Genomic DNA, 56471 nt, shown 5'->3' with positions numbered 1-56471 from the left:
CAAAGCCCAGGCAGGCGGTGAAGTCTTCTTCGTTGCCGATCATCACGTCGACGTACTGGGCGATGTGGCGATTGACCTTCTGGGCCCCTTCCTTGCCGCCCTGCGACTTCCACAGGCTGGCGCGGTAGTTCAGGTCGTAGGAGATCACGGTGCCGTACTTGCGGGCCACCTCGACCGCTTCGATCACGGCTTCGGCGGTGTTGCTGGCCAGGGCCGCGAAGATGCCGCCAGTGTGGAACCAGCGCACGCCTTCCTCGCCGAACAGCTTTTCCCAGTTCACTTCGCCGGGACGGATCTGCGAGGCGGCCGAGTGACCCCGGTCGCTGCAGCCCAGGGCCGGGCGAACGCCGAAGCCCTTCTCGGTGAAGTTCAGACCCACGCGGGTGTTGCGGCCCAGGCCGTCAAAGTCGCGCCAGATGATGTGGGAGGTGTCGACACCGCCCTGCATCATCAGGTCCTCAACCAGCCAGCCCAGATCGTTCACCGGCAGGGCGGTGACAGCGGTCGAGCGCTTGCCCCAGCACTTCTTGAAAGCGCGGGCGACGTTGTATTCGCCGCCGCCTTCCCAGACGTTGAACTGGCGGGCGTTGCGAACCCGGCCGAAACCGGGGTCGAAGCGCAGCATCACTTCACCGAAGGACGCACAATCCCACTTCGTTTCCGAAGCCGGGCGGATGTTGAGGATGTTGTCAGTCATTTAGGCCTTCCCACGAACCTTCTTGATCAGATCCACCGTCTCGCGGACCTTCTTGGTGATGCCGGCGTAATCGCCCGCGTCGAGCATTTCCTGGGTGATCAGCTTGGAGCCCATGCCTGCGGCGACGATGCCCGCGCCGAACCACTTCTTGACCGAGGCTTCGTCGGGATCGACGCCGCCCGTCGGCATGATGCGGGTCCAGGGCATCGGGCCCAGCACCGCCTTGACGAAGTCCGGGCCGCCGACCGACGAGCCGGGGAACACCTTGACGATCTCGCAGCCCAGTTCCTCGGCATACGAGATTTCCGAGGCCGAACCGCAGCCCGGCGAATACGGGATCTTGCGGCGGTTGCAGACCTTGGCGACGTCGGCGTTCAGGATCGGGCCGACCACGAACTTGGCGCCGTTGGCGATGTAGATGCCGGCGGTCGGCGCATCGACGATCGAGCCCACGCCCATGATCACGCGCTCGTCGGCCGTGGCGAAGTGCTTGGTGACTTCGTAGAAAACGTGGCTGGCGAAGTCGCCGCGGTTGGTGAATTCGATGCAGGGCGCGCCGCCGTCGGCGCAGGCCTGGATCACCTTCTTACAGACCTCGGCGTCGGGGTGATAGAAAACCGGGATCACACCCTGGTCCATCATAGCGGTCAGAACCGCCATACGATCTTTCACCATCACATAGTCCTCCAAAAGGATCGTTCTTGCGCCAGCCCCGCCATGCGGGGCCGTCACGTGGAAGATTTCGCCGGTATTGGCTCAGGGCGATCGTTTAGACCGCGTCGCTCGCGGACGCCACTGCGTGGCTGCCGCTGCGTCAAACAAAGGCGCGTTCGCGCCGCCTTGTTTCCTTCCCCAATGTCCCCTTCGTCACCCGCCCTCGTAAAAGTGAGGGCGTCGAGTCAGACTCGACGCCCCGAAGTTTGCGCAGGAGCGAGCTCAAAAGAGCCGCAACGAGACGGGCCGACGAGGTCGTTCCGAACCGTAATGATACCGGTGTCATTTCGAGACTGGCTCGTGGCGCCACCGGTGTCATTGCGCAGATAATCAGAAACCCGTGGTTTAGGCAAGCGTCCTGAAGCGCTTGCGAAAACTCCCTAGATCCTTGAAATCGTGAAGAATTCAGCGCTCGGTGATTAACCGGTGTTGCGCAGGCCCGCGGCGATCCCGGCCACGGTCAGCTGAATCGCCAGCCGAACCGCCTCGTCCTGGTCCCCACCCCGCCGCCGCGACAGCAGTTCCAGCTGCAGGTGGTTGAGCGGATCGACCGAAAGGCCGGCCAGGGCGACGGACTCGGCCAGCTCCGGCTGATTGTCCAGCAGGCTGGTTCCACCCCGGATGGTCAGGGCCAGACGCCGGGCCGCCTCATGCTCGGCCTTGATGGTCTCGAAGATCCGGGTCGCATTGGCCGGGTCGGACGACAGCGCCACATAGCGGGCGGCGATGTCCATATGGCTCTGGGCCAGGGCCAGCTCCATGTTCGACAGCAGCGAGGCGAAGAAGTCGAAGCCGCCGGCCAGATCCTGCAGCTGGCCGACCGACAGCCCCGCCCGCTCGACGCCCGAAGCGAAGCCGTACCAGCCGGGCAGCATGAACCGCGACTGCGACCAGCTGAACACCCAGGGGATGGCCCGCAGGTCCTCGATCTTGCGGCTGGCGGTGCGGCTGGCGGGGCGCGAACCGATATTGAGGCCGACGATCTCGCCGATCGGCGTGGCCGACCAGAAGAAGTCCTCGAAGGCCGGATCGTCATAGACCAGGGCCCGATAGCCCTCGAACGAGGCCTGGGCCAGGGCGGTCATGGCCGCCTCGACCTTGGGATCGGGACGCACGACCGGCCGGTCGCTGGCCATCAGAACGGCGGCGGCCAGGCCGTCCAGATTGCGGCGGGCGGTGGGCTGGTCGCCGAACCGGCGGGCGATCATCTCGCCCTGCTCGGTCATGCGGATGCGCCCCTGCACGGTGCCGGCCGGCTGGGCCATCACCGCCTCGGCGGCGGGCCCCCCGCCCCGTCCGACACTGCCGCCCCGGCCGTGGAACAGCTGCAGGCCGACGCCCATACGATCGGCCTCGAACGCCAGGGCCGACGCGCCCCGCGCCACGCCGCGCCGCGAGGCGACATAGCCGCCGTCCTTGTTGCTGTCGGAATAGCCGAGCATGATTTCCTGCACCGGCTTGTCGCCCAGGATGGTGCGGCTGATCGGCAGTTCCAGCCACTGGCGCAGGACGCGAGGGCCCTGCTCCAGATCCTCGATGGTCTCGAACAGCGGGCTGATCTTGACCGACGATCGCGGCGCCGCGCCGCCCCAGACCAGACCCATCTGCTTGAGCAGGACCAGCGGCTCAAGGATGTCGGACAGGGTCGCCGACTTGGAGATCACATAGGCGCCAAGGCACCCGTGGCCATAGTCGCGCACCGCCTGGGCGGCGGCCTCCATGGTGGCCAGCTCACGCGTCGTCTCCTCGCCATAGGCGGTGAACGGCGAGACCAGCGGTCGCTGATGCGACAGCTCCTCGATCAGGACCCTGCAGCGGTCCTCCTCGGGCAGGTCCAGATAGCGGATGCCGGCGCCGGCCCGCTGGAACAGCTCGTGCAGGGTGCGCTCGTGAACATCGGCGTTCTGGCGCAGGTCCAGGCTCATCAGGTGGAAGCCGCAGGCCTTGGCCACCTCGACCAGGGTCCGCAGGGCCGTACCGACCAGGCGTTCGCCGCCATTGCGCTCCAGGCTGTCGATGACCACCGACAGATCGGCGACAAAGGCGTCGGGATGAGCGTAGGGCTCGACATCCGTCCGCCCGTTGGCGAAGGCGACCCACTGGTTGGTCAGCTTCTGGGACACCGCCGAAAGGCGATCGAAGATCAATTCCAGCACCAGGCGATAGGGCTCGTCGATGCGGTGCACCGACGGGTCCCGGGCCTGGCCGGCCAGGGCCATCAACTCGTCGGAGACCGGCGTATAGGCCGTCGAGATCGCCAGGTTGGACCACAGCTTGCGGACCTCGCCGGCATACCAGTCCAGGATCACCCGCGACTGCGAGCTCAGGGCCAGCTTCAGGGTCTCGCCATTGACGCCCGGGTGGCCGTCGCGGTCGCCGCCCAGCCACGAGCCCATCTTCAGCAGCGGGGCCAGCTCGGCGTTGTGGGCGATCTGGGCGGTCCAGTCGCCATACAGGTCGATGATCGCCGGCAGGATCGAGGTGCGGACGATCGACAGGGCGTTGCGGATCTCGTCCTTCACGGTGATCCGCTCGGGGCGATAGAGACGCGTGCGCCACATCAGGGCGATCTCGCGGAACAGCCGCTCGCGGATATCGCTTTCCAGATCGGCCGGCAGATGGTGGCGGCGCAGGGCCATCAGTCGCGAGATCTCGGTCTCGCGATCCACCATCGAGCGTCGGCGCACCTCGGTCGGGTGGGCGGTCAGCACCGGCACCACGTTCATGGCCGCGAAGATCCTGGCGATGTCGGCGTCGGTCTTGCCGCCGGCCTTCAGGACGTTGACGGCGTCGACCAGGGTGCGGGGACGCTCATCGCCCGGCTGGGCGGCGGCCTCGGCATGGCGGCGACGACCGGCGACGTCCTCGCCGATATTGGCCAGCAGCGAGTGGCTGGCAAAGGCCCGGGCCAGAAACACGGCCTGGTCATTGGAAAGGTCGGCGAACAGGTGATCCAGAACCGGCGCTTCGCCGCTCTCGTCCTCGCGGACGGCGGCCTTGCGGGCCTTGGTCACCAGGGCGGCGGCCTCTTCGCCCTCCAGATAGGCGATGGCCTCGGACAGCAGGTCGCTCAGCAGGTTGGCGTTCTGGCGGACGTGACGGCTGGTGGGACGATCACCGCCGAGCGACAGGGCCGGGTTACGCATGAGCGAGCTCCGCTGACGCCAGAAGCGCCTCTACAGAAGGAAGAACCTAACGCCCTACCCTATCGGGCGCTGACGTTGCGGCGCCCTTAGCGCGCTTCGCCGTCCGGGAAAACCCGGACGGCATGATGGTTGCGCTACCATCAAATATTTGCGTGATTTTATGCCGCTAGCGGGCCAGCCAGCCGCCATCCACGGGCAGAGTAATCCCTTGGACGTAGTCCGCCGCCGGCGACGCCAGGAACACGGCCGCGCCGCCCAGGTCGCTCGGCTTGCCCCAGCGAGCGGCCGGGATGCGCGCCAGGATCGAGGCGTTGCGGTCGGCGTCGTTGCGCAGGGCCTCGGTGTTGTTGGTGTCGAAATAGCCCGGCGCGATGGCGTTGACGTTGATGCCCTTGGTCGCCCACTCATTGGCGAGGATCTTGGTCAGGCCGGCCAGGCCGCTCTTGCTGGCGGTGTACGACGGCACCCGGATGCCGCCCTGGAACGACAGCAGGCTGGCGATGTTGATCACCTTGCCGGCGACGCCGTCGACGGGGCCTTGCTTCAGTGCCTGCCTGGCAAACGCCTGGGTCAGGAAGAAGACAACCTTCAGGTTGGTGTCCATCACCGCGTCCCAGTCAGCCTCGGAGAAGTCGATCGAGTCCGCGCGGCGGATGATGCCGGCGTTGTTGACCAGGATGTCGACCTTACCGAACGCGGCGACGGTCTCGTCGATCACGCGCTGGACCGGCTCGATCGAGCCGAAGTCGGCCTTGATCGACAGGAACTTGCGGCCGGTCGCCTCGACGGCGGCTTTGGTCTCGCTGGGCTCGCTGCGGCCCGCGGCGGCGATATCAGCGCCGGCCTCGGCCAGAGCGACAGCGATGGCCTGACCCAGGCCGGTATTGGCGCCGGTGACGAGCGCGACCTTGCCTTCGAGGCTGAATGGATTGGCCATGGTGTGTTCCTGTCAGAAAATGCTGTCATCCCGGCGAAAGCCGGGACCGCCGCAAGCGCAAGCGCCTTGGACGGTCCCGGGTCTACGCTACGCTCCGCCCGGGATGACAGGTCGAGAGCGCGTGGGCCGAGGCCCCTACTTCAGCTGGCAGATGTCCAGCACGTTCATGTCGGTATAGTCGAGGTTCTCGCCGCCCATCGCCCAGATGAACGTGTAGTTCGAGGTGCCCGAACCCATATGGATCGACCACGGCGGGCTCATCACGGCTTCCTCGTTGGCGATCACGATGTGACGCATCTCGTCCGGCTCGCCCATGTAGTGGAAGACCCGGTCGTTCTCGCCCAGACCGAAGTAGAAATAGGCTTCCGAACGGCGATCGTGCAGGTGGGGCGGCATGGTGTTCCAGACGCTGCCCGGCTTCAGGACGGTCATGCCCAGCAGCAGCTGAGCCGACTTGCAGGTGGTCGGCACGATGTACTGGTAGATGGTGCGCTCGTTGGAGGTCTCCAGCGCGCCGCGCTCCAGCGGAACGGCGTTGGCGAATTCCAGCTTCTTGGTCTCGAAGGCGGCGTGGGCCGGCAGGCTGGTCAGATAGAAGCGGGCCGGGTTGGCGGCGTCGAGGCTTTCGAACACCACATCCTTGGCGCCCATGGTCACGTAGATGCCGTCACGCGGCTCGATGTCGTAGACGACGCCGTCGACCGTGACCTTGCCCTTGCCGCCGCCGACATTGATGGCGCCCAGTTCGCGGCGCTCAAGAAAGGGGTGACCGGCGGCCGAGGCCGGCTCGGTCTGATCGGGCAGCTTCACGCCCTTGGAGATCGGGGCGACGCCGCCGATCACGAAGCGTTCGGCGTGGTTGTAGTGCAGGACGATGCCGTCCTCGGCGAACAGGCCGTCCATCAGATAACGATCGCGCAGATCGTCATTGCTGACCGAGAACATCATGTCCGGATGGGTGGCGTGATAGGTCTTGCTGAACATTCTGGAGCTCCGGAAATCTTATTGGGCTGCTTGGAACGACGAAGGCGTCGGCCGGGGTTGGTCGAGTTTGTAGGCGCGCTTGGGCAGGTTGTAGGTCAGGTCGACGATCAGCTCCTGGGCCTCAACGAGGTCCATGCGGTGTTCGGCGACCATGCGGGCCAGGAACGAGGAGTCGACGCGGCGGGCCACATCGTGGCGGGCCGGGATCGACAGGAAGGCGCGGGTGTCGTCGTTGAAGCCGACGGTGTTGTAGAAGCCCGCCGTCTCGGTGACCTGTTCGCGGAAACGCATCATGCCTTCCGGGCTGTCGTGGAACCACCAGGACGGACCCAGCTTCAGCACCGGATAGTGGCCGGCCAGCGGGGCCAACTCACGGCTGTAGCTGGTCTCGTCCAGGGTGAAGAGGATCACCGACAGGCGCGGGTCGTTGCCGAACTTGCTCAGCAGCGGCTTCAGGGCCTTGACGTATTCGGTCTGCACCGGGATGTCGGCGCCCTTGTCGCGGCCATGCGAGTTCAGCAGGCCGACATTGTGGTTGCGATGCGAGCCCGGGTGGATCTGCATGACCAGCCCGTCGTCCAGGCTCATACGGGCCATTTCCGTCAGCATCTGGGCGCGGAACAGCTCGGCCTTTTCAGGCGTCACGTCGCCCTTCACCAGGCTGAGGAAGAGAGCCTCGGCCTCGACAGCGGAAAGATCAGCGGTCGCGGCGGTCGGGTGACCATGGTCCGACGAGGTCGCGCCCGCGTCGATGAAGGCGCCGCGACGGATGCGGTGGGCTTCCAGATAACCCTGCCAGCTATGGACGTCCTGAGCCGAGACCTCGGCGAAGCGCTCGAAGGCGCGCGGCGAACGCTCGTCCTCGAAATCGATCACCGCGTCAGGACGATAGGCTGTGATCACATGACCGCCCCAGCCGCTCTCACGGATGGCGTGGTGGTGCTTGAGGCTCTCGTGCGGACCTTCGGTGGTGGCCAGGGTCTCGATGTTGAAGCGGTCGAACAAGGCGCGCGGACGGAACGCGTCGGTCGCGAGGGCCTCGTTGATGGTGTCGAAGTAGAGATCCGAGGTTTCGCCAGAGAGGAACATCTCGAAACCGAACACTTGGCTGAACACATGGTTGAGCCAGATCCACGAAGGCGTGCCGCGAAACAGGTGGAAGTTCTGGGCCAGCAGACGCCAGGCCTCGCGCGGATCGGTCTCGGGGACGCCCGACTTGGAGCGCACCTTCAGGGCGTCCAGCGAGATCCCCTGGCTGTAGAGCATGCGGAACAGATAGTGGTCCGGCGCCAGCAGCAGGTCGGTAGCGTCCTGGAACGGCGCATTGGTCGCAAACCAGCTGGGATCGGTGTGGCCATGCGGGCTGATGATCGGCAGCGCCTTGACCGTTCCGTAAAGCTCACGGGCAATCGATCGCGTCCGCTCATCGGCGGGAAACAATCGGTCTTCGTGGAAAATCAGGGGCCTGGCCATGGATTTCTCCTGCTTCCTCTCCAGCCGGCGGCTTTGCGGTTAGCCGCTTCTGACGCGCGCTTGGTAACCGGTGTCATGGCTGGATGCAAGCCAGCCTGTCGTCAGGTCAGACTACACCGAAGGCGCGGGTCCCGACGACTCCCGAACGATCAGGGTCGGCTCGGTGCGGGCTGGATCTCGCTCTTCGCGGCGCTCACGCCGCTCCGCGTCGATCAGCTTCTCGGCTGCCATTCGCCCGATCTCACGGGTGGGTGTGCGGATCGTCGTCAGCGGCGGCCAGACCGCCTGGGCGATCTGAAAATCGTCGAAGCCCACCACGGTGAGATCCGCGGGAACATTCAGCCCCGCCTTGCGCGCCGACTGCAGCACGCCAGCCGCCATTTCGTCATTGCCGGCGAAGATCGCAGTAGGACGAGGCGTTCGCGCCAGAAGTTCGTCGCCGCAAGCCACGCCGGACTCGAAGGTATAGGCGCCCTGAATGATGTCGCTCGGCTCCAGCTTCATGCCGCGTTCGGCCAAGGCCCCCTCGAAGCCCCCTCGCCGCTCGTGCGACGAACGGAAAGTCTCAGGACCGGAGATGAAGGCGATGCGACGATGGCCGAGATCCAGGATGTGTCGCGCCGCCTGCGCGCCGCCCATGCGGTCGTGGCCGACAATCATGTTCTCGGGCTTATCGAGCTGGACCGACGCGATCCGGATGTAGGAACAACCGATTTCGTTGAGCAGCTTGGCGACACGGTCGTCTTCCGAAACCGAAGGCGGCAGCACAACGCCGTAAAGCTTCTGTCGCTCGACGAAGGTGCGGACGTCGGCCAGAAACGTCGGACTGGCGCGGTTGCAGGGATGCACCACCAGTTCGAAACCCGAGCCCCGCATACCATCCAGCAGGCCCAACTGCATGTTCACGACATACTGCGGGTTGGGGTTGTCGTAGATCATGCCGATCAGGAACGACCGGCGAAACGCCAGGCCTCGGGCCTGAGGGTCGGGCGCATAGCCCCACTCCGCGATGACCGCCTCAATCCGCTCGCGGGTCTCGTCGCGCACGAATGGCGACTGGTTGATCACCCGCGAGACGGTCTTCTTGGAAACCCCGGCCAATCTGGCGATGTCATTGATCGTGGCGCGCTTGCGTCCGCCTTCAAGTCCGCTCTCGGGTTCGTTGTCGCCCTGCGACGGCATAGGCGGTTTTGAAGAATTCACGACGTTTCCATGCAGCTTTGAGCGCTCTCTTTCGTCATACTCTACACGCGCAGACGTCGCCACCAATGGACGAAACGGACGTTTGCAACAAAACTGACACCGGTTACCATTCCGCCGAATGTGGTTTCGCGGCTGATATGGTCGCCATACGAAGGCATGAATGACCCAGGCAAGCTCTGTTCGTGACGAATCGATTCACGACGTCGATCCCCGCGATCACGTAGCAACAGCGCTGCGCGATATCCTGGCGGGCGAGTTGCTCCACCTGCACGGCCGGTCCATTCTGGCCCGCGCAGATGTTCCCAAGGGCCACAAGATCGCCATCGGCGGAGCGGCCGTCGGCGAGGATGTGCTGAAGTATGGCTGGCCGATCGGTCGGGCGACAATGGACATCGCCATCGGCGACCACGTCCATGTCCACAATGTCGAGACCAAGCTCTCGGGGGTCGAAGGTTACGCCTGGCAGCCCACAACGCTCGCACCGGTCGCCCCCCCCAATGATCGCACCTTCATGGGCTATCGCCGCCTGAATGGCAGGGTTGGCACGCGCAACGAGATCTGGGTGCTTTGCACCGTGGGCTGCGTCGCCAACACCGCCCGCCGAATTGCTGAAAAGGCCAACGCTCGCTTCGCCGGTCGCACGGATGGGATCTTCGCCTTTCCGCACCCCTTTGGCTGCTCGCAACTGGGTGACGACCTGTCACACACCCGCAAGCTCATCGCCGCTCTGGCCGCCCACCCGAACGCTGGTGGCGTGCTGATCCTGGGGCTGGGGTGTGAGAACAACCAGTTGAAGGCCCTGCTCGACAGCGCGCCCGACCTTGATGCCGCCCGCCTGCGCTCGTTCACCACCCAGATGGTCGATGACGAACTAGAGGATGGCCTGGCCGCGATCGAGGACCTGATCGCCATCGTGGAAAAGGATACGCGCGAGCTCTGCCCCGTCTCCGACCTCGTGGTCGGCCTCAAGTGTGGCGGGTCGGATGGCTTTTCGGGCGTTACCGCCAACCCCCTGGTCGGCCGTATCGCCGACAAGGTGTCGGACGCCGGCGGCACACCAGTGCTCACAGAGATTCCGGAAATTTTCGGCGCCGAGCAGATGCTGCTGGCGCGCGCCTCTACCCAGGCGGTGTTCGACAGCGCCGTGCAGGTGGTCGACGACTTCAAGCGCTACTTCATCGACAACAACCAGCCGATCCACGAGAACCCATCGCCCGGCAATATCGCGGGCGGCATCACAACCCTGGAGGAGAAATCCCTGGGCGCCGTCCAGAAGGGCGGTCGCTCGGCCCTGGTCGAGGTGATCCGCTATGGCGACCGCGTGGGCCCTCATGGACTGACCCTTCTGGAGGCCCCTGGCAACGACGCGGTCTCGTCGACGGCGCTGACGGCGGCGGGCGCCACGGTGATCCTGTTTACGACCGGTCGCGGCACGCCGCTGGGCTTTCCCGCGCCAACGCTGAAGATCGCCTCCAACAGCGGCCTCGCGGCGCGCAAACCCGGCTGGATCGACTTCGACGCCGGTGTGGTGCTGTCTGGTCAATCCATGGACGACGCAGCTGACGCCTTGATGGATCTCGTCGTCGAGACTGCGTCCGGCAAGGCCACGAAGGCTGAACTCAACGGCGAGCGTGAAATCGCCATCTGGAAAAGTGGTGTAACCCTGTGACGGCTCTTCCCGTATCTTCCGCCCTCCGTCTTCGCGCCACCAGCAGTCCCGCCGCGCTTCCGGGTGTCGCTCAGCCTGCTTACGACCGCGACCGGATGACCGTCGGCATCGTCCACCTCGGCCCCGGCGCGTTCCATCGCGCCCACCAGGCCTACTATTTCGATCAGTTGCTGGAGAAGGACCCACGCTGGGCCATCTGCGCTGTCTCACTGAAGAGCCCCGGCGTGCGCGACGCGCTGGCGCCGCAGGACGGCCTCTACACCCTGGCTCAGCTCGACGAAGAAACGACCTTCAGGATCATCGGCTCGATCGTCGAAGTGCTTGTCGCGCCCGAGGATCCGCCGGCGGTTTTCGCGCGTCTGGCCGCGCCGATGACCCGAATGGTGACACTGACCGTGACCGAGAAGGGCTACTGCCTGTCGACCGAGGGCGGTCTGGACGAAAGCCACCCGGACATCGTCCATGACCTCGCCCACCCGCGTGAGCCGATCAGCGCGATCGGCTATCTGGTCGAAGGGCTGCGTCGCCGCTTCTCGGTCGGTCTGCCTCCATACGCCGTGGTCGCCTGCGACAACCTCGCAGACAACGGCTGGCGGCTGAAGGCGGCTGTCACGGCTTTCGCCGCCAAGGTCGATCCCGAGCTCGCTGCTTGGATCAAGGCTGAAGGCCGCTTCCCACGCACCATGGTCGATAGCATCACGCCCGCCACAGACGACGCGCTGCGGGCGCGGGTTGAAACTGCCACGGGACTGCACGACGCCTGGCCGATCCAGCGCGAAGCTTTCACCCAGTGGGTTGTCGAGGATGTTCTGGGTCCAGATGCGCCGGACCTCGCCAGTGTCGGCGTCACCCTGACCGACGATGTGCGCGGCTTCGAGCGCGCCAAGCTGCGCCTGCTGAACGGCGTGCACTCGACCCTGGCCTATGCTGGCATCCTGCGCGGCCACGAGACCGTGTTTGAAGCTATGAGCGACCCCGTTCTGGCCGATCTCGCGCGCGATCTGATGGTCGAGGATATCATCCCGACGCTGACGGCTCCGCGTGGCCTGGACTTGCAGGCCTATGCCGAAGCTATCCTCAAGCGGTTCCGCAATCCGGAAATCCGGCACCTGCTGGCGCAGATCGCGTGGGACGGATCGCAGAAGCTGCCATTCCGGATTTTGGGCACCTTGACCGAAGCGCTTGAGGCCGGCCGCTCGCTCGACCGGCTGACCATCCCACTGGCCGCCTGGATGCGTTTTGTGCGCCTGCGCGCGGCGGCCGGAGAAAAGATCGTCGATCCGCTGGCCGACAAGCTCGTCGCGATCGCCGCGACCTGTTCGGGCGACACCAAGGCCGACGCTGCGGCGTTCCTGGCGCTGGACACCGTGTTCCCGCCGAGCCTCGCTGCGACCCCTGCCTTCGTCGCAGCCCTCGAAAAGGCCTATGCCGATCTAGCCTAGTCCGGACTAGCGCGTCACGCCCCGGCCGGTCACGACCGGGGCGACCGTTCTGGCCAAGACTGCAAGATCGAACCCGAACGAGCGCCTTGCCAGATAATCCGCGTCTAGCGCCACCTTGTCTGGGATGGAGAGCTCGTCACGGCCGTTGATCTGAGCCCAACCGGTGACGCCCGGGCGCAGCTTGTCCACGCCCGCCGCCACTCGCGCGGCGATCAGGTCGTCCTGATTGAACAAGGCCGGCCTTGGTCCGACCAGGCTCATATCGCCAACCAGCACGCTCCACAGTTGGGGCAGTTCATCCAGACTGAGCCGCCGCAAAGGTGCGCCGATTGGGGTCAGCCAGTGGTCGGGATCATCGAGCAGGTGGGTCGCGACCTCGGGCGTATCGATACGCATGGTCCGAAACTTCGGCATCGAGAAAAGCCGCGAGTCCTTGCCAACCCGCTGGGACCAGTAGAGCGCTGGCCCCGGCGATGTCAGGCGAACCAGCAGCCAAAGCGCAGCCAGCGGCGCCAGCAGGACCAGTAGCCCCAAGGCGGCAGCGGCGACGTCGAAGACGCGCTTCAGCATAAGCGAGCGACTAGGCCAGATCGCCGGTGGCGGCGTCCAGCAGCAGATAGGCGCGACCGGCATCGGACGACAGCAAGGCCGCAACCAGGAAGCCCTCGCGATCCTGACCGCCCGCTTCCTCGATCATGCCCGCATAGCGCTTGAGGAACCGCTCCGCATTGGCTCGCAGGGTGGCGTCCGAGAACAGGCGCCGCACAAGCCGGCGAATAGCCGCCGGCGCGAGGCGCTTGACCACCTCACGCGCTCCGGAAGAGTCTCGGGTCTGGATGGCGGCGGCGATCTCGTCGACCCGGCCGCGCGGCAACAGGGCATGCGGGTCGATACCCATCGCCGAGATTTCCGCAGCAAGCTTTTCACCCATGGCCGCGTCGCCCGGTGAGCTATTCTCGATCCCCGAAAGCAGGGAGCGCCACGACCAGTTCTGGCCGTCAGGGCCTTCCGGCGCAGCCGGCCCACCGCGACCACCCGCGGTGTCGAAGACTGATCGGAACTCATCGTCCGTCGCCGTCGGCGTAAGGCGCAGACGGGGCCGCTGTCCCGGCTCATCCGCTAGCAGGTCGTCATCCATCTCGGACATCGAAGGCGGCGTAACTGGCGGTGGCGCGACCGCAGCGGCCTTTGCGCGCGTCATCGACGATTGAGGCGGACGAGCCGGAGCCGGTCCGCCCATAGCTGCGGCGGCTTCGCTGAGCGCGTCGTAGTTGCGGCGCACGCGGTCCTGGAACGCCTGATCGATCGCCGCCGTCTCTTCAGCCGTGCGGCGTGCGGCAGCCATCAGTTCCTCGATGCCCTTTTCGATCGAGGCGCGAACCTCGACCGCTTTCTGCATCGCTTCAGCCGGCATTTCCGCTGTGCGTTGGCCAACCTCGTCCAGCATGGCCTCAAGCTCGCCGAGCGTGCCGCGTGCGGTCACGACCGCTTCGGCCAACTTCTGAGCGGTACGGGCGCCGGCCTGCTCGACCATCTGCGCCGACTGCTCGATCAGATCCCGCGCCTCTTCCATACGCGCTTCGAAGACAGTGTCCGCCTTCTGCCCAGCGGCGAAGGCGATCTCGTTCAGTTGGTCGACGCGGCCACGCGCCGACTCGACACGGGCGTCAACACCCTCGCTGGCTTTCAGCGCCGAAGCGGCAAGGGCTTCCATTGCCTGCTTGAGTTCGATCTCAAGCCCTTCGCGTTGTCCTGCGGCGGCGTCGGAGATCGCCGTCAGTACCTTGTTGGTCTCTTCGACGAGACTGTCGCGCTCAGCCTTCGCGTTCTCGGCCATGTCCCTGAACTGCTCGGCGACGGCCGAGATCAGGCCGCGCAGGACTTCGGCCCCCATCGCCGCCACATCGCTCAGTTCTGTGGCGCTAACCCGCGTATAGGAAACAAATTCAGTGAGCTGGGCAGTGCGGGTTTCAGTCTCGGCCGCAAAATCTTCCTGTTCGGACCGCAACGACTGACTGGCGGCGACCAACGCCGCCCGCTGTTGGGCAAGGTTCTTCTCGACCGAGCTCATCTGGTCGCCCAGACCCTGCCCCGCCGTTTCCAGGCGCGCGATCTGACGCGAGATGTCTTCGGCGCCGACGCGAGCAGCGTCGGACGCTTCAGCGGCGGCGGCGGCCAGGTCAGCGGCGCGGGCCGCTAGGGCGGCTTCAGCCTCGCGAAGCTGGGTTTCGGCCAGATCGGACGCCTCGGCGACCATCCGGGCCTGACTGCCGATGGCGTCGACGACAGCGGTCGAGCGGGTGTCGAGGGTCAGAGACAAGGTTTCAAGCGCCTGACGCTCATGGCCCAGGCCCTGGGCAAGCTGGTTAGCCATGCGGGCGGAATCGGCCGCCGCATCCGCCAGCTTCGCGGTCTCTTCGGCCAGCGACTGGCGCAACGACAGGATGCGTTCCCGCGCCTCGTCGGCGGCCAGGGTCGCGCCATCGATCTGGGCGCGAATGGCTTCCACCGCGCCCGAGGCGCCCGCCGCAGCCAAAACGGCTGGTGTAACCAGTCGATCCGTGAGGGTGCGCGTGCGACGCAGTTCCGCCGAAACACCCTGAGCCTGCCGCAGAAGATAGGCGCCCAGCAAGGTCAGCAAGGCCGGCCCAATCGCCAGACCGGAAAAGACCGCCAGCGCGAAACCTTCCACCTTCAGGGCCGGAACGTCGCGAGCATAGCCAAGAGCGAATGCGATCGGCGCCAGCGCCCAAAGCGCAGCCGCAGCGACCGCGAAAGTCCAGAAAAGGAAGGCCGGCATGGGACCGCGTTCTGAACGATCCGGCAGGTCGAAAGCCTCGGTGGGGCGTCGAACCTCCGCCGTGGCGGTGCGCGTCTCGGCCCGGGCCGGAGCCGAATTATGCTCAGGCTCGACTACCGGAGCCGGGGGTTGCGCCGCGCTGGTCGCCAGCGACTTGGCTGACAATGACGACTCGAACGAAGGCTGCGAAGGTTCGCTAATCCTTCCCCGGCGCGAGGCTGCCCGCGCCCGGGGTGAGGACGGCTCCGGCGCCGAGATCTCAAGATCGAGATCCGTTTCGCCCATAGGCGGATCGACAGGCGTAGTGGCGTCAGCCTCCGTCGCGTCCTCGGCAAACGAGGCCTCGGACGAGGAGACTTGATCCTCTACAGGCGCCTCCACGGGGACGGCGGAGAAATCGAGCGGTTGGCGCTTCTTAGGCTTCATACACAGCCAGGGTCCCAAGGCGGTCAGCGAAGGGCGAAGACAGTCAACGCGCGCCCTGCCCCTATTTCGCGTAGAGAATGAACCTAGCGGCGAAAAGCCCGCGCGCAAAGCGGCTTCGGTTGAGTTTTAAGGGCTTCACGTCGTCGCAGAGGTGGAGGCGTCGCTTCAGACGTCCGGCGTCGCTCTGCTTTGCGGAGCGACCGGCGCCGGACTTTGCACGGATCCGCGCGGCGAACGCGAAACCGTGCGTTCTGGCGGCGACTTTGCGATGGGGTAGGTATCGAGCAGGATGCCGAACTGGCCCAGCGCCACGGACGACAGCCAGACCACGACGACAGCCAGCATTTCCGCCAGAAAGCTCATGGCCCAACCCACAGTGCGATAGCGGCGTTATGCGACAGGCTCGAGCCCAAGCCGAGTGAACTTTTGGTCATGATGGTCAAGCGCGGCGCCACTCAAGCTGACAGCGCCTCCAGAATTCCGACGCTTGCCCCATGGCCCCGCGCTGCCTAGGTCGCCAGTACACAGCCCGCTCTCGCCTTTCCCGGCGACGAAAGGGACTTTTTCTGTTTGCGGACGCTTGTTTTGGCCCCTACCCAGCTTGCATCGATCGCGCCCAGCGCTTCGCCGGAAACGCTCATGACCGACATCTCGCCGGCTCGCCTGACCCACCTCCAGCGTCTGGAGGCCGAGAGCATCCACATCCTGCGGGAGGTGGCGGCCGAGTGCGAGCGGCCGGTCATGCTGTATTCGATCGGCAAGGATAGCGCGGTGATGCTGCATCTGGCGGCCAAGGCGTTCTTCCCCTCGCGTCCGCCCTTCCCGCTGCTGCACGTCGACACCACCTGGAAGTTCCGGGCCATGTACGAGCTGCGCGACAAGGTCGCCGCCGACCTGGGCTTTGATCTGCTGGTCCACAAGAATCCGGAAGCCGAGGCCAAGGGCATCAACCCCTTCGACCACGGCAGCGCCCTGCACACCGACATGTGGAAGACCGAGGGCCTCAAGCAGGCGCTCTCCAAGTACGGCTTCGACGCGGCCTTCGGGGGCGCCCGGCGCGACGAGGAAAAGAGCCGCGCGAAGGAGCGGATCATCTCGTTCCGCTCGGCCGAGCAGCGCTGGGATCCCAAAAATCAGCGCCCGGAGCTGTGGAAACTCTACAACACCCGCAAGCACCCCGGCGAAAGCCTGCGCGTCTTCCCGATCTCCAACTGGACCGAGCTGGACGTCTGGCAATACATCCACCTCGAGAACATCCCGATCGTGCCGCTGTACTTCGCCGCCGAGCGACCGGTGGTCGAGCGCGACGGCAGCTTGATCATGGTGGACGACGACCGCTTCCGGCTGCGACCGGGCGAAGTTCCGCAGATGAAAAGCGTCCGCTTCCGCACCCTGGGCTGCTATCCGCTGACCGGCGCGGTCGAGAGCACCGCCTCGACCCTGCCCCAGATCATCCAGGAAATGTTGCTGGCGACCACCAGCGAGCGGCAGGGCCGGGTCATCGACCATGACCAGTCCGCCTCGATGGAGAAGAAGAAGCAGGAGGGCTATTTCTGATGAATACGATCTATAAGCCCTCCGACCTGATCGCCGAGGACATCGACGCCTATCTGGTCGCCCACCAGCACAAGTCGCTGCTGCGCTTCATCACCTGCGGCTCGGTGGACGACGGCAAGTCGACCCTGATCGGTCGCCTGCTGTACGACAGCAAGATGATCTTCGAGGACCAGATGGCGGCCCTCGAGGCCGACTCCAAGCGGGTCGGCACGCAAGGCGGCGCGATCGACTTCGCCCTGCTGGTCGACGGTCTGGCCGCCGAGCGCGAGCAGGGCATCACCATCGATGTCGCCTACCGCTTCTTCGCCACCGACAAGCGCAAGTTCATCGTCGCCGACACGCCCGGCCACGAGCAATACACCCGCAACATGGTCACAGGCGCCTCGACCGCCGATGCGGCCGTGATCCTGATCGACGCCCGCAAGGGCGTGCTGACCCAGACGCGCCGGCATTCCTATCTCGTCAGCCTGCTGGGCATCCGGCACGTGGTGCTGGCCGTCAACAAGATGGACCTGGTCGGCTGGGACCAGGCGGTGTTCGACCGTATCGTCGCCGACTACCGAGCCTTCGCCGAGCAGATCGGCCTGTCGGTCTTCACCCCGATCCCGATCTCGGGCCTGGGTGGCGACAACATGGCCAGCAGGAGCGAGGCCTCGCCCTGGTACGACGGTCCGATCCTGATGGACTGGCTGGAGACCGTTCAGGTCGAGGACGACCTGCAGGCCCAGCCGTTCCGCCTGCCCGTGCAATGGGTCAATCGCCCCAATCTCGACTTCCGGGGCTTCTCGGGCCTGATCGCCTCGGGCGTGGTCAAGCCGGGCGACCGCATCCGCGTGTTGCCGTCGGGCCGCGAGAGCCGTGTCGAGCGCATCGTCACCCTGCCCGACGACCTGCCCCAGGCCGTGGCCGGCCAGTCGGTGACGATCACCCTGACCGACGAGATCGACATCTCGCGGGGCGACCTGATCGTCGCCGCCGAAGCGCCCAGCCCCGTAGCCGGACAATTCGAGGCCACCGTCGTCTGGATGGATGACGAGCCCCTCCCCCCGGGCCGCGCCTACCTGCTCAAGATCGGCGCTCGCACCGTCGGGGCCAGCGTCACCGAGATCAAGCACCGGGTGAACGTCAACACGCTTGAGAAGTCCGCCGCCAAGCGGCTGGAATTGAACGAGATCGGCGTCTGCAATCTGTCGCTCGACCAGGCCGTGCCGTTCGAGGCCTATGCCGACAATCGCGAGCTGGGCGGCTTCATCCTGATCGACAGGATCAGCAACCGCACCGTCGGCGCGGGCATGCTGAACTTCGCCCTGCGCCGGGCCGACAACATCCACTGGCAACATACGGACGTCACGAAACAATCCCGCGCCGCGCTGAAGGGCCAGCGGGGCCAGGTCGTCTGGCTGACGGGCCTGTCGGGAGCCGGCAAGTCGACCATCGCCAACCTGGTCGAGAAGCGCCTGCACGCCCTGGGTCGCCACACCTATCTGCTGGACGGCGACAATGTCCGTCATGGCCTCAACAAGAACCTTGGCTTCACCGAGGAGGACCGGGTCGAGAACATCCGCCGGGTCGCCGAGGTGGCCAAGCTGATGGTCGACGCCGGCCTGATCGTGCTGACTGCCTTCATCTCGCCGTTCCGCGCCGAGCGCCGCATGGCCCGCGAGATCCTGCAGGGCGACGAGTTCATCGAGGTCTTTGTCGACACGCCCCTGGCCGTGGCCGAACAGCGCGACGTCAAGGGTCTGTACGCCAAGGCCCGGGCGGGCCAACTGAAGAACTTCACCGGCATCGACAGCCCCTATGAGGCCCCCGAAACGCCCGAACTTCGCATCGACACCACGGCCATGAGTCCGGTCGAGGCGGCCGAGCGGATCGTCGAATGGCTGGAAGGCCGCGAGGTCGACTACGACATCTGACGGCTTCCGGTTCGAAGGTTGAGGGCGATGGCGCCAGCCAGACCCAAGGCCGCCACGCCGGCCATGGCCAGATAGCCGTAGGACCCGAAGGCGTCGAACAGCGGGCCGGCGAACAGGGTCGCGACGCCCAGGGTGAAGCCGCCCGACAGGGCCGAGTTGATCGCCTGGGCCGCCGAGGCGTTGGCGGGCGGGGTCAGTTTCTCGATCAGACGAAGCGAGGCCAGGAAACTGGCCGCGAAGGTCAGGGCGTGCAGAAGCTGCATCGGAAACAGCATCCACAACGGCGGCGCGAAGGCATAGGCGATCCACCGCAGCACCGCCGCCGCACCGCCCAGGATCATCAGCTTTTCCGGCCCCACCTTGCGGCGCCAGGGCTCCAGGAACCACATGAAGGCCACCTCGGCGGCGACGCCGACGCCCCACAGCAGGCCGATGACCGGCTCTGAAATCCCCTGCCCCCGCCAGAGGATGGTCGAGAAACCGTAGTAGAACGCATGGGCGCCCTGGATCAGTCCGGCGGTCATCACCGCCAGCAGGAAGGTGCGGTCGCGCAGCAGGGCGCCGAGACCTTTCCAGCGCTCGGCGCCGACCGGCTTGGCCCCCTCGTCGTGAACCCGCTCGGGCGGCACGAACACCGCCGCCGCCAGGGCCGTGAGGAAGGCGGCCGCCGCGATCCAGATCGGGATGATCGCCGGCGCCGCGACGGCCAGGACGACGCCCATGATCAGGTTGGCGACGATGAAGGCCGCCGAGCCCGTGCCTCTTGGCAGGCCGTAGTTGAACCCCTCGGCCCGGGCCCGGCGCAGGGTGATCACATCGACCAGGGGCGAGACCGTCGACAGCAGGGTCTGGCCGATCAGCCAGGCGATGGCCAGGCCCAGCGCGCCCGGCGCGATCAGAAGCGCGGCATAGCCAAGACCCGCGCCCAGCGACAGCAGCACCATCGGCGAGCGTCGCAGGGCGAAGCCGTCGGCCCACACCGCCAGGGCAGGACCGGTGAACGGCCGGGCCAGCATCGGTATGGCCAGGATCAGGCCGATCGCGGCGCCGCTCATGCCCCGGTCGCGCAGATAGGTGGCGATATAGGGCAGGCTGACGCCCGTCCCGAGATAGATCGCGACGTAGAAAAAGCTGAGCCGCGTCAGGCTGCTCATCGGCCGGCGCGGCCCCTGTCGCGAAAGAAGATCACGCCTCTTCCGCCCCGCCGAAGCGGGCCGTCCATTCGGCGATCATGTCTTCGTCGATCTTCTTGAACAGCACTTCGGGCGCGCGCACCGAAAGCCCAGTCGGCAGCTTGTTGAGCTCGACCACGGCGTCGTTCGACGGCCAGGCCGCCGGGACCTCCAGCGAGAAGGCCTTGGCGATCTCCCCGGCCGCGAACGGGATGAACGGGGCCGAGATCTTGGCGTACAGCGCCGCCAGGTTCAGGGCCGTGCGGACGATGACGGCCGCGCGGTCGCGATCGGTCTTGATCGCGGTCCACGGCGCGGCTTCCTGCAGATATTCGTTGCCGACCACCCACAGGGCGCGAAGCGCCTGGGCGCTCTTGCGCACCTCTATGGCGTCCATCTGTTCGGCGAGATCGGCCAGGCGGGCCGAGACGTCGGCGAACAGCTTCTCTTCCAGCGGACCGGGTTCACCGCCCTCCGGCACGACGCCGTCGAACTTGCCTTCGGTGAACTTCAGGATGCGGTTGATGAAGTTGCCCAGCACGTCGGCCAGGTCGCGGTTCACCGAGCTGGCGAACATCTCCCAGGTGAAGGCGGTATCCGAGCTCTCGGGCGCGTTCGACGTCAGGTACCAGCGCCAGAAGTCGGGCGGCAGGATCTCCAGCGCCGCGTCCATGAACACCCCGCGCTTGGAGCTGGTCGAGAACTTGCCGCCATACCAGTTCAGCCAATTGAAGGCCTTGAGCATGTCGACGCTCTTCCACGGCTCTCCCGAGCCCAGGATCGTCGCGGGGAAGCTGACCGTGTGGAAGGCGACGTTGTCCTTGCCCATGAACTCGACATAGCGAACGTCGTCGGCGCCGGCGTCGGTGCGCCACCAGCGTTGCCAGTCACGGCCTTCCTCGGCCTCGGCCCATTCCTGGGTGGCGGCGATATATTCGATCGGGGCGTCGAACCAGACGTAGAAGACCTTGCCTTCCATGCCCGGACGCGGCGCGCCGTCCTTGACCACCGGCACGCCCCAGGCGAGGTCGCGGGTGATGCCGCGGTCGATCAGGCCCTCGTCCAGGAACTTGTAGGCGATCGACCTGGCCAGGATCGGCCAGTCGCCATGGGTGTCGACCCAGGCCCTGATGCGGTCAGCCATTTTCGTTTGAAGGAGATAGAGGTGGCGGGTGTCGCGCACCTCCAGGTTCCGCGAGCCGGAGATCACCGAATAGGCGTTCTTCAGGTCGGTCGGGTCCAGCAGGTTGCCGCAGTTGTCGCACTGGTCGCCGCGCGCCTTGTCGAAGCCACAGTGCGGGCAGGTGCCCTCGATATAGCGGTCGGGCAGGAAGCGCTTGTCGTCGATGGAATAGACCATCTGGTCGACGCGTTCCTCGATCAGGCCATTGGCCTCAAGAACTTCGGCGAAGTGCTGGGTCAGCTTGCGGTTTTGCGGCGAGGATGAACGGCCAAACCAGTCCCACGACAGGCCGAAGGCGGCGGCGACATCACGCTGCAGGATATGCTGCTCGGCGCAGTAGGTCTCGACATCCTGGCCGGCGGCGGCGGCGGCCAGCTCGGCCGGGGTGCCGTGCTCGTCGGTGGCGCAGATATAGAGGGTCTCATTGCCCCGGGCCCGCTGGAACCGCGCATAGACGTCGGCCGGCAGCATCGATCCCGCCAGATTGCCCAGGTGCTTGATGCCGTTGATGTACGGCAGGGCGGAGGTGATCAGGATACGAGCCATGAGGCGCAAATCTTCCGGGGGAGTCAGGGATCAAGGAAACAGGCGTTCGCATATAGAAGGCTGGGCCGCGAAACAAAAGCGCCGGACCGTTGACCAAACATCGTTATGCGGTTTCCCTTCCCCTGGGTGAGCTGGACACGACGATCCGGCCCCATCGGGGGACAACGCCTATGAAGACCATCAACTGGCTGGGCCTCGTCGCGGCCCTGGTCGTCGGACAGATCATCGGCATCGTCTGGTACGGCACGGTGTTCAGCGACGCCTGGATGGCGGCGATGGAAATGACCGAGGCCGAGTTTGTCGGAACCGAGTGGCGAATGAGCCTGGGCTTCATCAACATGGTCGTCATCCTGATCGGCCTGGACTGGCTGATCGGCCGATTGGACGCCCGCAGCTGGATGGGCGGCGCCAGGGTGGCCCTGGCCGCCTGCGTGTTCTTCGCCCTGACCGTGGTCAGCCTCGACTACGTCTACGCGGCCGGCAACCTGCCGCTGCTGTGGATCGATGGCGGCTATCAGTTGCTGACCTATGTGATCGGCGGGGCGCTGCTGGGCGGGTTGAGGCTGAAGCCGAAGGCGATCTGACACGGCGCCGCAACCTCGCGCGGGAACCGCCGAGTTGATGGAAAGGGTCGCGGAGCGTCCGGACCACGTCCGGAGAAGATTGAAAAATACCGTTTCGACGAAGCCGTTCGCTCCGCGTCACCGTTATCCATCAGCGTCCCGTCAGGTGGCCCTGTTCAGGCCTTACCGGGAGCCGGTCTCTCGCGTTTCCGCGAGGAACCTGCGGTCGAGGCGTGCGAGCCAATCTAATGACTAATGAACACACCCGCTTGCCCTCATCCACGCCGACGGCGGGCGGGTCTGGCCAGCAACCAGATCCCCGGACGCGCTTCAGTATCCCCCTGAAGCCCAGCCCCGCTCGATCACCCCCCGCCGCCGCAATGGTCGCTGGCCTTGCGCCCTTTCCTCGCGACGAGGTGGGACAAGAATACGGGAGGTTTGAGCGCGTCGGATAAGTTTGCTGGACGCCCGCGCAAGTCCTCCCCCTAGCGGGGGAGGTGTCGGCGAAGCCGACGGAGGGGGAAGTCCCGCTGAATCAATGCGGTGTTCCCCCACCGGCCTCCGGCCGCCTCCCCCTTCAGGGGGAGGATTTAAGGCGTCTATCCCCGTGCCTGTCAGAGGACGGCGCGATCGCTATCCCCTTGGCCGGCCTAGACACCAAAGCCATTGCCCGCCAGCGGTCCGGACGCTAAGGAAGCCTCCGTCCGCTTCGCGCGGCGGTGGCCGGTTTAGCTCAGCTGGTAGAGCAGCGGTTTTGTAAACCGAAGGTCGCGGGTTCGATTCCTGCAACCGGCACCATTCCCCTAAGACGCCTTGGTCTCGGCGCCCAGGAACACCACCTTGGCGCCCTTTTGCACGGCCGCGCCCAGTTCGGCGGCGTCCCAGTTGGTCAGGCGCACGCAGCCGTGCGAAGCGCGTTTGTTGACCAGCCTGGGATCGGGCGTGCCGTGGATGCCGTAGGTGTCCTTGGTCAGGTCAATCCAGGTGGAGCCCACGGGGTTGTTGGGCCCAGGCTGGATGGTCAGCTTGCCCTTGGGCTTGCCGAAGGTCAGGCGCGACGGGTCGTAGGTGTAGGTCGGATTGGGTGCGAGCGTGTTCACCGCCCACTCGCCCACCGGCGCCGGACGCTCGGTGCTGCCGACGGTAGCGGGATAGACGGCCAGTTGCACGGACCGGTCGTCGAAGGCGCGAACCTGACCGCGGGCCTTGTCGATCTCGATGCGCGCCACCTTGCCGGCCAGCTTGTCGGGACCGACGGCCGTGACGACGATGGCTGTACCGGCCGCCGTGAAATCGACGCCGGGATTGAGGGCGCGCAGCAAGGCCTCGTCCATGTGGAAACGTTCGGCCAGGGCCTCGACCACATCGCCGAACGACAGGGCCGGCAGCCTGGCCATGGCTTCATAGTCGTCCTTGGGGATGTTGGGCTGGAAGGGACCGGTGACATCCTCGGCGGTGACGACGTAGTCGGTCATCACCGGTCCGCCATCGCTGGCGACCAGGGCCTCCCATGAAACCTTGTCCAGCTGGCCATTGACCGGCAGCCCACGGGCGGCCTGGAAGGCCTCCAGGGCCAGGGTGAGATTGGTTCCGGGCCGGCCGTCGATGACGCCGGGCGACAGATGGGCGCGGTCCAGCAGGACCTGGGCGCGGATCATGGCTGTCTTCATTCCCTCCGGATCGACCACGGCCGGATCAAGGACGGCCGCATCGATCGCCCGGGCCTGGGGCGAGGCGGAGGCCGTCACGGCAACGGGCGGCGCGGCAACCACGGGTACATTGGCCTGGGCCGCCGGCGTCGCCGCCGCCCGGGGTTCCGAGGCAGGGTCCGAGCACGCCGTCGTGGCGAAGATGCAGCCAAGCATAAGGGCGACGGAGCGCGGATCGAAGGGCATGGTGGAAACTCCAGACGGAACGACTGCCGGTCTGAAGCCTTCAGTCATGGCGAAGTTCCAAGACGCCTGGGGAGAAACGGTTGAAGCTGCTGCGCCCCCTGGCCTGGATCTTCGGCCTGCTCACCCTGGCGGTCGCCGCGTTTATCGTCTGGGTCGTCTGGCCTGGCGGTGATCCCGTTCCATCGCCGCTGGTGACCGATCAGCCGCGCCCGTGGGAGCAGCAGGCCGCGACGCAGTACATTCCCTCGGTCGATCCGCCCGCCTCCGCTCCCGACGCTCAGCCAGACGAGGACTGCGAGTCCCGCCAGGCCCCGGCCGGCGCGCGCAGCGCCAACACGGCGTCGCTGAGCAGCATGATCTGGTATCCGTTCGGCCGGCCGGAAGTTGGCTGGGAGATCTATGCGCCCCGCATAGCCGCCGAGATCCGCACGCGCTGCGCGCCCTCCACTCCGGGTTTCGCGGCGGCCCTGGCGATCTGGCAACGCACCCACGGGCTGCAACCGTCCGGCATCCTGAACGGGAACACCTTCCAGCCGATGCTGAGCGGCTGGCATCTGGCGCGGCCATTCGTTCGGATCAACGCCCAGGGGATCTGTCCCGGCGCGCCGCCGCTATCGGCCCTGGAAACAGCGCGCTCCGAGGAAAGCTATGGCGGCAAGACGATCCAGCTGCGTCCCGGGGCGCTGGACGCCTATCGCCAGATGGTCAGTCAGGCCAGGGCGGCCGGCGTGGTCCGTCGTCCCGAGATCCTGACCATCTTCTCCGGCTTCAGGGATCCGGCCGCCGACGCCGAGCGCTGCGCGCGCGACAATAACTGCCAGGGCCTGGTGCGGACCATCTGTTCGGCCCATCGCACCGGCCTGGCCATGGACATCTACATCGCCGCCGCGCCCGGCTTTGGTCCCGACAGCTCGGCCGACGACAATCGCCGGGCCATGGCCCGCTCGGAGGTGTTCCAGTGGATGATCGTCAATGCCGGTCGCTTCGGCTTCGTCAACTATCCCTACGAGCCCTGGCACTGGGAGTGGACCGGCGAGCCCCTGCTGCCGGGCGTGCCGATCAAGAGCCTGCCGCAGGCGGGGTCGACGCCGGTGGATCCCGCCCCCGTGCCGGCGCCGTTGCGTCTGCCGCGCTAGAGCATTTTCCGATAAGTGTGAAACGGTTATCGGATCGAAAAATGCTCTAAACTTTTGATTTAGAGCCCTTTTCGCCCGACCCTGATGAAGCAATCAGGTCGGAAAGGGCTCTAGGGAACCAGTCTGGCTGTCGAGCGCTTATTGTGCAGGTTCGAGACCTATCCCCTCCCCTCGATCCCATCCCCTTGTACCGCGCTCGCGTGCGCGGCCACTTCTCTCCAGCCCCCTGCGCCCCGCGCATCGGGCTGGAGCTTTTCTTCCCCCTCACCTTGAAGCCTCTCTCTTCCAAGGCAGCGCCCATGCTATGCGCGTGGCCGTATTCCTTGAGAGCCTCGCCGTGAACGCCCCTCGCCTGCCCCTGATCTTCATCGACGCCGACGCCTGCCCGGTGAAGGACGAGGTCTACAAGGTCGCCGCGCGCTACGGGCTGAAGACCTATGTGGTCTCCAACAGCTGGATCCGCGTGCCCCTGACCCCGGCCGTCGAGCAGGTGGTCGTCGACGCCGGCCCCGACATCGCTGACGACTGGATCGCCGAACGGGCCCAGCCGGGCGACGTGGCCGTGACCAACGACATTCCCCTCGCCGACCGGGTGCTGAAGGCCGGCGCCGCCGCCGTGGCGCCCAATGGCCGGATCTTCACGCCCGACATGATCGGCTCGGCCCTGGCCTCGCGGTCGATCGGCGAGCACCTGCGCTCGATGGGCGAGATCACCGGCGGCCCCAAGGCCTTTGGTCCCAACGACCGCAGCAAGTTCCTGCAGGCCCTCGACACCGTGGTGGTCAAGGCCACGCGAGGGCGGCGATGATCGAGATCACCCCCTGGCTGCGGATCGACGACGACGAGATCATCGAGAAGGCGACCCGCGCCTCGGGTCCCGGCGGCCAGCACGTCAACAAGACCTCGACCGCCATCGAGCTGCGCTTTGATGTGCGAGGCTCCCCCACCCTGCCGGAAGACGTGAAGGCGCGGCTGGAGACCCTGGGCGGCAGCCGCATGACCCTGGACGGCGTGCTGGTGCTGTTCGCCCAGGGCAGCCGCTCGCAGGAGATGAACCGTCAGGAAGCGCGCGACCGGCTGGTCGAGCTGATCCGGCGCGCGACAGAAAAACCCAAGCCCCGTCGGCCCACCAAGCCGACCTATTCCAGCAAGCTCAAACGGCTGGAGACAAAGGGCAAGCGCGCGGGGATCAAGAGCCTGCGGGGCAAGCCCAAAGGCGACGACTAGAGAGCGACGACTAGGCCGTCAGCGCCTCGGCGCGCTGGTTGAAACCCAGAACGTCCTGTTTCCACTCGGGCTCTTCGATCAGTCCGCCCAGGATCTTCTTCAGATAGCCCGTCATCACGACCTGCTCCTCGGCGGTCAGCTCGCTGCAGACCTCCTCGTTGAGCGGACGGATGTCGGCGCGGATGCGGGTGAGCAGAGCGTCGCCGGCGGCGGTCAGGCTGACCACCACGATGCGGCGGTCGGTCGGCGAGGTCTTGCGCTCGACAAGGCCGTCGCGGATCAGGCCGTCGATCGAGCGTGTCAGGGTGGTGCGGTCGCTGGCCGACAGCTTGGCCAGGCGGGTCATCGAGCACTCGCCGAAGCGCCGCAGGGCGACCATGGCGATCCATTTCGGGAAGGACAGGCCATGCCGCGCGATGCAGTCGGAGGCCAGCGCGCGGCGATGCTGCTCGGTCTGATAGAGCAGATAGCTGAGATAGCTTGGCAGCGGCACGGCGTACTCTTCCCCGATGTCCTGAACCCGCATTGCGTCCCCCCGGGCGAGCGTGGGCGCCTTCATGTCATGAGGTCCGGGCCGGCGCAACAGAGGTCAGACCAGCACGACGTTGAATAGAGCGTGATCAAGCAGGTCGCCTCTCCGGAGCGCGATCCGCAACCAAAAGAAACCCCGCGAGACGGCTCGCGGGGTCAAGGCAGGGTGGGGTATTTCACGGAGGCTGCGAGGATCCCCGAGAGGATCAGGCGTCGGCGGACGCCCGGTTGCGGGCCCGGCCGCGGCTGAGCCAGTCATCGGGATAGGTCTCGCGCACGGTGATCGACTTGAACTGGCTGACGGGGATGCGCGCCGCGTCCCCGGGGTTGAGATCGCGCGACACCGAATGACCGGCGAATTCTTCAATGATGGTGATCACCTGGCTGCTGCCGGCGGTGTTTTCGATCAGGACCATGTTCATGGGAATCTACTCAAGGCAGGCGATGAGGATTTGGAGACGGGCGGATGGCTCTCAGCCGAGACGTTGCTGAATCCGTTTTTCCGGAACGCCCTGGCGGGTCCAGGTCTCGATCTCGCCGGCCGACTGGAAGCGACGGAAGGCGCCCTGGGCATGCTGGTCGCAATAGGAGCCGCGCTTGGGCTTCTCGCGGCCGCAAAAGCCGAAATCGTTCTGATCGGGATTGCCGATCGGCCAGCGGCAGGAATGGATCTCGAGGCCGAGGATGCCGGAGGTCGGCTCCAGCTCGACAATGGTCGGCGCGACCCGGATGACGGCGCTACGGGTCGGCGCGGGGGTGTTGGTCGGACGGGTCCTGACCTGAATGCGGCTGGACGAGCGAACCGACGAGTTGCGCGGACGAACCGGCGCTTCGCGGGCGGTGATGCCCAGGCGGTGAACCTTGCCGATCACGGCGCTGCGGCTGACGCCGCCCAGCTGCCGGGCCACCTGGCTGGCGCTCATGCCTTCCAGCCAGAGTTTCTTCAGAACCGCGGTCCGCTCTTCGTTCCAGTCCATCTTGTTTTTCCCAACCCAAGCCGGGGCAGCCCCCCGCCTCTTTTGGGTAGGATCATGGTTAACGACCGTCAAATATTTATGTGCAGACCCACGGTTCGCGAATTCACCTTTTGTGAGGAGAATCATGAGCGTACCGATAATTGTCGCAGGGGCCGTTCTGGAACCGTGGCGGAAGCTTGACGGCATAACAGCGTTATACGAGAAATTGTGGCTCAGAACCTTCGCTGTAATTGAATGTGGCGCGGCGTCGCATACTTTGCGTCTTAGTGTCGCTCGGGGATTTTCATGCGCGTTTTTCACTCCGCCGCTTTCGTGGCGCTCTGCGTAATTCTGGCCGCCTGCTCGAAGGGTGAAGAGGCGGCGGAAAGCACCCCCGCAGCCGTTCCCGCCGTCGCCGCCGGCCCCAGCGACGCCGAAAAGGCCGCGCTGCTGGCCAGCCTCCCCGCCCCTTACAGCACCGGCGACCTGGCCAACGGCCAGCGCAAGTTCGCGCTCTGCCGCTCCTGCCACACGATCACCGAGGGCGGCCCGGCCCTGACTGGCCCCAACCTGTATGGCGTGTTCGGTCGCCAGGCCGGCGCGGTCGCCGACTATGCCTACTCTCCGGCGGTGAAGGCGGCCGGCTTTGTCTGGGACGGCGAGCATCTGGACAAGTGGCTGGCCGATCCGCGCGGCTTCATGCCCGGCACCAAGATGTCGTTCGCGGGTCTGAAGGACCCCAAGGATCGCATCGACCTGATCGCCTATCTGAAGGTCGAGACGGGTTACAAGCCGGCGCCGTGATGACCGAGGCCGAGGCGCTGCTCACCCGGCTCTTCGAAGCCTATAATCGCCGCGACTTCCCGGCCTTCGCCGCAGGCTTGCGAGAGGACGTCAACTGGCCCGACCAGACCCGGGGCGGTCGTCTGGTGGGCCATGAAGCGCTGCGCGCCTATTGGGCGGCCAACGACGAATCCATAAGGGTTGAGGTGACGCCAATAGCCTTCACGGTAGAGGACGACGGTCGGGTGCGGGTCGATCTGAACCAGGTTGTGCGCAGCGTGACGGGCAGCCTCTGGTCCGATCTTGAGGTGCGGCAGTATTACACGCTTCGCGACGGTCAGGTTTCGCGCATGGATATCGGACATCCCGACGAACCCGGCGCAGCGCCATGACACCCTTGGAAGCCCGTAAACCCAAGCCCCATCGCGCGTTCGACAGCGGCAGGAGTGCGCTCTGATCACCCCGATGGACGGCGAAGACGACAGGCATGAAGCGGACGCCGCGGTGGAAGCCCTGCTGACGGCGCTCTACGACGCGATCGATCGTCAGGACCTTGAGGCGGTCGTGGCGCTGTTTGGACCCGACGCCCGCATTCCCGACAGTCTGGAAAGCGTCACCGTGGTGGGGCGCGATCAGATCCGGGCCTATTATCAGCGCCAGTTCGCGACGATCCAGGTTGGAACATCGCTGCTCTCAACCCGTCGCCTGCCCGATGGCAGGTTCGAGGCCGACCTGCATGTCCAGCTGCGCGGCGCGGCGGGCGGGTCATGGGGTGAACGTCGGGTCAAGGCGACCTACCGCATAGACGACGGCAAGATCAGCGAAATGGTTGTCGATGAGGCCGTCGGAATCTGAAATGCGGCGCGAACGGTCCCTGCTGACAAAGGCCTATGAAGCCTACAACGCCCGAGACCCCGTGGCGCTCGGCGCCTTGCTGCATGAAGACGCCGAGTGGCCCGACAGCCTGGAAGGCGGGTTCCTGAAGGGCCGCGCGGCCGTCGTCGACTACTTCGCCCGGCAGTTCGACCTGATGCAGCTGGACGCCCGTCAGGTGACCGTGCGCGAAGAGCCGCCGGCCCGGATCGTGCTCGACATCCAGTACGCGGTCAGAAGCCGTGAAGGCCAGCTGTGGTCCGACACCCGCGCCGTGCTGGCCTATGACTTCGCCGACGGCCTGATCCGGCGCATGACGATCCTGGAAGGGCTCTAGAGCATTTTCCGACGAAGTGGACGCCGGTTCGTCGTCAGAAAATGCTCTAGGCCAGCAGATCCGCGCAGGCGTCGAGCACCGCCTCCGCGTCCAGGCGATATTTCCCGTAGAGATCAGGCAGGTCGCCGGACTGGCCGAAGGTTTCCAGTCCCAACGCCCGCACGCGCTGGCCGCGCACCGAACCCAGCCATGACAGCGCCAGGGGCGAGCCATCGGTCAGCGTCACCAGACCCGCGTCGCGGTCCAGCGTGGACAGCAGGGTCTCGATGGTCGAGGCCCGAGGAGCGTTCCCGGCCCCCTCCCCCGTCCAGCGCGCGCGTCCGCCGCGCGTCCAGTCGCGGTGCAGGACATCGGCCGAGGTGACGGCCAGCAGGCCGGCTTCGGGCATGTCTTCGGCCAGGGCCTCGAACGCCGCCAGGGCCTCGGGCGCAAGGGCGCCGCTGAAGACCAGGGCCAGCTTCGCGCCGGGCGCTGGCGGCCTCAGCCAGTAGGCGCCGTCGATCGTTCCCTGCCGCCAGGCGTCATCGGCCCGCTCGGGCTGGGCGATCACCCGGGTCGACAGCCGCAGATAGGTCGAAGCGCCGTCTGGAGCCTGGATACGGTCAAAGGCATGCGCCATCAGCACCGCCGTCTCGTCGGCGAACGCCGGCTCGTAGGTGTCGAGGCCCGGCTGGGCCATGCCGATGACCGGCCCGTTGATCGACTGGTGCGCGCCGCCTTCGGGCGCCAGCGTCAGGCCGCTGGGCGTGGCGACCAGCAGGAAGCGGGCGTCCTGGTAACAGGCATAGTTCAGCGCATCGAGGCCGCGAGCGATGAACGGATCGTACAGCGTGCCCACCGGAAACAGGCGCTCGCCAAACAGCGGCGCGGTCAGGCCCAGGGCGGCCAGGACGATGAACAGGTTGTTCTCGGCGATGCCCAGCTCGACATGCTGGCCGGTCTCGACCATCGACCAGACCTGGGCCGAGGGGATGCGCCGGCGCTTGAAGACGTCCTCGTGCGCGCGGCGGTGGAAGACGCCGCGCCGGTTGACGAAACCTCCGAGGTTGGTCGAGACGGTGACGTCGGGCGACGTGGTCACCACCCGGCCGGAGAACTCGTCGGTGCGGCGGGAAATCTCGAACATCACCTTGCCGAACGCGGCCTGGGTCGACTGCTCGCCGCCGCCCGCGATGGCTTCGAGCAAGTCGTCGGCGCTGGGCGTCGCCACGGTCGGGGCCAGATGCTGGCGCTGGACATCGGCGGCGAAGGGCGCGCGGGCGATCAGACCCTTCAGGGCCGTGCGCTCGGCGCTGGACAGGCCCGACAGCGGGTCCCATTCCTCGCCCTCGAGCACGCCCAGCCTCTGGCGCAGCTCGGCGATCTGGGTCGGGGTCATCAGGCCGGCGTGGTTATCCTTGTGGCCCTGGAACGGCAGGCGCAGACCCTTGACGGTATAGGCGATGAAGAAGCGCGGGGCGTCGTCGTGACTGGCCCGCTCGAACGCCTCCAGCAGGGTCTCCAGGCAGTGGCCGCCCAGCTCGGTCATCAGCTCGCCCAGGTCGACATCCTTGTAGGACGCGATCAGGGCCAGGGTGTCGGTATCGTCGGACAGGTCGGCGTTCAGCCGCTCGCGCCAGGCCGCGCCACCCTGATAGGTCAGGGCCGAATAGAGGTCATTGGGCGCGGTCTCGATCCAGGTGCGCAGCGCCTCGCCGCCGGGCCTGGCGAAGGCCTCGCGCTGGCGCTTGGACCATTTCAGGGTCTCGACCGTCCAGCCGGCGGCCTCGAAGATCTCGCCATAGCGGGTGAACATCCGGTCCTGGGTGGTCGCGTCCAGGCTCTGGCGATTGTAGTCGACGATCCACCAGGTGTTGCGGACGTCGTGCTTGCAGGCCTCGATCAGGGCCTCATAGATGTTGCCCTCGTCCAGCTCGGCGTCGCCCAGCAGCGAGATCATCCGGCCCATGGCCTCGGGCTTCACCGCTCCGCGCGCGGCCAGATAGTCCTGGGCCAGCGAGGCGAAGGCGGTCATGGCCACGCCCAGTCCCACCGAGCCGGTGGAGAAGTCGACGTCGTCCACATCCTTGGTGCGCGAGGGATAGGACTGCGCGCCGCCCAGCGAACGGAAGCGCTTGAGGTTGTCCAGGCTCTGGCGGCCGAACAGATGCTGGATGGCGTGGAACACCGGGCTGGCGTGCGGCTTGACCGCCACCCGGTCCTGCGGCCGCAGCGCCTTCATGTAGAGCGCCGTCATCAGGGTGGTCATCGAGGCGCAGGACGCCTGGTGTCCGCCGACTTTCAGGCCGTCGCGGCTCTCACGCAGGTGGTTGGCGTTGTGGATCGTCCACGAGGCCAGCCAGAGAATGCGTTCCTCGATACGGCGAAGGAGCGCAATCTCCTGCCGCTTCGCGGTCATTGAGCCGTCAGGCATGCTTCCTCACCCGTTTATGCCGGTGAGGATTGCCCCTCACCGCTTTGTTCCCGGGCTTCATAGTCCTCGATCTGCCGCGCCGTCCACTCCGGAGACTTCGTGTAGCGGGCCAGCAGGTTGTAGAACACCGGCACGACGAACAGGGTCAGCAAGGTGGCGAAGATCGCGCCCATGAAGATCACGGCCCCGATGGTCTGACGGCTGCCGGCCCCGGCCCCGGTCCACAGCACCAAAGGCAGAGCGCCCATGGCGGTGGCGATCGAGGTCATGATGATCGGCCGCAGACGCAGGGCGGCGGCTTCGATCACCGCCTCCTTCACCTTCAGGCCCTCGTCGCGCAGCTGGTTGGCGAACTCGACGATCAGGATGCCGTTCTTGGCGGCGATGCCGACCAGGATGATCAGCCCGATCTGGCTGTAGGTGTTGATGGTCGAGCCGGTCATCAGCAGGCCAAAAAGGCCGCCCAGCACCGCCAGCGGCACGGTCATCATGATGACCGCCGGGTGGATCCAGCTCTCGAACTGCGCGGCCAGCACCAGGAAGACCAGCAGCAGGGCCAGGCCGAACGCAACGCCCACCGCGCCCGATGCTTCCAGATAGTCCTTGGCCTGGCCGCCCCACTTGATGCTCACGCCGGGGGTCGGCCGCGAGGCCGCCTGGTCCTGCAGGAACTTCACGGCGTCCTCGACGGTGTAGCCGGGGGCCAGTTGCGCGGTGAAAGTCACCGAGCGCAGGCGGTCAACGCGCGGACGGTCAGGCGTGTCGCCGCGCAGCTGGGTGGTCACCACCGTGGACAGCGGCACCAGGGTTCCCGACTGGGTGCGAACCTGCAGCTGGTCCAGGTCGGCGACGCTGCGGCGTTGCTCCAGAGTGGACTGCAGGATGACGTCGTATTCCTGGCCGTTCTTGATGTAGGTCGTGGCGCGCCGCGACCCGAACATGGTCTCAAGCGCCCGGCCGATGGACTGGGCCGAGATACCCAGGCTGGCGGCCTTGTCGCGGTCGATCTGCACCGACAGGCGTGGCGAGGTCGGCTCGTAGTCGATGCGCGGACGCGACAGGCCCGGATTGTCCTGGGCGGCCTCAAGCATGGGCTTGAGCCAGTTGGCCAGTTCCACATAGTCGTTGCCGACAGCGATCAGGTCGACGTTCGTCCCGCCGCCGCCGCCGCCGCCACGCTGGAAAGCGCCGCGCACGCTGGCCACGGCGCGTACGCCGGTGATCTTGCTCAGACTCTTGTTCAGCTCGGCGGCGATCTCGTCGGCGGTCTGGTCGCGCTCGCCCCAGTCCTTCAGGACCAGCACGCCGTTGCCGGTGTTGAACTGCGCCTGGCCGAAACGCGGCACCGAGATGATCGTCCGATCGGCGACGCCGTCGGCGCGATACTTTTCAAGCTGTCGCTCAACCTCGTTGGCAGCCTTGACGGTGTAGTCGAAGCCCGCGCCCTCGGGGCCGTTGATCGAGATGTCGACGCGACCGCGATCCTCCGCCGGGACCATTTCCTTCGGCAACATCAAGAAGAGACCGCCAGCCGCCGCGGCCAGCACGACCACCACTGCGCCCGTCGCCCATCCAGCCGCGCGCGCGGCCAACAGACCTTCCAGGGAGTGTCGATAGCTGTCCTTCAGCTTGTCCATCGCCCAGTCGACCTTGCGGGCCACCCAGCCTCCCGTGCCCGCCGGGCGCAGCAGCTTGGACGCCAGCATCGGCGACAGGGTGAAGGCCAGCAGCGCCGAAAACGCCACAGCCGCAGCGATGGCGACCGCCAGCTCGACGAAAAGACGGCCAGTATAGCCGGGCAGGAACATCAGCGGCGCGAACACCGAGATCAGGACGATCGTGGTGGCCACAACGGCGAAGAACACCTGACGCGTCCCGCGCAGGGCCGCAACGGGAGCCGGTTCGCCCTCGTCGACCCGGCGCTGGATGTTCTCAACCACGACGATGGCGTCATCGACCACGAGGCCGACGGCCAGCACCAGAGCCAGCAGGGTCAGCAGGTTCAGCGAGAAACCCATCGGCGCCAGGACGATGAAGGTCGACAGGATGCAGATCGGCGCGATGATCGACGGGATCAGCGCGGCGCGCCAGCTGCCAAGGAACAGCAGGTTGACCAGCGCCACCAGCCCGACGGAGATACCCATGGTGATCCACACCTCGTGGATCGCCTCGGCGGTGAAGACCGAGTTGTCGACGGCCTTGATCAGCGTGGTGCCGGCCGGCAACGTCTTGTTGATCTCCGCGATCTCGGCATCGACCACCTTGGAGATGGCGATGTCATTGGCTTGCGACTGTCGGGTCAGGAAGATGCCGACCTGGTTGACCGTGTTGCCCCGGAAGATCCTGCGCCGTTCGTTGGAGCCCTCTTCCACCCTCGCCACATCGCCCAGCCGGATCACGAAACCACTGGCGTTGGCGGCCCGAAGCGGGAGCTTTGCGAAGTCCTCAGGCTTGGAATAGCTGCGGCTCACCCGAATGGTGAAGTCCTTGCTGTCGCTCTCCAGCGAGCCCGCCGGCAGCTCGACATTCTGGCTGTTGAGGGCGTTCTCCACGTCGTCGACGGTCACGCCGCGGGCGGCCATGGCGTCGGGATTGAGCCAGATGCGCATGGCGTAGAGCTGACCGCTCAACCCTGCCTGCGCCACGCCGGGCACCGTCGACATCCGCTCGACCAGGAAACGGTCGGCGTAGTCGGCAAGTTCCAGAGGCGACAGGCTCGTCGACGTCAGGTTCATGATGATGATCGGCGCGCTGTCGGCCGTGGCCTTGGCGATCTGCGGCGGATCAGCCTGATCCGGAAGATTGGCCGCCACCCGGCTGACCGCGTCGCGCACGTCGTTGGCGGCGTCGTCGAGGTCGCGGTCCAGGGTGAAGGTGATGCTGATCTGCGAACGGCCGTCGCGCGACGAGGAATTGACCCGGTCGATGCCCTGGATGCCCGAGACCTGGCGCTCGATCACCTGGGTGATGCGCTCCTCGATCACTTCGGCCGAAGCGCCGCGATAGGCGGTCGAGACCGACACCACCGGCGGATCGACATTGGGCAGTTCGCGGATCGGCAGACCCGTGAAAGCGGCCAGACCGATGACGCAGAGGATGATCGCCGCGACGGCGGCGAAGACCGGGCGGCGGACGGAAAGATCCGAGATCATCAGTTCGCCTTGCGACCAGCGTCGCCGGCGGCGGCGCCGGGCTTCTTGCCGGCCTGACCGCCACCGATCGCCGCGCCGTCCTGGATGCGGTTGAGGCCGTCGGCCACGATCTTGTCGCCAGGCTTCACACCCGAGGTGATTTCAACAAAGCCGCCATAGGCCAGCCCCGTCTCGACATTGGTGCGACGGGCCACCTGGCCCTTGGGCCCCTTGGCGATCACGAAGACCGAAGCCTGGGCGCCTTCGAACTGAACCGCGGCCTCGGGCACGGCGGGCGCGGTGCGCACGCCCTGATCGATGGACACCTTGACCAGCATGCCCGGTTTCAGGCGGCCGCCCGGATTGGGAAACTCGGCGCGGGCCTTGAGGGCCCGGGTGGTGGGATCGATACGCGTATCGATCTGGGCGATGCGTCCCTGGAACGTCTCACCCGGCAAGGCGTCGGGCCGCGCCGAGATCGGCAGGCCTTCGCGCAGGGTGGCGAGGTAGCGGTCGGGCACCGAGAAATCGACACGGATCACCGAAACATCGTCAAGGCTGACAATGGCCGTGCCCGGGCTGATCAGGGTGCCGGGCGCAACATCGGAAATGCCCACGCGACCGGAGAACGGCGCGCGGATCACGCGATCCAGCTTCTGGGCCTGGGCCGAGGCGACGCCGGCGCGGGCGGTCTCGACGGCGGCCAGATATTGTTCGGCGGTGGCGCGCGGCGCGACGCCGCGATCGGCCAGGGTCTTCCAGCGCTGATAGTCGCGCTCGGCCTGGGCGAGGCGCACCCGGGCCTCGGCGATGTCGGCGTCCTCGCTGGCGGACTTCAGATCGACCAGCACCTGACCGCGCGACACGGCCTGGCCATCGACGAAGTGCACGGCCGTGATCATTTCGGCGGTGTTGGAGGTGATCGTCACCGACTGCAGGCCCTTGGCCACGCCCAGCACCTCGATGCGATCGGTAAAGGCCTTGGTCGAGACCACGGTCTGGGAGACGCTGGTGGCCCGCCCGCCGCCGCCGGGACCGCCCTGCCCCGGAGCCTTTTGACCGAACGCCAGCTTCATACCCCCGACAACGAGCATGAGGACCACAGCAGCCAACGCCGCCAGAAGGAAGAAATGCCTGCGGATCAAGGAAGAGACTCCGATCGCCGAAAGGACTCGGCGGAGGGGACAAGGTGCGGGGACATATGCCGCCACCCTAAACCCACGTCCAGTAACAGCAGGATGACGGACCATTTCAGTCCTGCAACACTCAAAATCCGCGCCAGATCCCCAGCACCACGCCGCGATCGCGTGCAATCTCGCGACCCGCGAGGGTTTGCCGCCAACCGGCCTGCACGCTCCAGGCGCCAAAGCCGCGAACGACCGACAGTTCAGCCTTTATCCAGCTGGATTTCCGAGGCTTGGCGTCCGCCTCGCCGGCATAGGTCTGGGCCATCACAAGCCAGTTGCGCGCGGGCCGAAAGCCCAGGGTCGCATCCATCCGGGTCTCGTCGGCGAGGCCCGATCGCCGCAGACGGGCAAGTTGCAGATCTGAAAAAATTTCGCCCCGCCGGGTCGTCACCGATCGTCCCAGAAGCAGTCGCGCCTCCAGATCGAGCTCGCCCTGCCCCGGCGCCGCATAGCCGGCGTTGCGGCCGACGCCCGCCTCGGCCGCGCCAAGATAGATCGCCGCGACCGTCCGGGGCCGCCTCAGCACCGCATAGCGCAGCCCCAGCTCGACAGGGCCGCGACCTTCGTAGCTGACGAACGGATCCCGCCCTCTGGTCAGCCCGGCCCTGGCCTGCAGGGTCAGGCGATCGGTGACGCCATGCTCGACGAAGACCGAGGCCGTCTCGTCCTCACGTAGGCCCAGGTCGCGCACGGCGCCGTCGGCGTCGAACACCTGATCGGCCGATTGCCGCTCGACCTTGGCGATGACCTGGGTCTGGCCCTTCGCCATCGGCCAAGCCCCGGCCGCGGCCTCGCTGCAGGTCAGGCAAAGAAAAGCCGCCGTGATCGCCAGGATCGCGGCGGCTGACTTTTGTCGATAGCGGATTGTCAGTCGGCGTAGCCGGGCGACTCCCGATCCAGCTTGCGCAGGCAGCCCGGCCAGGCCAGGCCCGCGATCATGCCGAGCCCGCCGCCCGTCTGGCTGCGCACCTCGGCCTGAGCGTGCTCCGGCGCCATCAGGACGTTGTCGCGTCCGGCCGAGAGGGCCATCACCTGCTGACTGCATGCCCGCTCCAGGAAGAACATCCCCATCCAGCACTCGGCCGCGGTCGAACCCGCCGACAAGGTGCCGTGGTTCCGAAGCATCATCAGCTTCTTGTCGCCGAGATCGGCCACCAGCCGTTCCCGCTCGTCAAGATTGAGCGCAATACCTTCATAATCGTGATAGGCGAGTTGAGGCAAGACGATAAGCGCCTGTTGCGCCAGGGGCAGCAGACCTTCCTTGTGCGTCGAGACCGCGACGCCCTGGTCGGTGTGCAGGTGCATGACGTAGTGGGCGTCTTCCCGCGCCGCGTGGACGGCCGAGTGGATGGTGAAGCCCGCCGGATTGATGAAGTACGGCGTCTTGTCGATGACGTTGCCGTCCAGATCCACCTTGACCAGCGCCGAGGCGGTCATCTCGCCGAAGAACAGGCCGTAGGGGTTGATCAGGAAGTGATGCTCCGGCCCCGGAATGCGAGCCGAGATGTGGGTGAAGATCATGTCGTCCCAGCCGTGCAGCGCGACCAGGCGATACAGGGCGGCCAGATCGACGCGCGCCTGCCACTCGGCGTCGCTGACCTTGCCCCTGAGGGACGTGCTGATGGACGTGGCTCCGTCGGCCATGGGAGGCCTCCCTAGGTTATCATTGTTGAGTTGAAGGTCGCGCCGGGGGCGTCCAGCGTCAAGTACGCGTCTTCACGGAAGCCAGGACTTGCCAGCCGTCTCCGCACGCCCGACGGTCAGCAGGAGGACGGTCTGCGGGGAATCGTCGGGCGGGAGACCTTCAAGCATGCTGACCCTTCTGGGCGTGGCGGTGATCGTCGTGGGCTTCGCCCTGCGCTTCAATCCGCTGCTGGTGGTCGTCGCCGCGGCCCTGACCGCCGGGATGGCCGCGGGTCTCGGCCCGCTGGAGGTGCTGGCCGCCTTCGGCAAGGCGTTCAACACCAACCGCTATGTCACCATCGCCTGGCTGGTTCTGCCGGCCATCGGCGTGCTGGAGCGGTCTGGCCTGCAGGAGCGGGCCCGCATGACGATCCAGGGCCTGAAGGGGGCGAGCGCGGGCAAGCTCCTGCTGACCTATCTGGCCCTGCGCCAGATCACGGCCGCCCTGGGTCTGACCCACGTGGCCGGCCATGCCCAGACCGTCCGCCCCCTGGTCGCGCCGATGGCGGAAGCCGCCGCCGAAAATGCTGGTCCCGTCGACGAGCCGTCTCGCGAGCGCATCAAGGCCATGAGCGCCGCCACCGACAATGTCGGACTGTTCTTTGGCGAGGACATCTTCATGGCCATCGGCTCGATCCTGCTGATCGTCGGCTTCCTGGATCAGAGCGGCATCACGGTCGAGCCGCTGCACCTGTCGGTCTGGGCCATTCCGACCGCCATCGCCGCCTTCCTTGTGCATGGCGCGCGGCTGTTGCTGTTTGACCGCAAGTTGGTTGCGACCAGGACGGGAGCCGACGCATGATCGGCCTGCCGCTGGTCTATCTGATCGCTGGCGCCATGTTCGCCGCCTTCGCCCTGCTGAGCGCCGGCGACAGGACCAACGCCCGGCGTTGGGGCAACGCCGCGTTCTGGGCCCTGGTCTCGGTCAGCTTCCTGCTGGGCGATCATCTGGGCGACCTGGGCAACGGCTTCCTGGTGCTGGGCCTGGCCCTGCTGGCGGGAACCGGCCAGCTGGGCGTCGGCGCACCAAAGACCACGACGCCGGAAGAACGCCAGATCCTGGCCGAAAAGCTGGGCGCCCGGCTCTTCCTGCCGGCGCTCGTCATCCCGCTGATCACGCTGATCGGCACGTTCGCCTTCAAGGCCTTGACCCTGAACGGCGCGCCGCTGGTCGAGGCCAAGCATGCGACCCTGATCTCTCTGGCCCTGGCCGCCATCGTCGCGGCGATCCTGGCCCAGGCGCTGTTCAGGCAGCCGCCCTCCTCGCCCCTGCAGGAAGGTCGTCGCCTGATGGACCTGGTCGGCTGGGCGGCGCTGCTGCCGCAGATGCTGGCGGCGCTCGGCGCCGTCTTCGCCCTGGCCGGGGTGGGCAAGACCATCGGCGACCTGGCCGTGGCCTGGACGCCGGTCGACAGTCGCTTCGCCGTGGTTGCCGCCTACTGCCTGGGCATGGCCGGCTTCACCATCCTGATGGGCAACGCCTTCGCGGCGTTCCCGGTCATGACCGCGGGCATCGCCCTGCCCCTGGTGATCGGCCGGTTCGGCGGCGATCCGGCCGTGGTCTGCGCCATCGGCATGCTGTCGGGCTTCTGCGGCACCCTGCTGACCCCGCTGGCCGCCAACTTCAACCTTGTGCCGGCGGCCCTGTTGCAATTGAAGGACCGCTACGGCGTGATCCGCGCCCAGGCGCCGACCGCCGTCCTCATGCTGGTCATCAACATGGTCCTGATGAATGTCCTCGCCTTCAGGGTCTAGCGCCCCCAGCCCTGCCCCTCCGAGTCTGGCCCGCCCAAGCCTGGCGCAATCCACGGCGTCACGCTTCGCCAAGATCGCCCTGGGCCACATCGCGCGCGAATATCCCAACAAGCTGGACCATGTGCTGGCCGGCGACGCCGACGCCCGCACGCCCCGCGACCTGCACCCGATCTTCTTTGGAAGCTTCGACTGGCACTCCTGCGTCCACGGCTACTGGCTCCTGGCCACCCTGCTGCGGGCCCGCCCCGAGATGGCCGAGGCTGAAACGATCATCGCCCTGTTCGACGACGCCTTTACCGAGGAGAAGGTCGCCGCCGAGATCGCCTATCTGGCCCGTCCCGAAAGCCGGGGCTTCGAGCGGCCCTATGGCTGGGCCTGGAGCCTGATGCTGCAGGCCGAACTGATGCGGCACGGAGATCGTCCCTGGGCCGCGCGCCACGCGCCGCTGGCCAGGGTCTTCGTCGAGCGCTTCGAGGCCTTCCTGCCGCTGGCCGACTATCCGGTGCGCGCGGGCGTTCACACCAACACCGCCTTTGCCCTGGTCCTGGCGTCGGAATATGCCGACATGACCGGCAACGCCGTCTTCCGCCAGCTCCTGACCACCAAGGCGATGATCTGGTACGGCCAGGACGCCGCCTGTCAGGCCTGGGAGCCCTCGGGCGACGACTTCCTCTCGCCGGCCCTGATCGAGGCCGAGGCCATGCGCCGGCTGCTGCCGCGCGAGACCTTCGAGATCTGGTTCGTGCGTTTCCTGCCCGATCTGGCCCGCAAACAGCCCGTGACCCTGTTCACGCCCGCCCGCGTCAGCGACCGCACCGACGGCAAGATCGCCCATCTGGATGGCCTGAACCTGTCACGCGCCTGGTGCTGGCGAACCCTGGCCGGCGCCCTGCCCGAACTCGACCCCGCCAAGCCCCTGGTCATCAACGCCGCCATGTCGCACCTGACCGCGGCCGTGCCGCATGTGGCCGGCGACTATATGGGCGAGCACTGGCTGGCGACGTTCGCGATGCTGGCCCTGACCAACGGCTGAACGCCCCCGCCGGAACCCCGCATCCGGTAGAGTCCCGCGCGATTTTACAGTGTTTGACTTTTAGCGCCGGGCGACCGGCGTTAACGCTACCTTGCAAATCTTGGACAAGGCCCAGGGATTGGCGCCCCTTTTACAGTAAGATCGAGTGCCTCCATGCGGTGCGATACTTTCAGCGACGACGCCAAATCCTATCAACGTATCGAAGTGATCGAGGCGTCCACCGGCTGGGTGGTCGCGAAAGAAGGCCGCACGATGGGCCGGTTTGAAGACGTTGAAGCCGCCTACAAGAACGCTCTGGCGATCTGCGACGCACTGTTCGACGCCGGCGTGCGCGCGTGCGTCAGGCAGTCTCCGTCCCTGCACGCCTGAGGCCGCGCTTCAGCCGGCGCACGGCTCCAAAGATTTCCTTTAGCGAAGCCGCATCCCGAGCTCTGCTTTGTCGCGCCCATTTTGAGCATTCAACCCGCCCGATATAGGCGGTAAGCTTTTTGGTTAATATCGATTTCAAATATATGACAGTGAGCATGGCTATTTATACGGCCCAGAAGCGCGGAAATTTCAGTAAGCCGCGCCATAAATTTAGGGAATACGATATGTCAGACCGAGATCGTGATGAAGATCTTGGCAAATGCCGCAAGATCGAAGTGATCGCCACGCCCGCCGGCTGGCTTGTCACCGAGGAAGGCCTTCTGAAAGGCTGCTTTGGCAATATCGAAGACGCCTATCTCAAAGCCCTGACAATCTGCGCGACGCTTTTCGACGAGGGAACACTCGCGCGCGTGTTTCAGACAAATCCGACCACGCCGTACGGGCCGAACGCCCCCTGCCCGCAATCATGAGGTCTACCGTGCCCATGGATGAATTGGCGCAAGCCCGCAGAAAACGCCTCATCAGCAACGGCCTCTTCTCGCCGCAGATCGGTGAGATCGCTGAAGCCCTGGTCGCGCTGGACGGCGTCGCGCCGCGAAAACTGGTGATCGACAACATCGCCCGCCGCAGGGGCGCGCCGGAAGCGTCCGAGGCGCTGAAGCATGAACTGACCCTGGCCCTGGAGCTGCACTGCGTGCAGGCCGAATCGGAGGGGCGGATGGCGGCCTTCGTCTCGGGACCGCGCGTGTGGTCCCTGACCGCCGACGCCTATGATTTTCTCAGACAGCACATGAGGCCCGCGGCCCATGGCTGACCGCAGCCTGTCCCACACCCTGAAGACCGTGTCCGTGATCGTCGCCGCCGGCTTCCTGTCCGGGGTGGCGTTGGGCCTTCTGGTCCTCGCGCCCGGATAGCCGAAGGCTCAGTCGCCCCGGTCGCCCTTCATCAGCCGCGCCTTGTCGCGCTGCCAGTCGCGGGCGGCTTCGGTTTCGCGCTTGTCGTGGTTCTTCTTGCCCTTGGCCAGGCCGATCTCCAGCTTGGCCAGACCCTTCTCGTTCCAGTAGAGCTTGAGCGGGATCAGGGTGCGGCCGTCGCGCTGGACGGCGCCGATCAGCTTTTCGATCTGCTTCTTGTGCAGCAGCAGCGTGCGATGCCGGCGCGGCTCGTGATTGAAGCGGTTGGCGTGGCCGTAAGGCGGTATGTCGGCGTTGATCAGCTTGATCTGCTTGCCTTCGACCGAGGCGTAGGACTCGGCGATATTGGCTCGACCGACGCGCAGCGACTTGACCTCGGTGCCGGTCAGCATGATGCCGGCCTCGAAGGTTTCCTCGATGAAATAGTCGTACCGGGCGCGCCGGTTCTCCGCGATCGGCTTGGTCATCAGACCAGACCCGCCTCGCGCATGGCCTCCAGGATCGCCGGCTTCACCGCGTCGGCGCACGGCGCGATCGGCAGGCGCACGTCGGGCTGGCACAGGCCCAGATGGGCCATGGCGAACTTGGTCGGCGCGGGCGAGGAATCCAGGAACAGCGCCTTGTGCAGCTGGACCAGGCGATCCTGGCCATAGAGCGCGGTCTCCCATTCGCCCTTCAGGCAGGCGTTGATGAAGGCCGAGCAGGCCTCGGGCGCGACATTGCAGGTCACCGAGATCACGCCATGGCCGCCATGGGCCATGTAGCCCAGGGCCGTGGGATCATCGCCCGACAGCATCACCCAGTCAGGACCGCACAGGATCCGCTGCATGCTGGCCCGGACCAGATCACCGGTCGCGTCCTTGATGCCGATGATGTTGGGCAGCTTGGCCAGGCGCGCCAGGGTCTCGTTGGAGATGTCGACGCTGGCCCGGCTGGGCACATTGTAGACCAGCACCGGCAGCTGGACGGCGTTGTTGATCGCCTCGTAGTGGCGATACAGGCCTTCCTGGCTAGGACGGTTGTAATAGGGGGTCACCACCAGGGCGGCGTCGGCGCCCACCGCCTTGGCGTGAGCGGCCAGCTCGATGGCTTCGTCTGTCGAGTTGGAGCCCGCGCCGGCGATCACCGGCACGCGGCCCTTGACGGTCTGAACGCACAGCTCGACCACGCGCTTGTGTTCGTCATGGCTCAGGGTCGAGGTTTCACCGGTGGTGCCGACCGGCACGACACCATGCACGCCGCCCGCGATCTGGCGCTCGACCAGCGCCACGAAGGCCGCTTCGTCCACGGCGCCGTCGCGGAAGGGCGTAATCAGGGCGGGAATAACGCCCTTGAACGGAGAATGGACCATAACTTGCAATTTGCCGTGAGAAGGGCGCCGCGAAGGTTGCGGCCAGACGATGGGAGCGGACAATATGTCGCCGCCCCGCCGTCCCGCAACCGGTGCGTCGGAGCAGGCAGCGGTTTGATGGGCCCAGCCCCAAGGGTCAAGCCCTAGAGGCCTCAGAAAAACCGTTCCTTAGGTGTCTTGAGGCCTGATGGATCGCATAAGCGGCTGTCGGCTCGATTCGACGGTGCGTGAAGGAGAACGGGTTTTGGCTTCAGTGTTGCGTCGGATCATGTTCGGAAGCGCCGGCCTGGTGCTGCTCGGCAGCGTCGCGGGCGCACAGACGTCCGGCCCGGTTCCGTACCAGCCGTCGTCGTCGACCCCCGCCCTGGTCACCACCCCGCCGACCGCCATTCCCGGCACGGTGTCCGACGTCGAGGCCGAGAACCTGCGCATGGCGCTGGCGGCCGCCCGCGGCGGCGACGTCAGCCGCGCCCGCATGGCGATGAGCAGCCTGCAGGACCCGGTGGCCCGCAAGATCGCCCTGTGGGCCCTGGTCGACAGCTCGGCCGAGGCCATGAGCTTCTTTGAACTCGACTCGGCGCGCCGCGACCTGGCCGGCTGGCCACGCTCGGGCCGTCGCGAGAGCGCCGCCGAAAAGCAGCTGTCGGTCTCCGGCCTCAGCCCCGCCCAGATCATCGCCTGGTTCGGCGGCGGCCAACCCGCCACGGCCGAAGGCGCCATGGCCCTGGCCTCGGCCTATCAGGCCAGCGGCCGGCAACAAGAGGCCGTCGACCTGATCCGCCGCATCTGGCGCGACAGGGTGTTCGAAGCCGACGCCCAGCGCAGCATGGCCGCCCGCTTCGGGACGATGCTGACCGCCGACGACTACGCCCGCCGCGCCGACATCCTGCTGTATGGCCAGCAGGGCCCGGCGACGCGCGACCTGGTGGATCTGTTGCCCGCCGACCAGCAGGCCGCCGCCCGCGTTCGCATCGCCTTCCGCCAGAACGCCGCCAGCGCCACATCGATGTTCGAGACCCTGGGTCCCGGCGATCAGACCGCCCCTGGCGTGGTGTTCGAGCGCGCCGCCTATCTGCGCCGGCGCGGCCTGGACAGCTTCGCGCTGCAGCTGGTGCGCAATTTCCCCTCACCGCCTCCGACCGACGAAGCCGCCACGGCGATCTGGAAGGAGCGCCGGGCGCTGGTTGTCTCGGCCCTGAAGTCCGGTGACAGCAACGGCGCCTATGCTGCCGCCGCCAATACCGGCCTGTCTGTCGGCGCCGACGCCGCCGAGGCCGAGTTCTATGCCGGCTGGATCGCCCTGGCCAAGCTGAGGCAGCCCGACGCGGCCGCTCGCCACTTCGCCGCCATCGCCGCCATCGGCGCCTCGCCGATCACCAAGGGCCGGGCGCTGTACTGGCAGGGTCGCGCCGCCGAGGCCCAGGGCGACCCCATCGCCGCCCAGTCCTTCTATTCCGAGGGCGCCCGCCACATCACCACCTTCTATGGCCAGCTGTCGGCCGAGAAGGCCGGCCTGACCGAGCTGAAGCTAGACCGCGACCCGGTTGTCACCCAGGCTGACCGCGCCCGCTTCCATGGCCGCGAGCTGGTGCGCGCCGCGCGGATGCTGGCCGACATCGGGGCCAAGGATCAGTTCCGCGCCCTGGTGCTGTTCATCGACGACAACCTGCCCAATGCCGAGGAATCGGCCCTGCTGGTCGACTTCGCGCGCGGCTATGGCGATCAGGACCTGGGCATGCGCGCCGTGCGCACCGCGGCCCAGCGGGGCTTCATCCTGCCCGAGCGCGGTTATCCCCTGCTGGACCACCACTTCACGCCGGGCCCCGGCGCGGCCGAGACCGCCTTCGTCTATTCGATCTCGCGCCAGGAAAGCAATTTCGACCCCAACGCCCGCTCGGGCGTCGGCGCGCGCGGGATGATGCAGCTGATGCCGCCCACCGCCGCCATCGTCGCCCGCCAGCTGGGCGAGCGCCATTCGGTCGATCGCCTGTCGGACGCTTCGTACAACATGCGTCTGGGCTCGACCTATCTGGGCGACATGGTCGACAACTTCAGCGGCTCCTACATCATGGCCGCCGCCGCCTATAATGCCGGTCCCGGGCGACCCGCCGCATGGGTCAACCAGTGCGGCGACCCGCGCGGGGCCACGACGGATCCCCTCGACTTTATCGAGTGCATTCCGTTCTCGGAAACCCGCAACTATGTGATGCGGACCCTGGAAACGACCATGGTCTATCGCGCGCGCCTCAATGGCGGCAGCACGCCGCTGACCCTGTCGCGGGAGCTCAAGCGCGGCGGCTATGTCTACACGCCGTCGGTGGCCCAGGCCTACGCGCCCGCGACCCAGCCCTGACGTTAAAGTCGGCGGGCGGCCAGCACGGGTCCCGCCGGCGTTTCCACCAGCGCGCCGTCCAGCCTGAACACCCGCGCCAGGATCTCGGCCGACAGAGCGACGCCCGGCGCGCCTTCCGACACGACCCGACCGCCATCGATCACCGCCAGACGGTCGCAGCAGCGCGCCGCAAGGCTGAGGTCGTGCAGCGTCACCACCACCCCCGCGCCCGCGGCGGCCGCGGCGCGCAGCAGATCCAGGGTCAACAGCTGGGCGTCGGGGTCCAGGCCCGCGATCGGCTCGTCGGCCACCAGCAACGGCGCGCGCGTGGCCAGCAACCTGGCCAGCAGCACCCTGGCCCGCTCGCCGCCCGACATGTCGAGCACGCCGCGCGTCGCCAGCTCGGCCGCGCCGACCCGCGCCAGTCGTTCACGCGCGACGTCCAGCGCCTGGGCGTCAGGCAGATCGACCGCGCCCAGGCTGGCGACCCGTTCGGCGGACAGGTTCCAGGCCAGTCGCCGATCCTGGGGCAGATAGCCCACGCGCGCGGCGCGAGCCTCAGCGCTCAGGGCCTCGAGACGCCGATCGCCGAGCCAGACCTCGCCCTCAAGCCGGGACAGAAGACCCAGCCCCGCCCGCAGCAGGCTGGTCTTGCCCGCGCCATTGGGGCCAACGACACCGACGACCTCGCCGGGGCTGATAGTCAGGCTGGCGGCGTCCAGCACCAGCTTGCCGCCCTGCCGCGCGCTGACGCCACTGAGGGTCCAGGCCGCCGTCATGCGCGCCAACTCCGCGACGCCCGCCAGGCCAGCAGGGCGAAGGCCGGCGCGCCGAACAGGGCCGTGACCACGCCCAGCTTCAGCTCCTGGTCGGTCGGAACGAGGCGCGCCGCCAAATCGGCCAATACCAGCAGCAGAGCGCCCGCCAGGGCAGAGGGCCAAAGGATCTGGCGCGGATCGTCCTTCACCAGCGCCCGCACCATGTGCGGCGCGGCCAGACCGACAAAGCCGATGACCCCGGCTCCTGCCACGGCGGCCCCCGTCAACAGCGCGGCGCCGGCCACGGCGTAGACCCGCAGGCGCGACATCGGCAGACCCGACATCGCGGCCGCCTCCTCGCCCAGGGTCAGCATGCGCAGCCCTTGCCCGGCCTTGAAGCACAGGGCGGCGCCGATCGTCATGGGAACCAGAGCGCGCAGGCTGTCGGTCCAGTCGCGGTTCTCGACCGACCCCATCAGCCAGGCCAGCACCTCGGCGATGGCGACCGGCGATGGCGCCAGATTGAACACCAGGGCGGTCAGGGCCCCGCCAAAGGCCGATATGGCCACGCCCAGCAGGATCAGGGCCTCGGGCTCGCGCAAACGCGCGGCGATGGCCACCACTGCCCCGCCGGCGACCAGCGCGCCCAGCAGGGCGGCCAGTTCGATGGCGCCCGGAACCGCGGCCAGGCCGCCCGCGATAGCCAGGGCCGCGCCCAGCCCCGACACCGCCGAGACGCCCAGCACGCCCGGATCAGCGAGGGGATTGCGGAGCAAGCCCTGCATGGTCGCGCCCGCCAGACCCAGCGCGGCGCCCACCAGCGCGGCCATGGCGACACGCGGCGCGCGGATGGTCCACAGCACTTCTCCGGGCGGCGAGCCAGGATGGCTGACGGCCTGCAGGTACTGGCCAGGCGCCAGCGGGGTTTCCCCAAGCAGCACGGCGACAATGGCCGCCAGAATCAGCAGGCCCAGCATGGCGAGGCAGAGGCGAAGTAGGCTCATCGCGCGGTCCGCGCCTGAGCCAGCTGCGCCACCCCATCCGCCGCGAACCAGGCGGGACAGCCCACCACCGCGCCAGACAGGGAAGCAATCGTGCGGTTTTCCGTGGCGCGCCTGAGCGCCGCGTGACGCCCGGCGCCCCAACGGTCGGAGCCCGCGCGGGTCAGGTCGAAAAAGCCCAGAACCACCGCGCGCGGCGGCGTCATCACCAGGCTTTCCAGCGGCACGGGGCTGAAGAACGGCCCAGCACTGGCGTTCGACAGGCCCGAGGCCTTCAGCATGGCGTCGATCAGGGTGCCGCTGCCCGCCGTATAGCCGCCCGGCGTCAGATAGAGGGCGCTTTGCCCCTGCCAAGAGCCGGCAGAGGCCTTGAGCTGGCCGTCCATGCGCGCGATCAGCGCCTCGCCGGCCGCCTTGCGGTCCAGGGCGCCGGCGACGCGCCGGACATTGGCGCGGACGCCATCGAAGTCGGCGGCGTCATCGATCCTGACCGTGTGGACGCCGCGCCGCTCCAGCGCCGAAACCAGCCGGGCGTCGCCGCCCCAATGGCGCACCACGACCTGGGGCCGCGCCGCGACAAGGCTCTCGACCGTGGCGCGGCGAAGCGGCAGGCCGACCGCAGCCTTGCGCATATAGGAATCCGGCGCGCCGGCCCGATGCGACAGGCCGACGATGGTCTCCCGAGGGGCCAGGGCCAGGACATACTGATCGGCGCAGGAATCCAGTGACATCACACGCGGGCTCGCCGCGACGGTCAGAGGAGCGAAAACCATCGCCACCGCGACAGCGCCGAGCACACGCACGATCGACACGGTTCAGTCCGTGACCAGGCCGTTCAGCAGCCCATCCAGCATGACGCCCATCAGTTCCTCAGACGAAGACCACGTGCGGTTCGGCTTGGTGATCAGCAGCGACACCAGACCATGGCAACCGGCCCACAGCACCTCGGCGGCGCTCTGCGCCGTGCCCGACCGCAAGCGACCGGCGGCGGCGATCTCGCGGAAGGGCTCGCTGAACTTCTCGAAGCAGCGATCCCCCAGTTCCAGTGTGCCCGCCTGCTTGTCGACCGAAATGCTGGCCCCGGAACCACAGAACACCAGCTCATAGGTGTTGGGGTTCTCCAGCGCAAAACGCATGTAGGCCTCAAGCATCAGCCGGACCCGCGAAACGGGGTCGATGGGCCGGCCGCCAATGTCGGTATTGAGGTTCAGGAGCCGCTCGATCGCGCCATCGCTGATCTCGAGCAGGATCTGGTCCTTGTCGCGAAAGTGCATGTAGAGCGCGGTGGATGACACCCCGACCGCGTCGGCGATCTTGCGGATGGTCGCGCCAGCGTAGCCCTCGGCGATGAAAATCTTCTCGGCGGCCGCAAGGATTTCGCCGCGACGCAAGTGCCCGTCGCCTTTCGGCTTACGGGCGGACTTGTGCGGCTTCTTCAAAACAAGCGTCACGACCGGCATGTCCCCTGCGTTTCCCCAACTTCCGATACTAAACGGGAATCACCCAGCCGTCGCAAGGCGGCACGGCATCAAACCTAAAACGCGTGTTTTTATGTTTGACAGCTATGGGTTGTGTTCATCTAGTAATCGCCTGAAGATCGAGCGAACCGGCCGGGGGGCGACATGGCGCGCGAAGAAAGGGGCATGGCGCCCGAGGGGACCGTCACGGCCATTCCCTTTGTCCTGAACGATATCGCACCACCCGCCGCTCGGATCGCTGAAGGCGCCCATGTCACTTTTGGGCGGTGGCAAAGAGCAACGGCAGTGGTCTTCATGTCAGGGATCTTGGCGCTCGGCCTGCTGTCGCCCGGTCTCCTGATCTGGGGGCTCTACGGTCTGTTCTATTGCGTTTTCGTGGCTGGCGCGGTGATCCGGCTGGCCGCCATTCTGACACCACCGCGCAAGCGAGACTGCCCCGCGCTGGCAGATCACGCCCTGCCCCACTACACGCTCATCGTGCCGCTCTATCGCGAGGCGGAAGTGGCCCGCGAACTGGTCGGCAATCTGGCCCGACTGGACTATCCACGTGACCGGCTACAGGCCCTGATCGTTCTGGAGGCGGACGATCTGGCGACCCGTTCGGCCTTTCACGCCCTGGACCTGCCCTCCTTCATCCAGGTGCTGGTGGCCCCACCGGGCTTGCCACGCACCAAGCCCAGAGCCTGCAATATCGCCCTGGCGCTGGCCAAGGGATCACTTGTCGTCATCTACGACGCCGAAGACGCTCCCGATCCGCTGCAACTGCGCGAGGCGGCGGCGCGGTTCGCGTCGGACACGGCAGATCTGGCCTGTCTGCAGGCGCCCCTGCGGGTCGAGACGCCGCGCTATCTCGCCTTCATCGCCGAGCAGTTCAGACTGGAATACGCCGCGCTGTTCCAGGTGCTGCTGCCGGCCTATGCGCGTTGGGGCCTGCCATTTCCGCTCGGCGGCACCAGCAACCACTTCAAGCTCTCGGCCTTGCAGACGGTCGGCGGCTGGGACGCCTATAATGTCACCGAAGACGCCGACATCGGCTTTCGTCTGGCCTCGGCGGGCTACAGGCTGGATGTCATCGAGCGCCCAACCCTGGAGACCGCCCCGACGTCACTGGATCAGTGGGGGCCGCAGCGGGCGCGCTGGATCAAGGGGCATCTGCAAACCCTCGCCGTTCATATCAGGGGCGAGACCCGGAGGCGGCCGCGCAGCCTGCTGGCCCTGATCGTGACGCTTGGCGTTCCAATCGCCGCCTCCAACCTTCATGCTCCGGCCATGCTGATCGCCGGCGTCGGCGTGGCGGTGAACTGGCTGGCCGATGGCGAACCGTCGATCTCTGGCGCCGACCTGACGCTCTACATGTTCGGCTGGATGGCTTCAGCGGTCTGCGCAGCGGTTGGCGTGCTGCGGTCAGGCGACCGCCCACGCTTCCTGCATCTGTTTGGCATGGCGGGTTACTGGATGATGTGGGTCTTCGCCTCGCCCCGGGCGATATGGCAATTCTTCGTTGCGCCGCATCGCTGGGACAAGACCTCACACACGCCGCGCACTGGACGGCCAACACCCTGAAAGCGTATGGGCGAGGCGATGAGCCCGACGATCGCCCCCGCCCCCATCGTGATGCGCACCACCGGCTGGAGCGACTACGCCCTGCTGGACAGCGGCAACGGCAAAAAGCTGGAACGCTATGGCCCCTACACGGTCGTACGCCCCGAGCCCCAATGCTTCTGGTCGCCCCGCCTGCCGGCCAAGGCCTGGGACGACGCCGACGCGGTGTTCGACCCCTCCGACGAGGACGAGGCCGGCCGCTGGCGCTTCAAGGGCAAGCCCATCGAGAAGTTCCCCCTAGCCTGGGGCGAGGCGAAATTCCACGGCCAGTTCACACCTTTCCGGCACCTGGCCTTCTTCCCCGAACAGGCCGCCAACTGGGCCTGGCAGGACCAGCGCGTGCGCACCTTCGCCAAGGCTTCAGGTCGCCAGCCCAAGATCCTGAACCTGTTCGGCTATACGGGCGTGGCTTCACTGGTCTGCGCCGCCGCCGGCGCGGCCGTGACCCATGTCGACGCCTCCAAAAAATCGGTCGGCTTCGCCCGCGAGAACGCCGCCTTCGCCGGGCTTGAGGACAAGCCGATCCGCTGGATCGTCGAGGACGCTCGAAAGTTCGTCGCCCGCGAAGTGCGTCGCGGCAATGTCTATGATGGCATCATCCTTGATCCGCCGAAGTTTGGACGCGGCGCCGACGGCGAGGTCTGGCGCCTGTTCGAGGACCTGACCGAGCTGACCGCCAACTGCGCCCAGCTGCTGTCCGACGACGCCTCGTTCCTGCTGATGAACGCCTATGCGGCCCGCGTGTCGGGCGCGGCCATGTCTGGCCTGTTGTCCCAGATGCTGGACGGCCGTAGCGGCGTCATCGACTGGGGCGAGCTGTCGCTGGTCGAGGAAAAGGGCGACCGCCAGATCGGCCTGTCGTTCTTTGCGCGCTGGTCTTCCCAAGACAGCGTTGGGGAGGCTTAAGCGATGAACGCCCCCAACCCGGCCAAGACCGTCACCTCGCTCTCCAACAACACCGTCAAGGCCGTCCGCGCCCTGCACATGCGCAAGGAGCGCGAGGAGAGCGGCCTCTTCCTGGCCGAGGGCCTGAAGATCGTCATCGAGGCCATCGACTGCGGTCATGCACCCAAGATCATCATGTACGGCCGCGACGCCGCAGATCATCCGATGCTGCAAAAGGCTTCGCAGGCCTGCCTGAAGGCCGGCGGCGAAGTCATTGAGGTCAATCGGGAAATCCTCGAGAAGGTCTCGCGCCGCGACAATCCGCAGGCCGTGGTCGGCGTCTTCCGGCAGGTGTTCACGCCGCTGGACGCCATCGTCCCGCAAAGCGCGCCCTGCTGGGTGGCCATGCAGGCCGTGCGCGACCCGGGCAACCTGGGCACCGTCATCCGCACCGCCGACGCGGCAGGCTGCGGCGGGGTGATCCTGGTGGGCGACTGCGTCGATCCCTATTCGGTCGAAGGCGTTCGGGCGACCATGGGCTCGATCTTCGCGGTCAAGATCGTAAAGGCCACGATCCAGGAATTCCTGGCCTGGCGCGAGACCTGGCCCGGCTCGGTGGTCGGCACCCTGCTGACCGCCACCGTCGACCACAAGAGCGCCGACTACGTGAAGCCGTCGCTGATCCTGATGGGCAACGAACAGCAGGGCCTGCCGCCGGAACTGGCGGCGGCGTGCGACGTCAACGTCAAGATCCCGATGCGCGGCCGGGCCGACAGCCTGAACCTGTCGGTGGCGACGGGGATCATGATCTACACGGTGACGGGGTAAATCGGAGGGCAGTCGTATGCGCTGGCTCTACCGTATAGGTGGAAGCATACTCTTTGTGGTGCTGGTCGGGATGAGCCTGGCAGGCGAAGAACAGACTCGGGTCCTCGGCTACTTTCTTTGGCTGGGCTTTCCGTTCGTTTGGCTGGTACTTGGCAATAGCGTCAGGTGTCCCCGCTGCGCAAAGCACATCTTGGACAACGGGCGCGGATATGTTGCTCCTTGGATTCCTGTGCCCACTGAGTGCGTAGGATGCGGACGAGGCGGCAAGTCCGATTGGTGGCCATTCCAATGGCTACTGAAACCCGAACACAATTCGGACGACCAGCCGCCTCGGCCCTGACCGCGATATTTACGTCCCCCGAGGCTTCGCCCGCGTCGTCGGCGCGGCGGCCGCCGGATCATCCGGCCAGACATGGCGCGGATAGCGCCCCTTCATCTCCACCTTCACCTCGCGCCAGGAGCCCTTCCAGAAGCCCGGCAGGTCCCGCGTGATCTGGATCGGCTTGTGGCCCGGCGACAACAGCGACAGCACCAGCGGAATCTTGCCGCCGGCGATGCTGGGATGTTCGGTCAGGCCGAAAAGCTCCTGCACCCGGATGTCGATGCGCGGCCCGGCCTCGGCGGCGTAGTCGATGGCCACAGTGGTGCCGGTCGGAGCCTTGAAGCGGGCCGGCAGGGCCGCTTCGATCTTCTGCTGGAGATCCCAGGGGATCAGCGAGCGGATCGCGCCATCCAGAGTGCTCTCGTCCACCGCCGACAGCGACGAGCGGCCATGCAGCAGCGGCTCCAGCCATTCATCCAGTCGCTCCAGCAGCGCGGCGTCTGACAGGTCAGGCCAAACATCGCCGTCCAGTCCCCGCAGGAAGGCGACGCGATCGCGCAGGCCCTGGACGCCATCGCCCAACCGCAGCGCTGACAGCCCCTCAGAGCGAACCTGATCCAGCAGGGCGCTGGCGATCAGGGCCGGGTCGGGCTTGTCGATCAGCCGCTCCTCCAGCACCAGCTTGCCCAGCCGCAGCAGCCGCTTGGCGCGCACCTTGCCGCCGGGGCTGGTTTCCAGGCGGTCCTCAGCGGTCAGCCGGTCGGCGAAGGTCTCGCGCAGGGCCACCTCATCGACGGCGGCGGCCAGCAGGATGCGGTCGCGACTGTCGCCGCCGCCCAGTTCGCCCACGGCCAGCCAGGTCTCGCGGGCCAGGGGATCGGTGGGCTCCATATAGACGCCGCGCCCGCCGGCCAGCTGGAACTCGCCGGGCTTGCCGCGCGCCCGGGCCACGCGCTCGGGATAGGCCTCGGCCAGCATCAGACCCTCGTCCAGCGGCGTCGCGCCCGAAGGCTTGCCCGCCGCCCTGGCCCAGCGGTCGGCCAGGGCCTGGGCATCCCTGGCGCGGGGCGAACGGTCACGGCCCAGGTTCTCCAGTCGCCGACGCAGGTCGATGTCGCGACCGCCCAGCCCCTGCTCGGTGAGAAGCGCGGCAACCTCTGCCCCCTGCCTCGCCTGCCCGGACGCAGCGGCGCGGACCACCATATGGGCGATGCGTGGCGGCAAGGGCATCTCGGCCAGGGCCTTGCCGTGAGTGGTGAGATCGCCGTGGTCGTCCAGCGCCTGGATCCGCTGCAGCAGGGTGCGCGCCTCGGCAAAGGCGGCGGCCGGCGGCGGATCCATGAAACACAGGCCCGAGGCGTCGCGCGCGCCCCACCGGGCCAGGTCGAGCGCCAGACGCGACAGGTCGGCCTCCAGAATCTCGGGCCGGGCGAAGGCGGGCAGCGAGCGGGTTTCCGGCTCGTCCCACAGGCGGTAGCAGACGCCGGGCTCGGTGCGCCCTGCCCGGCCCCGCCGCTGGTCGGCGGCGGCGCGGCTGACGCGGACGGTGTCGAGCCGGGTGATGCCGCTGGCCGGGTCAAAGCGCGGCACGCGGGCCAGGCCGCAGTCGATCACCACCCGCACGCCCTGGATGGTCAGGCTGGTCTCGGCGATCGAGGTGGCCAGCACCACCTTGCGCCGGCCGGGCGCAGCTTCGGCGATGGCGCGGTCCTGCACGGCGGGGTCAAGCGCGCCATAGAGCGGGGCCAGATCGACATCGGGCCGACGCAGGCGTTCGGCCAGCCAGCTTTCGACACGACGGATCTCGCCCTGCCCCGGCAGGAAGACCAGCAGACTGCCGGTTTCCTCGCTCAGGGCGCGCTCGACGGCGCGGCCGACCCGCTCTTCCAGCCGCAGGCGGTCGTCGCGGCCGAGATAGCGGGTGTCGACGGGGAACATCCGCCCCTGGCTCTCGATCACCGGCGCGTCGCCCAGCAGGGACGACACGCGCGCCCCATCCAGCGTGGCCGACATCACCAGCAGCCGCAGGTCGTCGCGCAGCAGGCCCTGAACGTCGCGCGCGAAGGCCAGGCCGAGGTCCGCGTCGAGGCTGCGCTCATGGAATTCGTCGAACAGAACGGCGGCGACGCCCTCAAGACCCGGGTCGTCGAGAATCATCCGGGTAAAGACGCCCTCGGTCACCACCTCGATGCGGGTGCGGGCCGAGACCTTCGACTGCAGCCGCACGCGAAAGCCTACGGTTTCACCAACCGCCTCGCCCAGGGTGGACGCCATACGGGTCGCGGCGGCCCGGGCGGCCAGCCGACGCGGCTCAAGAACGATAATCTTGCGCCCGCCGACCCAGGGCTCGCCCAGCAGCGCCAAGGGAACAGCCGTGGTCTTGCCCGCACCAGGCGGGGCCACGAGCACCGTCGCATGGGAAGCGAGCAGCGCCGCCTTGAGCGCGGGCAGGACATTCTCGATCGGCAGCATCAGGGGGAGGCATAGACCCTCAAACGGCATCCGTCACCGCAAGGCGTTGCGCGAGGACGCCTCTCTGACTAACGTCCCGGCCCAATGCCTGACTAGCGGGGGTTCGCTGGTCGTTGGGGAAAAGAAACACATGGCCGGAAACAGGCTGTTCCTGAAGAAGTCGATTGCGAGCATCCAGAAGGAGGCCGCGCACAGCCAGCTGAAACGAACGCTGGGTCCCATCAACCTCATGAGCCTGGGTATCGGCGCCATCATCGGCGCAGGCATCTTCGTGCTCACCGGTCAGGTGGCCTCGGCAAATGCCGGCCCGGCGATCATGCTGTCGTTCATCGTCGCCGGCATCGCCTGCGGCCTGGCCGGCCTGTGCTACGCTGAACTCGCCTCGACCATGCCGGTCTCCGGCTCGGCCTATACCTACGCCTACGGCACCCTGGGTGAAGTGTTCGCCTGGATCATGGGCTGGCTGCTAGTTCTGGAATACGGCGTCGCCGCCTCGACCGTCGCGGTCGGCTGGTCGGGCTACGTCGTCAGCACCCTGCATGCGCTGGGGGTGAATTTCCCGACCATCATGGTCGCCGGCGCGGACGCCCCCATGTGGGCAACCCCGCTGATCCAGGCCGTCGCCACCCCTGATGGCGGCACGACCTTCGCGCTCACCGGCACCCTGAACATCGTGGCCGCCATCGGCATCGCCATGGTCTCGGCCCTGCTGGTGCTGGGCGTGAGCGAGTCGGCCAACGTCAACAACGCCATCGTCGTGATCAAGGTGATCGTGCTGCTGGTCTTCATCG

General features: G+C 66.9%; 51 protein-coding genes, 1 tRNA gene and 1 pseudogene (2 of these 53 only partly in view). 25 read left to right on the top strand and 28 right to left on the bottom strand.

Going from position 1 to position 56471, the window contains the following annotated elements:
* From ACW17V_RS08410 to ACW17V_RS08380, 7 genes are all read right to left on the bottom strand, one after another.
* Positions 1 to 697, bottom strand: partial view of a PfkB family carbohydrate kinase gene (locus ACW17V_RS08410; RefSeq protein ID WP_492060504.1) — the 5' portion only. 410 nt of this gene lie to the left of the window's left edge; the window shows 697 of its 1107 coding nt (coding positions 1-697); the start codon lies at positions 695 to 697; the stop codon falls past the left edge of the window.
* Positions 698 to 1372, bottom strand: a complete 675-nt coding sequence (locus ACW17V_RS08405) for a bifunctional 4-hydroxy-2-oxoglutarate aldolase/2-dehydro-3-deoxy-phosphogluconate aldolase (RefSeq protein ID WP_492108383.1) — start codon at positions 1370 to 1372, stop codon at positions 698 to 700.
* A gap of 458 nt (positions 1373 to 1830) precedes the next feature.
* Positions 1831 to 4557: a phosphoenolpyruvate carboxylase gene (gene ppc, locus ACW17V_RS08400; protein WP_492108382.1), complete on the bottom strand. Its 2727-nt coding sequence runs from the start codon at positions 4555 to 4557 to the stop codon at positions 1831 to 1833.
* Between the two features lie 166 nt (positions 4558 to 4723).
* Positions 4724 to 5494 carry a 2-dehydro-3-deoxy-D-gluconate 5-dehydrogenase KduD gene (kduD, locus tag ACW17V_RS08395; protein ID WP_492108381.1) on the bottom strand — a complete coding sequence of 257 codons (771 nt, stop codon included), beginning with the start codon at positions 5492 to 5494 and terminating at the stop codon, positions 4724 to 4726.
* A gap of 135 nt (positions 5495 to 5629) precedes the next feature.
* Positions 5630 to 6478, bottom strand: coding sequence for a 5-dehydro-4-deoxy-D-glucuronate isomerase (kduI, locus tag ACW17V_RS08390; protein ID WP_492108380.1), 849 nt, complete (start codon positions 6476 to 6478; stop codon positions 5630 to 5632).
* 18 nt (positions 6479 to 6496) lie between these two features.
* Entirely contained in the window at positions 6497 to 7951 is a 1455-nt protein-coding gene (uxaC, locus tag ACW17V_RS08385; RefSeq protein WP_492108379.1) for a glucuronate isomerase, read from the bottom strand.
* A gap of 111 nt (positions 7952 to 8062) precedes the next feature.
* The gene (locus ACW17V_RS08380; protein WP_492108762.1) at positions 8063 to 9133 is read right to left on the bottom strand and encodes a LacI family DNA-binding transcriptional regulator; all 1071 of its coding nucleotides are present in this window, start codon (positions 9131 to 9133) and stop codon (positions 8063 to 8065) included.
* A 181-nt stretch (positions 9134 to 9314) separates the two neighbouring features.
* On the opposite strand from ACW17V_RS08380, the gene ACW17V_RS08375 reads away from it, so the two are divergent.
* Both ACW17V_RS08375 and ACW17V_RS08370 read left to right on the top strand, forming a co-directional pair.
* Complete coding sequence (locus tag ACW17V_RS08375) at positions 9315 to 10823, top strand: UxaA family hydrolase (protein WP_492108378.1); 1509 nt, start codon at positions 9315 to 9317, stop codon at positions 10821 to 10823.
* Positions 10820 to 12265 (top strand): mannitol dehydrogenase family protein, encoded by a 1446-nt coding sequence (locus tag ACW17V_RS08370; RefSeq protein WP_492108377.1) that lies wholly within the window; start codon positions 10820 to 10822, stop codon positions 12263 to 12265. Before ACW17V_RS08375 ends, ACW17V_RS08370 begins: the two co-directional genes overlap by 4 nt.
* Positions 12266 to 12271: 6 nt before the next feature.
* Here ACW17V_RS08370 and ACW17V_RS08365 read toward each other — a convergent pair whose 3' ends face one another.
* The 3 genes from ACW17V_RS08365 to ACW17V_RS08355 all read right to left on the bottom strand — a co-directional run bounded on the left by ACW17V_RS08365 (position 12272) and on the right by ACW17V_RS08355 (position 15854).
* Complete coding sequence (locus ACW17V_RS08365; protein WP_492108761.1) at positions 12272 to 12832, bottom strand: sugar transferase; 561 nt, start codon at positions 12830 to 12832, stop codon at positions 12272 to 12274.
* A 13-nt stretch (positions 12833 to 12845) separates the two neighbouring features.
* Positions 12846 to 15491, bottom strand: coding sequence for a coiled-coil domain-containing protein (locus ACW17V_RS08360; RefSeq protein WP_492108760.1), 2646 nt, complete (start codon positions 15489 to 15491; stop codon positions 12846 to 12848).
* 165 nt (positions 15492 to 15656) lie between these two features.
* Complete coding sequence (locus tag ACW17V_RS08355; RefSeq protein ID WP_492108376.1) at positions 15657 to 15854, bottom strand: hypothetical protein; 198 nt, start codon at positions 15852 to 15854, stop codon at positions 15657 to 15659.
* 276 nt (positions 15855 to 16130) lie between these two features.
* On the opposite strand from ACW17V_RS08355, the gene cysD reads away from it, so the two are divergent.
* Positions 16131 to 17048, top strand: a complete 918-nt coding sequence (gene cysD, locus ACW17V_RS08350; protein WP_492108375.1) for a sulfate adenylyltransferase subunit CysD — start codon at positions 16131 to 16133, stop codon at positions 17046 to 17048.
* Positions 17048 to 18964 (top strand): sulfate adenylyltransferase subunit CysN, encoded by a 1917-nt coding sequence (gene cysN / locus ACW17V_RS08345; protein ID WP_492108374.1) that lies wholly within the window; start codon positions 17048 to 17050, stop codon positions 18962 to 18964. The genes cysD and cysN overlap by 1 nt, the downstream gene beginning before the upstream one ends.
* On the opposite strand, the gene ACW17V_RS08340 is transcribed toward cysN, so the two are convergent.
* Together ACW17V_RS08340 and metG are read right to left on the bottom strand one after the other, a co-directional pair.
* Positions 18952 to 20118 carry an MFS transporter gene (locus ACW17V_RS08340; RefSeq protein ID WP_492108373.1) on the bottom strand — a complete coding sequence of 389 codons (1167 nt, stop codon included), beginning with the start codon at positions 20116 to 20118 and terminating at the stop codon, positions 18952 to 18954. The two genes, cysN and ACW17V_RS08340, sit on opposite strands and share 13 nt — an antisense overlap.
* A gap of 31 nt (positions 20119 to 20149) precedes the next feature.
* Positions 20150 to 21865: a methionine--tRNA ligase gene (gene metG / locus ACW17V_RS08335; RefSeq protein WP_492108372.1), complete on the bottom strand. Its 1716-nt coding sequence runs from the start codon at positions 21863 to 21865 to the stop codon at positions 20150 to 20152.
* A 170-nt stretch (positions 21866 to 22035) separates the two neighbouring features.
* On the opposite strand from metG, the gene ACW17V_RS08330 reads away from it, so the two are divergent.
* From ACW17V_RS08330 to ACW17V_RS08320, 3 genes and pseudogenes are all read left to right on the top strand, one after another.
* Positions 22036 to 22449, top strand: a complete 414-nt coding sequence (locus ACW17V_RS08330) for a DUF1761 domain-containing protein (protein ID WP_492108371.1) — start codon at positions 22036 to 22038, stop codon at positions 22447 to 22449.
* An 85-nt stretch (positions 22450 to 22534) separates the two neighbouring features.
* Positions 22535 to 22677: pseudogene (locus tag ACW17V_RS08325) on the top strand (hypothetical protein); the annotation flags it as partial.
* A gap of 473 nt (positions 22678 to 23150) precedes the next feature.
* Positions 23151 to 23226 (top strand) — tRNA-Thr (locus ACW17V_RS08320).
* A 5-nt stretch (positions 23227 to 23231) separates the two neighbouring features.
* On the opposite strand, the gene ACW17V_RS08315 is transcribed toward ACW17V_RS08320, so the two are convergent.
* Positions 23232 to 24323 carry a L,D-transpeptidase family protein gene (locus tag ACW17V_RS08315; RefSeq protein ID WP_492108370.1) on the bottom strand — a complete coding sequence of 364 codons (1092 nt, stop codon included), beginning with the start codon at positions 24321 to 24323 and terminating at the stop codon, positions 23232 to 23234.
* A gap of 80 nt (positions 24324 to 24403) precedes the next feature.
* Between ACW17V_RS08315 and ACW17V_RS08310 the strand changes: the two genes are divergently transcribed.
* From ACW17V_RS08310 to arfB, 3 genes are all read left to right on the top strand, one after another.
* Positions 24404 to 25459 (top strand): D-alanyl-D-alanine carboxypeptidase family protein, encoded by a 1056-nt coding sequence (locus ACW17V_RS08310; protein ID WP_492108369.1) that lies wholly within the window; start codon positions 24404 to 24406, stop codon positions 25457 to 25459.
* A gap of 352 nt (positions 25460 to 25811) precedes the next feature.
* Entirely contained in the window at positions 25812 to 26267 is a 456-nt protein-coding gene (locus tag ACW17V_RS08305; protein WP_492108759.1) for a YaiI/YqxD family protein, read from the top strand.
* On the top strand, positions 26264 to 26686 hold the full coding sequence (arfB, locus tag ACW17V_RS08300) for an alternative ribosome rescue aminoacyl-tRNA hydrolase ArfB (protein WP_492108368.1): 423 nt from the start codon (positions 26264 to 26266) through the stop codon (positions 26684 to 26686). The genes ACW17V_RS08305 and arfB overlap by 4 nt, the downstream gene beginning before the upstream one ends.
* 10 nt (positions 26687 to 26696) lie before the next feature.
* Here the strand turns inward: arfB and ACW17V_RS08295 are convergent, their stop codons facing one another.
* The 3 genes from ACW17V_RS08295 to ACW17V_RS08285 all read right to left on the bottom strand — a co-directional run bounded on the left by ACW17V_RS08295 (position 26697) and on the right by ACW17V_RS08285 (position 28194).
* On the bottom strand, positions 26697 to 27212 hold the full coding sequence (locus tag ACW17V_RS08295) for a MarR family winged helix-turn-helix transcriptional regulator (RefSeq protein WP_492108367.1): 516 nt from the start codon (positions 27210 to 27212) through the stop codon (positions 26697 to 26699).
* A gap of 211 nt (positions 27213 to 27423) precedes the next feature.
* Positions 27424 to 27639 carry a hypothetical protein gene (locus tag ACW17V_RS08290; RefSeq protein ID WP_492108366.1) on the bottom strand — a complete coding sequence of 72 codons (216 nt, stop codon included), beginning with the start codon at positions 27637 to 27639 and terminating at the stop codon, positions 27424 to 27426.
* 51 nt (positions 27640 to 27690) lie between these two features.
* Positions 27691 to 28194 (bottom strand): GcrA family cell cycle regulator, encoded by a 504-nt coding sequence (locus ACW17V_RS08285; protein ID WP_492108365.1) that lies wholly within the window; start codon positions 28192 to 28194, stop codon positions 27691 to 27693.
* Positions 28195 to 28479: 285 nt separating this feature from the next.
* Between ACW17V_RS08285 and ACW17V_RS08280 the strand changes: the two genes are divergently transcribed.
* The 4 genes from ACW17V_RS08280 (at position 28480) to ACW17V_RS08265 (ending at position 30166) form a co-directional block, all read left to right on the top strand.
* The gene (locus ACW17V_RS08280) at positions 28480 to 28977 is read left to right on the top strand and encodes a c-type cytochrome (RefSeq protein ID WP_492108364.1); all 498 of its coding nucleotides are present in this window, start codon (positions 28480 to 28482) and stop codon (positions 28975 to 28977) included.
* Positions 28977 to 29348, top strand: coding sequence for a nuclear transport factor 2 family protein (locus tag ACW17V_RS08275; protein ID WP_492108363.1), 372 nt, complete (start codon positions 28977 to 28979; stop codon positions 29346 to 29348). The genes ACW17V_RS08280 and ACW17V_RS08275 overlap by 1 nt, the downstream gene beginning before the upstream one ends.
* A gap of 73 nt (positions 29349 to 29421) precedes the next feature.
* Positions 29422 to 29811, top strand: coding sequence for a nuclear transport factor 2 family protein (locus ACW17V_RS08270; protein ID WP_492108362.1), 390 nt, complete (start codon positions 29422 to 29424; stop codon positions 29809 to 29811).
* Between the two features lies 1 nt (position 29812).
* The gene (locus ACW17V_RS08265; RefSeq protein ID WP_492108361.1) at positions 29813 to 30166 is read left to right on the top strand and encodes a nuclear transport factor 2 family protein; all 354 of its coding nucleotides are present in this window, start codon (positions 29813 to 29815) and stop codon (positions 30164 to 30166) included.
* A 46-nt stretch (positions 30167 to 30212) separates the two neighbouring features.
* Here the strand turns inward: ACW17V_RS08265 and ACW17V_RS08260 are convergent, their stop codons facing one another.
* From ACW17V_RS08260 to ACW17V_RS08240, 5 genes are all read right to left on the bottom strand, one after another.
* Entirely contained in the window at positions 30213 to 32579 is a 2367-nt protein-coding gene (locus tag ACW17V_RS08260) for a thiamine pyrophosphate-binding protein (RefSeq protein WP_492108360.1), read from the bottom strand.
* Positions 32580 to 32593: 14 nt separating this feature from the next.
* Complete coding sequence (locus ACW17V_RS08255; protein WP_492108359.1) at positions 32594 to 35731, bottom strand: efflux RND transporter permease subunit; 3138 nt, start codon at positions 35729 to 35731, stop codon at positions 32594 to 32596.
* Positions 35731 to 36855 (bottom strand): efflux RND transporter periplasmic adaptor subunit, encoded by a 1125-nt coding sequence (locus tag ACW17V_RS08250; RefSeq protein WP_492108358.1) that lies wholly within the window; start codon positions 36853 to 36855, stop codon positions 35731 to 35733. The genes ACW17V_RS08255 and ACW17V_RS08250 overlap by 1 nt, the downstream gene beginning before the upstream one ends.
* A 121-nt stretch (positions 36856 to 36976) precedes the next feature.
* A complete protein-coding gene (locus ACW17V_RS08245) occupies positions 36977 to 37666 on the bottom strand; it encodes a hypothetical protein (protein WP_492108357.1) in 690 nt (229 codons plus the stop codon).
* Between the two features lie 98 nt (positions 37667 to 37764).
* Complete coding sequence (locus tag ACW17V_RS08240; protein WP_492108356.1) at positions 37765 to 38541, bottom strand: class II aldolase/adducin family protein; 777 nt, start codon at positions 38539 to 38541, stop codon at positions 37765 to 37767.
* A 166-nt stretch (positions 38542 to 38707) separates the two neighbouring features.
* On the opposite strand from ACW17V_RS08240, the gene ACW17V_RS08235 reads away from it, so the two are divergent.
* The 6 genes from ACW17V_RS08235 (at position 38708) to ACW17V_RS08210 (ending at position 42551) form a co-directional block, all read left to right on the top strand.
* Positions 38708 to 39382 (top strand): DUF969 domain-containing protein, encoded by a 675-nt coding sequence (locus tag ACW17V_RS08235; protein WP_492108355.1) that lies wholly within the window; start codon positions 38708 to 38710, stop codon positions 39380 to 39382.
* Positions 39379 to 40335 carry a DUF979 domain-containing protein gene (locus ACW17V_RS08230; protein WP_492108354.1) on the top strand — a complete coding sequence of 319 codons (957 nt, stop codon included), beginning with the start codon at positions 39379 to 39381 and terminating at the stop codon, positions 40333 to 40335. The genes ACW17V_RS08235 and ACW17V_RS08230 overlap by 4 nt, the downstream gene beginning before the upstream one ends.
* Positions 40313 to 41368, top strand: coding sequence for a DUF2891 domain-containing protein (locus tag ACW17V_RS08225; protein WP_492108353.1), 1056 nt, complete (start codon positions 40313 to 40315; stop codon positions 41366 to 41368). The genes ACW17V_RS08230 and ACW17V_RS08225 overlap by 23 nt, the downstream gene beginning before the upstream one ends.
* A 153-nt stretch (positions 41369 to 41521) precedes the next feature.
* Positions 41522 to 41737, top strand: coding sequence for a hypothetical protein (locus tag ACW17V_RS08220; RefSeq protein ID WP_492108352.1), 216 nt, complete (start codon positions 41522 to 41524; stop codon positions 41735 to 41737).
* Between the two features lie 155 nt (positions 41738 to 41892).
* Positions 41893 to 42207 carry a hypothetical protein gene (locus ACW17V_RS08215; RefSeq protein ID WP_492108351.1) on the top strand — a complete coding sequence of 105 codons (315 nt, stop codon included), beginning with the start codon at positions 41893 to 41895 and terminating at the stop codon, positions 42205 to 42207.
* An 8-nt stretch (positions 42208 to 42215) separates the two neighbouring features.
* On the top strand, positions 42216 to 42551 hold the full coding sequence (locus ACW17V_RS08210; RefSeq protein WP_492108350.1) for a hypothetical protein: 336 nt from the start codon (positions 42216 to 42218) through the stop codon (positions 42549 to 42551).
* A 108-nt stretch (positions 42552 to 42659) separates the two neighbouring features.
* Here the strand turns inward: ACW17V_RS08210 and smpB are convergent, their stop codons facing one another.
* Positions 42660 to 43118, bottom strand: a complete 459-nt coding sequence (gene smpB / locus ACW17V_RS08205; RefSeq protein WP_492060567.1) for an SsrA-binding protein SmpB — start codon at positions 43116 to 43118, stop codon at positions 42660 to 42662.
* The gene (gene dapA / locus ACW17V_RS08200) at positions 43118 to 44002 is read right to left on the bottom strand and encodes a 4-hydroxy-tetrahydrodipicolinate synthase (RefSeq protein WP_492108349.1); all 885 of its coding nucleotides are present in this window, start codon (positions 44000 to 44002) and stop codon (positions 43118 to 43120) included. Before dapA ends, smpB begins: the two co-directional genes overlap by 1 nt.
* A 268-nt stretch (positions 44003 to 44270) precedes the next feature.
* Between dapA and ACW17V_RS08195 the strand changes: the two genes are divergently transcribed.
* On the top strand, positions 44271 to 46355 hold the full coding sequence (locus tag ACW17V_RS08195) for a lytic transglycosylase domain-containing protein (protein ID WP_492108348.1): 2085 nt from the start codon (positions 44271 to 44273) through the stop codon (positions 46353 to 46355).
* Positions 46356 to 46357: 2 nt separating this feature from the next.
* Here ACW17V_RS08195 and ACW17V_RS08190 read toward each other — a convergent pair whose 3' ends face one another.
* Genes ACW17V_RS08190 through ACW17V_RS08175 form a run of 4 tightly spaced genes read right to left on the bottom strand, consistent with a single transcriptional unit; the run spans position 46358 to position 49544 of the window.
* Complete coding sequence (locus ACW17V_RS08190; RefSeq protein WP_492108347.1) at positions 46358 to 47113, bottom strand: ABC transporter ATP-binding protein; 756 nt, start codon at positions 47111 to 47113, stop codon at positions 46358 to 46360.
* Positions 47110 to 48156: a FecCD family ABC transporter permease gene (locus tag ACW17V_RS08185; RefSeq protein ID WP_492108758.1), complete on the bottom strand. Its 1047-nt coding sequence runs from the start codon at positions 48154 to 48156 to the stop codon at positions 47110 to 47112. The genes ACW17V_RS08190 and ACW17V_RS08185 overlap by 4 nt, the downstream gene beginning before the upstream one ends.
* Positions 48093 to 48866, bottom strand: a complete 774-nt coding sequence (locus ACW17V_RS08180; RefSeq protein ID WP_492108757.1) for an ABC transporter substrate-binding protein — start codon at positions 48864 to 48866, stop codon at positions 48093 to 48095. The genes ACW17V_RS08185 and ACW17V_RS08180 overlap by 64 nt, the downstream gene beginning before the upstream one ends.
* A gap of 42 nt (positions 48867 to 48908) precedes the next feature.
* The gene (locus tag ACW17V_RS08175) at positions 48909 to 49544 is read right to left on the bottom strand and encodes a TetR/AcrR family transcriptional regulator (protein WP_492108346.1); all 636 of its coding nucleotides are present in this window, start codon (positions 49542 to 49544) and stop codon (positions 48909 to 48911) included.
* Between the two features lie 321 nt (positions 49545 to 49865).
* Between ACW17V_RS08175 and ACW17V_RS08170 the strand changes: the two genes are divergently transcribed.
* Genes ACW17V_RS08170 through ACW17V_RS08160 form a run of 3 tightly spaced genes read left to right on the top strand, consistent with a single transcriptional unit; the run spans position 49866 to position 52886 of the window.
* Positions 49866 to 51134 carry a glycosyltransferase family 2 protein gene (locus tag ACW17V_RS08170; protein ID WP_492108345.1) on the top strand — a complete coding sequence of 423 codons (1269 nt, stop codon included), beginning with the start codon at positions 49866 to 49868 and terminating at the stop codon, positions 51132 to 51134.
* Between the two features lie 18 nt (positions 51135 to 51152).
* On the top strand, positions 51153 to 52079 hold the full coding sequence (locus ACW17V_RS08165) for an RsmD family RNA methyltransferase (RefSeq protein ID WP_492108344.1): 927 nt from the start codon (positions 51153 to 51155) through the stop codon (positions 52077 to 52079).
* Positions 52080 to 52082: 3 nt separating this feature from the next.
* The gene (locus ACW17V_RS08160) at positions 52083 to 52886 is read left to right on the top strand and encodes a TrmH family RNA methyltransferase (RefSeq protein ID WP_492108343.1); all 804 of its coding nucleotides are present in this window, start codon (positions 52083 to 52085) and stop codon (positions 52884 to 52886) included.
* A 349-nt stretch (positions 52887 to 53235) separates the two neighbouring features.
* Here ACW17V_RS08160 and hrpB read toward each other — a convergent pair whose 3' ends face one another.
* Entirely contained in the window at positions 53236 to 55710 is a 2475-nt protein-coding gene (gene hrpB / locus ACW17V_RS08155) for an ATP-dependent helicase HrpB (protein ID WP_492108342.1), read from the bottom strand.
* A 100-nt stretch (positions 55711 to 55810) separates the two neighbouring features.
* On the opposite strand from hrpB, the gene ACW17V_RS08150 reads away from it, so the two are divergent.
* Positions 55811 to 56471, top strand: partial view of an amino acid permease gene (locus ACW17V_RS08150; RefSeq protein WP_492108341.1) — the 5' portion only. The gene runs 968 nt beyond the window's last position; 661 of the gene's 1629 nt are visible here — the first part of the coding sequence; it begins with the start codon at positions 55811 to 55813; the stop codon falls past the right edge of the window.

It is taken from the genome of Caulobacter sp. FV2ye17ST (assembly GCF_058680955.1).
Note: the sequence above shows the minus strand (reverse complement) of the source record. Positions and strands in the feature narration are given on the sequence as shown.

Coding starts and splice junctions, on each gene's coding strand:
- ACW17V_RS08285 (WP_492108365.1), bottom strand. CDS start 28,194: ATGGACTGGAACGAAGAGCGGACCGCGGTTCTGAAGAAACTCTGGCTG.
- ACW17V_RS08230 (WP_492108354.1), top strand. CDS start 39,379: ATGATCGGCCTGCCGCTGGTCTATCTGATCGCTGGCGCCATGTTCGCC.
- ACW17V_RS08315 (WP_492108370.1), bottom strand. CDS start 24,323: ATGCCCTTCGATCCGCGCTCCGTCGCCCTTATGCTTGGCTGCATCTTC.
- kduI (WP_492108380.1), bottom strand. CDS start 6,478: ATGTTCAGCAAGACCTATCACGCCACCCATCCGGACATGATGTTCTCG.
- ACW17V_RS08170 (WP_492108345.1), top strand. CDS start 49,866: ATGTCAGGGATCTTGGCGCTCGGCCTGCTGTCGCCCGGTCTCCTGATC.
- ppc (WP_492108382.1), bottom strand. CDS start 4,557: ATGCGTAACCCGGCCCTGTCGCTCGGCGGTGATCGTCCCACCAGCCGT.
- ACW17V_RS08270 (WP_492108362.1), top strand. CDS start 29,422: ATGGACGGCGAAGACGACAGGCATGAAGCGGACGCCGCGGTGGAAGCC.
- ACW17V_RS08190 (WP_492108347.1), bottom strand. CDS start 47,113: ATGACGGCGGCCTGGACCCTCAGTGGCGTCAGCGCGCGGCAGGGCGGC.
- ACW17V_RS08220 (WP_492108352.1), top strand. CDS start 41,522: ATGCGGTGCGATACTTTCAGCGACGACGCCAAATCCTATCAACGTATC.
- cysN (WP_492108374.1), top strand. CDS start 17,048: ATGAATACGATCTATAAGCCCTCCGACCTGATCGCCGAGGACATCGAC.
- ACW17V_RS08280 (WP_492108364.1), top strand. CDS start 28,480: ATGCGCGTTTTTCACTCCGCCGCTTTCGTGGCGCTCTGCGTAATTCTG.
- ACW17V_RS08275 (WP_492108363.1), top strand. CDS start 28,977: ATGACCGAGGCCGAGGCGCTGCTCACCCGGCTCTTCGAAGCCTATAAT.
- ACW17V_RS08225 (WP_492108353.1), top strand. CDS start 40,313: ATGTCCTCGCCTTCAGGGTCTAGCGCCCCCAGCCCTGCCCCTCCGAGT.
- ACW17V_RS08330 (WP_492108371.1), top strand. CDS start 22,036: ATGAAGACCATCAACTGGCTGGGCCTCGTCGCGGCCCTGGTCGTCGGA.
- ACW17V_RS08295 (WP_492108367.1), bottom strand. CDS start 27,212: ATGCGGGTTCAGGACATCGGGGAAGAGTACGCCGTGCCGCTGCCAAGC.
- ACW17V_RS08260 (WP_492108360.1), bottom strand. CDS start 32,579: ATGCCTGACGGCTCAATGACCGCGAAGCGGCAGGAGATTGCGCTCCTT.
- ACW17V_RS08165 (WP_492108344.1), top strand. CDS start 51,153: ATGAGCCCGACGATCGCCCCCGCCCCCATCGTGATGCGCACCACCGGC.
- ACW17V_RS08255 (WP_492108359.1), bottom strand. CDS start 35,731: ATGATCTCGGATCTTTCCGTCCGCCGCCCGGTCTTCGCCGCCGTCGCG.
- hrpB (WP_492108342.1), bottom strand. CDS start 55,710: ATGCCGTTTGAGGGTCTATGCCTCCCCCTGATGCTGCCGATCGAGAAT.
- ACW17V_RS08180 (WP_492108757.1), bottom strand. CDS start 48,866: ATGGTTTTCGCTCCTCTGACCGTCGCGGCGAGCCCGCGTGTGATGTCA.
- ACW17V_RS08235 (WP_492108355.1), top strand. CDS start 38,708: ATGCTGACCCTTCTGGGCGTGGCGGTGATCGTCGTGGGCTTCGCCCTG.
- ACW17V_RS08240 (WP_492108356.1), bottom strand. CDS start 38,541: ATGGCCGACGGAGCCACGTCCATCAGCACGTCCCTCAGGGGCAAGGTC.
- kduD (WP_492108381.1), bottom strand. CDS start 5,494: ATGGCCAATCCATTCAGCCTCGAAGGCAAGGTCGCGCTCGTCACCGGC.
- ACW17V_RS08195 (WP_492108348.1), top strand. CDS start 44,271: ATGTTCGGAAGCGCCGGCCTGGTGCTGCTCGGCAGCGTCGCGGGCGCA.
- ACW17V_RS08380 (WP_492108762.1), bottom strand. CDS start 9,133: ATGCCGTCGCAGGGCGACAACGAACCCGAGAGCGGACTTGAAGGCGGA.
- ACW17V_RS08160 (WP_492108343.1), top strand. CDS start 52,083: ATGAACGCCCCCAACCCGGCCAAGACCGTCACCTCGCTCTCCAACAAC.
- metG (WP_492108372.1), bottom strand. CDS start 21,865: ATGGCTCGTATCCTGATCACCTCCGCCCTGCCGTACATCAACGGCATC.
- ACW17V_RS08405 (WP_492108383.1), bottom strand. CDS start 1,372: ATGGTGAAAGATCGTATGGCGGTTCTGACCGCTATGATGGACCAGGGT.
- smpB (WP_492060567.1), bottom strand. CDS start 43,118: ATGACCAAGCCGATCGCGGAGAACCGGCGCGCCCGGTACGACTATTTC.
- uxaC (WP_492108379.1), bottom strand. CDS start 7,951: ATGGCCAGGCCCCTGATTTTCCACGAAGACCGATTGTTTCCCGCCGAT.
- dapA (WP_492108349.1), bottom strand. CDS start 44,002: ATGGTCCATTCTCCGTTCAAGGGCGTTATTCCCGCCCTGATTACGCCC.
- ACW17V_RS08245 (WP_492108357.1), bottom strand. CDS start 37,666: ATGGCGAAGGGCCAGACCCAGGTCATCGCCAAGGTCGAGCGGCAATCG.
- ACW17V_RS08265 (WP_492108361.1), top strand. CDS start 29,813: ATGCGGCGCGAACGGTCCCTGCTGACAAAGGCCTATGAAGCCTACAAC.
- arfB (WP_492108368.1), top strand. CDS start 26,264: ATGATCGAGATCACCCCCTGGCTGCGGATCGACGACGACGAGATCATC.
- ACW17V_RS08340 (WP_492108373.1), bottom strand. CDS start 20,118: ATGAGCAGCCTGACGCGGCTCAGCTTTTTCTACGTCGCGATCTATCTC.
- ACW17V_RS08355 (WP_492108376.1), bottom strand. CDS start 15,854: ATGAGCTTTCTGGCGGAAATGCTGGCTGTCGTCGTGGTCTGGCTGTCG.
- ACW17V_RS08360 (WP_492108760.1), bottom strand. CDS start 15,491: ATGAAGCCTAAGAAGCGCCAACCGCTCGATTTCTCCGCCGTCCCCGTG.
- cysD (WP_492108375.1), top strand. CDS start 16,131: ATGACCGACATCTCGCCGGCTCGCCTGACCCACCTCCAGCGTCTGGAG.
- ACW17V_RS08290 (WP_492108366.1), bottom strand. CDS start 27,639: ATGAACATGGTCCTGATCGAAAACACCGCCGGCAGCAGCCAGGTGATC.
- ACW17V_RS08215 (WP_492108351.1), top strand. CDS start 41,893: ATGGCTATTTATACGGCCCAGAAGCGCGGAAATTTCAGTAAGCCGCGC.
- ACW17V_RS08375 (WP_492108378.1), top strand. CDS start 9,315: ATGACCCAGGCAAGCTCTGTTCGTGACGAATCGATTCACGACGTCGAT.